This is a genomic window from Dehalococcoidales bacterium, from assembly GCA_028717385.1.
In the GTDB taxonomy this organism is placed as follows: domain Bacteria; phylum Chloroflexota; class Dehalococcoidia; order Dehalococcoidales; family CSSed11-197; genus CSSed11-197.
The window spans coordinates 1-41,274 of sequence record JAQUNW010000010.1 but is presented as its reverse complement, the minus strand read 5'-3'; the positions used below and the strand labels follow the sequence as shown (position 1 = coordinate 41,274).

Annotated in this window: 45 protein-coding genes and 2 tRNA genes; 18 read left to right on the top strand and 29 right to left on the bottom strand. The window is 46.4% G+C overall.

From position 1 onward, the window contains the following. Positions 1-82 precede the first annotated feature (82 nt). The 3 genes from PHX29_03855 to PHX29_03845 all read right to left on the bottom strand — a co-directional run bounded on the left by PHX29_03855 (position 83) and on the right by PHX29_03845 (position 919). Positions 83-158, bottom strand: a tRNA-Val gene (locus tag PHX29_03855). Between the two features lie 179 nt (positions 159-337). Further along, the gene (locus tag PHX29_03850) at positions 338-649 is read right to left on the bottom strand and encodes a type II toxin-antitoxin system PemK/MazF family toxin (GenBank protein MDD5605030.1); all 312 of its coding nucleotides are present in this window, start codon (positions 647-649) and stop codon (positions 338-340) included. A 27-nt stretch (positions 650-676) separates the two neighbouring features. Further along, positions 677-919 (bottom strand): AbrB/MazE/SpoVT family DNA-binding domain-containing protein, encoded by a 243-nt coding sequence (locus PHX29_03845; GenBank protein MDD5605029.1) that lies wholly within the window; start codon positions 917-919, stop codon positions 677-679. A gap of 121 nt (positions 920-1,040) precedes the next feature. Between PHX29_03845 and PHX29_03840 the strand changes: the two genes are divergently transcribed. Genes PHX29_03840 through PHX29_03830 form a run of 3 tightly spaced genes read left to right on the top strand, consistent with a single transcriptional unit; the run spans position 1,041 to position 2,712 of the window. Beyond that, positions 1,041-1,403: a DUF134 domain-containing protein gene (locus PHX29_03840; GenBank protein MDD5605028.1), complete on the top strand. Its 363-nt coding sequence runs from the start codon at positions 1,041-1,043 to the stop codon at positions 1,401-1,403. Next, positions 1,393-2,229, top strand: coding sequence for an MBL fold metallo-hydrolase (locus PHX29_03835; GenBank protein MDD5605027.1), 837 nt, complete (start codon positions 1,393-1,395; stop codon positions 2,227-2,229). The genes PHX29_03840 and PHX29_03835 overlap by 11 nt, the downstream gene beginning before the upstream one ends. A gap of 51 nt (positions 2,230-2,280) precedes the next feature. Beyond that, on the top strand, positions 2,281-2,712 hold the full coding sequence (locus tag PHX29_03830) for an iron-sulfur cluster assembly scaffold protein (GenBank protein MDD5605026.1): 432 nt from the start codon (positions 2,281-2,283) through the stop codon (positions 2,710-2,712). A gap of 95 nt (positions 2,713-2,807) precedes the next feature. On the opposite strand, the gene pdxT is transcribed toward PHX29_03830, so the two are convergent. The 5 genes from pdxT to PHX29_03805 form a co-directional block, all read right to left on the bottom strand. Further along, positions 2,808-3,404 carry a pyridoxal 5'-phosphate synthase glutaminase subunit PdxT gene (gene pdxT, locus PHX29_03825; GenBank protein ID MDD5605025.1) on the bottom strand — a complete coding sequence of 199 codons (597 nt, stop codon included), beginning with the start codon at positions 3,402-3,404 and terminating at the stop codon, positions 2,808-2,810. Positions 3,405-3,467: 63 nt separating this feature from the next. Beyond that, the gene (locus PHX29_03820; GenBank protein ID MDD5605024.1) at positions 3,468-5,207 is read right to left on the bottom strand and encodes an NAD+ synthase; all 1,740 of its coding nucleotides are present in this window, start codon (positions 5,205-5,207) and stop codon (positions 3,468-3,470) included. A 55-nt stretch (positions 5,208-5,262) separates the two neighbouring features. Beyond that, positions 5,263-6,600 (bottom strand): glutamine synthetase family protein, encoded by a 1,338-nt coding sequence (locus PHX29_03815; protein MDD5605023.1) that lies wholly within the window; start codon positions 6,598-6,600, stop codon positions 5,263-5,265. A 20-nt stretch (positions 6,601-6,620) separates the two neighbouring features. Further along, on the bottom strand, positions 6,621-6,959 hold the full coding sequence (locus PHX29_03810) for a P-II family nitrogen regulator (GenBank protein ID MDD5605022.1): 339 nt from the start codon (positions 6,957-6,959) through the stop codon (positions 6,621-6,623). After that, positions 6,956-7,546: a hypothetical protein gene (locus tag PHX29_03805; GenBank protein MDD5605021.1), complete on the bottom strand. Its 591-nt coding sequence runs from the start codon at positions 7,544-7,546 to the stop codon at positions 6,956-6,958. Before PHX29_03805 ends, PHX29_03810 begins: the two co-directional genes overlap by 4 nt. Positions 7,547-7,729: 183 nt before the next feature. Here PHX29_03805 and PHX29_03800 point away from each other — a divergent pair, with 183 nt between their 5' ends. The 4 genes from PHX29_03800 (at position 7,730) to PHX29_03785 (ending at position 13,134) form a co-directional block, all read left to right on the top strand. After that, positions 7,730-8,371, top strand: coding sequence for a helix-turn-helix domain-containing protein (locus PHX29_03800; protein ID MDD5605020.1), 642 nt, complete (start codon positions 7,730-7,732; stop codon positions 8,369-8,371). A 210-nt stretch (positions 8,372-8,581) separates the two neighbouring features. Continuing rightward, positions 8,582-9,703 (top strand): radical SAM protein, encoded by a 1,122-nt coding sequence (locus tag PHX29_03795; protein ID MDD5605019.1) that lies wholly within the window; start codon positions 8,582-8,584, stop codon positions 9,701-9,703. Between the two features lie 22 nt (positions 9,704-9,725). Continuing rightward, positions 9,726-11,834 (top strand): TRAP transporter fused permease subunit, encoded by a 2,109-nt coding sequence (locus tag PHX29_03790; protein MDD5605018.1) that lies wholly within the window; start codon positions 9,726-9,728, stop codon positions 11,832-11,834. A gap of 55 nt (positions 11,835-11,889) precedes the next feature. Further along, complete coding sequence (locus tag PHX29_03785; GenBank protein ID MDD5605017.1) at positions 11,890-13,134, top strand: TAXI family TRAP transporter solute-binding subunit; 1,245 nt, start codon at positions 11,890-11,892, stop codon at positions 13,132-13,134. Here PHX29_03785 and PHX29_03780 read toward each other — a convergent pair. The 15 genes from PHX29_03780 to PHX29_03710 all read right to left on the bottom strand — a co-directional run bounded on the left by PHX29_03780 (position 13,115) and on the right by PHX29_03710 (position 28,905). Then, positions 13,115-13,879, bottom strand: coding sequence for an RNA methyltransferase (locus PHX29_03780; GenBank protein MDD5605016.1), 765 nt, complete (start codon positions 13,877-13,879; stop codon positions 13,115-13,117). The two genes, PHX29_03785 and PHX29_03780, sit on opposite strands and share 20 nt — an antisense overlap. Positions 13,880-13,993: 114 nt before the next feature. Next, on the bottom strand, positions 13,994-14,656 hold the full coding sequence (locus tag PHX29_03775) for a response regulator transcription factor (protein MDD5605015.1): 663 nt from the start codon (positions 14,654-14,656) through the stop codon (positions 13,994-13,996). A 56-nt stretch (positions 14,657-14,712) separates the two neighbouring features. Continuing rightward, positions 14,713-15,474, bottom strand: coding sequence for an imidazole glycerol phosphate synthase subunit HisF (gene hisF, locus PHX29_03770; protein MDD5605014.1), 762 nt, complete (start codon positions 15,472-15,474; stop codon positions 14,713-14,715). Next, complete coding sequence (locus PHX29_03765) at positions 15,468-18,116, bottom strand: hypothetical protein (protein MDD5605013.1); 2,649 nt, start codon at positions 18,114-18,116, stop codon at positions 15,468-15,470. Before PHX29_03765 ends, hisF begins: the two co-directional genes overlap by 7 nt. A 2-nt stretch (positions 18,117-18,118) precedes the next feature. Next, positions 18,119-19,654, bottom strand: coding sequence for an FMN-binding glutamate synthase family protein (locus PHX29_03760; protein MDD5605012.1), 1,536 nt, complete (start codon positions 19,652-19,654; stop codon positions 18,119-18,121). 1 nt (position 19,655) lies between these two features. Further along, positions 19,656-21,068 carry a glutamate synthase-related protein gene (locus PHX29_03755; GenBank protein MDD5605011.1) on the bottom strand — a complete coding sequence of 471 codons (1,413 nt, stop codon included), beginning with the start codon at positions 21,066-21,068 and terminating at the stop codon, positions 19,656-19,658. 118 nt (positions 21,069-21,186) lie between these two features. Beyond that, positions 21,187-21,804 carry an imidazole glycerol phosphate synthase subunit HisH gene (gene hisH, locus PHX29_03750; GenBank protein ID MDD5605010.1) on the bottom strand — a complete coding sequence of 206 codons (618 nt, stop codon included), beginning with the start codon at positions 21,802-21,804 and terminating at the stop codon, positions 21,187-21,189. Between the two features lie 128 nt (positions 21,805-21,932). Further along, positions 21,933-22,595 carry a phosphate signaling complex protein PhoU gene (gene phoU, locus PHX29_03745; protein ID MDD5605009.1) on the bottom strand — a complete coding sequence of 221 codons (663 nt, stop codon included), beginning with the start codon at positions 22,593-22,595 and terminating at the stop codon, positions 21,933-21,935. A 15-nt stretch (positions 22,596-22,610) separates the two neighbouring features. Further along, positions 22,611-23,363, bottom strand: coding sequence for a phosphate ABC transporter ATP-binding protein PstB (gene pstB / locus PHX29_03740; protein MDD5605008.1), 753 nt, complete (start codon positions 23,361-23,363; stop codon positions 22,611-22,613). An 83-nt stretch (positions 23,364-23,446) separates the two neighbouring features. Beyond that, on the bottom strand, positions 23,447-24,301 hold the full coding sequence (pstA, locus tag PHX29_03735; protein ID MDD5605007.1) for a phosphate ABC transporter permease PstA: 855 nt from the start codon (positions 24,299-24,301) through the stop codon (positions 23,447-23,449). A 2-nt stretch (positions 24,302-24,303) separates the two neighbouring features. Next, a complete protein-coding gene (gene pstC / locus PHX29_03730; protein ID MDD5605006.1) occupies positions 24,304-25,239 on the bottom strand; it encodes a phosphate ABC transporter permease subunit PstC in 936 nt (311 codons plus the stop codon). Positions 25,240-25,350: 111 nt separating this feature from the next. Next, positions 25,351-26,244, bottom strand: coding sequence for a PstS family phosphate ABC transporter substrate-binding protein (locus PHX29_03725; protein MDD5605005.1), 894 nt, complete (start codon positions 26,242-26,244; stop codon positions 25,351-25,353). A gap of 68 nt (positions 26,245-26,312) precedes the next feature. Next, positions 26,313-26,699, bottom strand: a complete 387-nt coding sequence (locus PHX29_03720) for a methylglyoxal synthase (GenBank protein ID MDD5605004.1) — start codon at positions 26,697-26,699, stop codon at positions 26,313-26,315. Between the two features lie 123 nt (positions 26,700-26,822). Then, positions 26,823-28,193, bottom strand: coding sequence for an ATP-binding protein (locus tag PHX29_03715; GenBank protein ID MDD5605003.1), 1,371 nt, complete (start codon positions 28,191-28,193; stop codon positions 26,823-26,825). Then, complete coding sequence (locus PHX29_03710) at positions 28,186-28,905, bottom strand: response regulator transcription factor (GenBank protein MDD5605002.1); 720 nt, start codon at positions 28,903-28,905, stop codon at positions 28,186-28,188. Before PHX29_03710 ends, PHX29_03715 begins: the two co-directional genes overlap by 8 nt. A gap of 90 nt (positions 28,906-28,995) precedes the next feature. Between PHX29_03710 and PHX29_03705 the strand changes: the two genes are divergently transcribed. Genes PHX29_03705 through PHX29_03685 form a run of 5 tightly spaced genes read left to right on the top strand, consistent with a single transcriptional unit; the run spans position 28,996 to position 31,931 of the window. After that, positions 28,996-29,628, top strand: a complete 633-nt coding sequence (locus tag PHX29_03705; protein MDD5605001.1) for a nucleotidyltransferase family protein — start codon at positions 28,996-28,998, stop codon at positions 29,626-29,628. Continuing rightward, a complete protein-coding gene (locus tag PHX29_03700; GenBank protein ID MDD5605000.1) occupies positions 29,621-30,643 on the top strand; it encodes a molybdopterin-binding protein in 1,023 nt (340 codons plus the stop codon). Before PHX29_03705 ends, PHX29_03700 begins: the two co-directional genes overlap by 8 nt. A gap of 39 nt (positions 30,644-30,682) precedes the next feature. Next, positions 30,683-30,934, top strand: coding sequence for a TIGR04076 family protein (locus PHX29_03695; protein MDD5604999.1), 252 nt, complete (start codon positions 30,683-30,685; stop codon positions 30,932-30,934). Then, positions 30,931-31,377, top strand: a complete 447-nt coding sequence (gene dtd, locus PHX29_03690; protein MDD5604998.1) for a D-aminoacyl-tRNA deacylase — start codon at positions 30,931-30,933, stop codon at positions 31,375-31,377. Before PHX29_03695 ends, dtd begins: the two co-directional genes overlap by 4 nt. 2 nt (positions 31,378-31,379) lie before the next feature. Further along, complete coding sequence (locus PHX29_03685; protein ID MDD5604997.1) at positions 31,380-31,931, top strand: nitroreductase family protein; 552 nt, start codon at positions 31,380-31,382, stop codon at positions 31,929-31,931. A gap of 21 nt (positions 31,932-31,952) precedes the next feature. On the opposite strand, the gene PHX29_03680 is transcribed toward PHX29_03685, so the two are convergent. The 6 genes from PHX29_03680 to PHX29_03655 all read right to left on the bottom strand — a co-directional run bounded on the left by PHX29_03680 (position 31,953) and on the right by PHX29_03655 (position 36,518). After that, a complete protein-coding gene (locus PHX29_03680) occupies positions 31,953-32,900 on the bottom strand; it encodes an MBL fold metallo-hydrolase (protein ID MDD5604996.1) in 948 nt (315 codons plus the stop codon). Further along, positions 32,846-34,402 carry a ComEC/Rec2 family competence protein gene (locus tag PHX29_03675; protein MDD5604995.1) on the bottom strand — a complete coding sequence of 519 codons (1,557 nt, stop codon included), beginning with the start codon at positions 34,400-34,402 and terminating at the stop codon, positions 32,846-32,848. Before PHX29_03675 ends, PHX29_03680 begins: the two co-directional genes overlap by 55 nt. A gap of 4 nt (positions 34,403-34,406) precedes the next feature. Beyond that, positions 34,407-34,901: a ComEA family DNA-binding protein gene (locus PHX29_03670; protein ID MDD5604994.1), complete on the bottom strand. Its 495-nt coding sequence runs from the start codon at positions 34,899-34,901 to the stop codon at positions 34,407-34,409. Between the two features lie 91 nt (positions 34,902-34,992). After that, positions 34,993-35,655, bottom strand: a complete 663-nt coding sequence (locus PHX29_03665) for a TrkA family potassium uptake protein (protein ID MDD5604993.1) — start codon at positions 35,653-35,655, stop codon at positions 34,993-34,995. A gap of 9 nt (positions 35,656-35,664) precedes the next feature. Further along, positions 35,665-36,063 (bottom strand): TrkA family potassium uptake protein, encoded by a 399-nt coding sequence (locus PHX29_03660; GenBank protein ID MDD5604992.1) that lies wholly within the window; start codon positions 36,061-36,063, stop codon positions 35,665-35,667. Further along, positions 36,060-36,518, bottom strand: coding sequence for a universal stress protein (locus tag PHX29_03655; GenBank protein ID MDD5604991.1), 459 nt, complete (start codon positions 36,516-36,518; stop codon positions 36,060-36,062). The genes PHX29_03660 and PHX29_03655 overlap by 4 nt, the downstream gene beginning before the upstream one ends. A gap of 164 nt (positions 36,519-36,682) precedes the next feature. Here PHX29_03655 and radA point away from each other — a divergent pair, with 164 nt between their 5' ends. The 6 genes from radA to PHX29_03625 all read left to right on the top strand — a co-directional run bounded on the left by radA (position 36,683) and on the right by PHX29_03625 (position 41,254). Further along, positions 36,683-38,050 (top strand): DNA repair protein RadA, encoded by a 1,368-nt coding sequence (gene radA, locus PHX29_03650; protein MDD5604990.1) that lies wholly within the window; start codon positions 36,683-36,685, stop codon positions 38,048-38,050. A gap of 1 nt (position 38,051) precedes the next feature. Beyond that, positions 38,052-38,738, top strand: coding sequence for a 2-C-methyl-D-erythritol 4-phosphate cytidylyltransferase (gene ispD / locus PHX29_03645; GenBank protein MDD5604989.1), 687 nt, complete (start codon positions 38,052-38,054; stop codon positions 38,736-38,738). Continuing rightward, the gene (gene ispF, locus PHX29_03640; GenBank protein MDD5604988.1) at positions 38,735-39,208 is read left to right on the top strand and encodes a 2-C-methyl-D-erythritol 2,4-cyclodiphosphate synthase; all 474 of its coding nucleotides are present in this window, start codon (positions 38,735-38,737) and stop codon (positions 39,206-39,208) included. The genes ispD and ispF overlap by 4 nt, the downstream gene beginning before the upstream one ends. A 3-nt stretch (positions 39,209-39,211) precedes the next feature. Beyond that, positions 39,212-40,579 (top strand): cysteine--tRNA ligase, encoded by a 1,368-nt coding sequence (cysS, locus tag PHX29_03635; protein MDD5604987.1) that lies wholly within the window; start codon positions 39,212-39,214, stop codon positions 40,577-40,579. Positions 40,580-40,770: 191 nt separating this feature from the next. Next, positions 40,771-41,118, top strand: a complete 348-nt coding sequence (locus PHX29_03630; protein MDD5604986.1) for a YbjQ family protein — start codon at positions 40,771-40,773, stop codon at positions 41,116-41,118. A gap of 60 nt (positions 41,119-41,178) precedes the next feature. Beyond that, positions 41,179-41,254 (top strand) — tRNA-Ala (locus tag PHX29_03625). The last annotated feature ends 20 nt before the right edge of the window (positions 41,255-41,274 follow it).

Genomic DNA, 41,274 nt, shown 5'->3' with positions numbered 1-41,274 from the left:
GTGCTTTAGACAACCTAAGCATGGTAACTGGCAACTTGTATATCCAAAAATGAATCACAAGGGTTATTTTAGCTTTGAAAAGTGGTGGGCGATACTGGATTTGAACCAGTGACCCCCTGCGTGTGAAGCAGGTGCTCTAACCACTGAGCTAACCGCCCATAAGATGATACAATTGCCGGAAGAGATGGACACCTCTAGCACTAACGAATGCAATTATAACACCAGCTCAAGAGAGCTATCAATTAAATGTAGGGCGCAATCGTATTTTAGCATCGATATGGGAATCCTGCTTTATACCCGGCAACCGCCAATTATCTATTAGCCGAATAACCATTCTTTAGACTAATAGTGTATTCAGTTTCTCGAGAACCTCGGCGATAATTTCTACCGGTAACGTGTATATCAATTCGGCGTTTCGGGTACGCCATTCAAGGCTTTTCACCTGATCAGACAGTATGGCTCCAACCACCGGCAGCCCCATCGGAATATTGACCTCAAAGGGGTAGTCCTTGACCTGGCTGGTAACCGGGCAAAGGATTGCCAGCCCCACTTTACTATTGTAGGCACGTGGCGAGAGCACCACAGCTGGCCGCCTGCAAGCTTGTTCATGGCCTGCTTGGCGGATCCAGGGTAATCCAAACCACGTCACCACGTTCGGGTATGTAAGCTGTGGTGCCTACCACGTTTCTTTCCCTTCAGTTATGCGGGTATAAGTCTCACAGTACAGATTATCTTCAGTTATATTTGCCAGAAGTTGCTCAAGTTTTATCTCCGGCTTCTTTACCGGAGCAATAATAAGCCTCCCATCTGACAGAGAGAGTTCGACGGATGTATTTTTTTGGAGACCTGCATCGATAGCGAAGGATTTGGGTATTCGTAAAGCAAGACTGTTCCCCCATTTTTGTATGTGCGTTTTCATCCCTGCCCCTCCATTAATTGTGGTCACCCACCGTATTATTATGGTAATGCAACCATCAACCGATTGAAAAAGGGTGATGCTTAACCTACAATGGACGTATATCTTTACCAGAGGTTGTTATATGGCAAGGCCGCGTAAATGCCGCCACATCAGTTTTTTACCGAATGTCAGGTATTTTAAACCCCGAGGAGTACCAATGCGCTTCCTTGAAGAGATTTCTCTTTCATTCGAAGAAATCGAAGCGATAAGACTAAAAGATTTAGAAGGGCTGGAACAGAAAGAAGCCGCCAGTCAAATGAAAATATCACGACCGACATTCCAACGGATACTTGCTTCGGCTCGTAATAAAATAGCGACAGCCCTTCTTAGTGCAAAAGCCATAAAAATCGAGGGTGGCAGCTATAAAATAACCGGGCCCGAATTCTCTCCCAACACAGAAAAATACGTCGATTCCATAAGATTGGGCACTGGCGATGAAGATTGATATCACCGTTCTTGCCGATAATATAGCAGCGTCTTGTTACCTGGCAGAGTGGGGCTTAAGCTTGCTGGTAGAAATAGATGACGAGAAAATCCTCTTTGATACTGGCAGGAGTTTTACCGCCCTGCATAATGCACGGCTGGCTGGCAAGGATTTTAATAATCTCAAGGCTGTAGTTCTGAGCCACGGCCATTACGACCACACTGGCGGATTGATAAACGTTTTGAAACAAGCCGGAGAGGGAACCAGGCTAATTGCCCACCCATCAGCTTTTAATCCCAAATATGCTATTCGCGCTGGCAATTCAAATCCGGATTATATTGGGGTTCCATTTACCTTGCAAGATATAGAAGCTCATAATGCTAAACTGATTTTAACCGAACTTCCATATAGGATTTCCAATTCAACTTCCACCACTGGTGAAATTCCGTTAAAGAGCAGTTTTGAATGTCCGGACAAGAACTTGCTTGAGGCAAAAAGCGGCAATACATTCCCCGACCCCTTCCTTGATGATCTTGCACTGGTGATAAATAGCGGCTCGGGGCTGGTAGTTATAGCTGTCTGTAGCCACCGAGGTATTATCAATGCAATTAAACAAGCCCAATCAATAACCAAGGAAAGTAAAATCCGCGCTGTTATCGGCGGCTTTCACTTATATAACGCAAGCGAGGAACAGATAAATCTCACAGCAGTAACTTTCAAACAACTGGGAATAGATCTGGTAGCAGCAGGACACTGTACCGGATTCGGAGCTTGTTGCAGCTTGAAAAGCATGCTAGGGACATCTTTTTCCCTGCTTAGCACAGGAAAACACATCAGGCTTTCTTGAACTCAAAATCAATGAGGTTTAAAATACTCTAATACCAATTCGGAGAACACTATGATAGATGAGATGGAAGAAAAGGCAAAACAACTTGTAAGGCAAGTTATGATTGAGCACGGTTATTCGGATACCGCAATTGACCTGATATTGGATCCCAAAGACATGCGCATTTGCGACTATCACAATGCTTTCGGCATGATTGATGGTTTTTGTGGAGATTCTATGATGATGTGGATAAAGGTTGACAATGGTGTCATATTAGATGCCTCTTTCAATACTGATGGTTGTAAAAACTCCATCGCGGCAGGTGGTATGGCAGTAATACTTGCAAGAGGCAAAACACTGGATGAAGCCATGGAAATTGACGCTAACACTATTTTAGGTGCTCTTGGCGGACTGCCCGAAGATGAGCATTGCGCCGAATTGGCAAGTAACACATTAAGGGTTGCCATTAGTGATTACAGATATAATTATGAAGAGTGCCAATAATCCCCTTCCATCTAATTCTTTACCGTAATCTTTTAATTACAATTCTCCGGGTATTGGCTGCATAATCCAATATACTAAACTTTTTGTTTTAGTTGTTATGCAGCTTCTTTGCAGGCAAACTGTCGCGCTAGTTGCAGAAAGTATTCGTGCAGCCTGAGGTCATCTATCAGTTCTGGATGAAAGGCAGTTGCCAGAATTCCGCCCTGGCGCACAGCTACAATTCTGCCATCACCGAGTCTGGCAATTATTCCCACTCTTTCGCCAGCTGATTCCACCTCTGGTGCTCGTATAAATAATCCCGGGAAGGGTTTTTCTCCGAGTATCGGAATATATAATTCTGTTTCAAAGCTGGATAGTTGACGCCCAAATGCATTGCGGTTTACCCGTATATCCATAAGATGAAGAGTCTCCAGTTCAACCGTACTGCCTATATCGCTAGCCAGACAAATCATGCCTGCACAAGTACCCATAAATGGGACGGAATTTTCCGCCAGCTTTCGCAACGGATCAAATAGATTGTAATCATGTATTAACCTGGTGATAACGGTACTTTCGCCACCAGGAATGATAATCCCCGAAACACCTTCCAATTCTTGGGGTTTGCGGATTTCAATTGCCTCCGCTCCTAGTTTCCTGACTGAATGTATATGCTCAAAAAAAGTACCCTGGAGGGCAAGAACGCCAATTTTCACTTAATAACAGGCTCCTTATTAATAACAGGCGTAAGAACAAATACACTTGAACTAACTTGCAGCTTATACGCCACGAAAGCGGTTCGTGATCGGGAGGCGCCGGTCTCTGCCAAATGCCCGCGATGTGATTTTTACACCAGGAGGCGCTTGTCTGCGCTTGTATTCACTCATATCCACCAAACGGGCAGTCCGCTTTACCACCTCTGCATCAAACCCCTGAGCAATAATTTCTGCTACTTCTTTGTCCTGTTCAACATAGCTGGTAAGGATTGGGTCAAGAACTTCGTACAAAGGAAGTGAGTCACTATCTTTCTGGTTGGGTCTAAGCTCTGCGGAGGGAGCTTTCGCCATAACACGTTCAGGTATTGGCTTTGCTCCATTGCCGCGATTACGATAAAGCCCCAGTTTATATACCAGAGTCTTTGGCACATCCTTGATCACTGCAAAACCACCTGCCATATCACCGTAAAGAGTAGTGTAACCAGTCGCCATCTCGCTTTTATTACCAGTGGTAAGTACCAGCCATCCAAATTTATTGGAAAGCGCCATTAGCAGGTTGCCACGGATACGAGCTTGTATATTCTCCTCAGTTGTATCACGAGGAACGCTCGAAAAGACCTCTTCTAATGTTTGGAGATAACTGTTGTATATTTTTTCAATCGGTATAGTAATCAGTTTTATATCAAGGTTAACACACAGCTCTTGGGCATCAGGAAGACTTTCTCCAGATGAAAAACACGATGGCATAGCTACCCCGGTAACACGCTCATTACCCAGAGCATCTACTGCTATTGCTGCTACCAGGCTTGAATCCATACCGCCGGATAAACCGATAACAACATGCTCGAATCCATTTTTAAATACATAATCGCGTGTGCCAATAACCAGGGCTTTGTAAATTTCAGCGATCGGTTCTAATGGCTCGATGAGACTAGTTTCAATAGGGGTTTTTTGTTCCAAAGCGACAGGCTTGGAGATTAAGCATTGAGTGCTTTTCCAGTTGGAAGCATCCAGTTTTTTTGGTTTGTCGTCTTTATTCTCGATTACTTCCAGCCTACAATCAAGTTGACCAAGATCGACGTCAGCGGCTACAAATGCTTCATCAAACTGAGGCGCTCTTGCAAGCGGGCATCCATTCTTGTCAATGACAACCGAACCCCCATCAAATACCAGTTCGTCCTGACCACCCACATGATTAATATAAGCCACAGCTACTTTATAATCCCTGGCTCGCCTGCCAAGCATGTCCTCGCGTTCTCTCCATTTACCAGAGTGATATGGGGAAGAGCTGATATTAATTATAAGTTCTGCGCCATTATATGCCTGTATCGCCGCTGGTCCATTTTCAAACCAGATATCCTCACAGATGTTCACCCCCACCCCTGCTCCTTTAACTATTACAACCGGACATTCTCTTCCGGATTTAAAATATCTCTGCTCGTCAAATACACCATAGTTGGGCAGGATAATTTTACGATAGACAGTTTTAAGCTCTCTTTCGTGTATTATTGCGGCTGCATTATAAAGGCATCCCCCTTCGCTATCTACAAAACCAACTACAGCTGTGATTCCTCTGGAGGCATCAATAATGGCATCTAGAGACTGTCGATTTTCGCGAATGAATTGAGGTTTAAAAAGGAGATCTTCCGGAGGGTAGCCTGTAACCACCAGTTCCGGGAAAACCACTATGTCACAATCCATTTCCCTTGCCCTGGCAATCTCGTTAATGATTTTTTCCCGGTTGCCGCCAAAATCGCCCACGGTGGCGTTGATTTGCGACATGCCCAATCTCAATTTAGTCATGCCCTATATAATACCATTACCGTGGGCGATTTATTAAACTGTTGTAAATAATTATTTATAGTATAGGAAGGTAACGCTTTAGCTCATATTCGGTAACCTGTATGCGGTACTTATCCCACTCAAGTTTTTTATTCTCTAAAAATGCATTAAAGCAATGTTCACCCAGAGTATCACGCACGAGTTGGCTTTTTTCAGTTAACTTAACAGCTTCGCTGAGGCTGGAAGGTAAAGTGCCGATGCCCCTTTCTGTTCTTTCTGCATCAGTCATATCAAAAACATTACTTTCGATTGGTGCCGGTAGTTCATATTTCTTTTCAATCCCCTCCAACCCCGCAGCCAGCATGACTGCAAATGCAAGGTAAGGGTTACATGCCGCGTCAGGACTGCGCAGTTCCGCCCGTGTGGCTTTTTCTCTGCCAGGCTTGTATTCCGGTACTCGAATCATATCCGAACGGTTGCGCCTTGCCCAAGAAAGATATACAGGCGCCTCATAACCTGGTACCAGTCTTTTATATGAATTAATCCACTGGTTGGTTATTGAGGTAAACTCGGGTGCATGTTTTAAAAGCCCGGCAATATAGTATTTTGCAGTCTGCGAAAGGTTATAGCTGTCACTTCTGTCAAAAAACGCGTTACTATCACCTTTAAACAGAGACTGGTGAACATGCATACCGCTACCATTTTCCCCAAAAAGCGGTTTAGGCATAAAAGTTGCATAAACACCCGCGTTCAGGGCAATCTGCTTTACTACCAAACGATAGGTCATTACGTTATCTGCCATAGTAAGGGCATCGGTATAACGCACGTCAATTTCATGCTGTGAAGGCGCCACTTCATGGTGAGAATATTCTACTGCTATCCCCATTTTCTCAAGAGATAGGACTGATTCCCGCCTAAGATCGGTAGCCATATCCAGCGGTATCATATCGAAGTAACCACCAGCATCCAGAACCTCGGTACTTTTATTATCCTTGAAGTAAAAATACTCCAATTCAGGACCTACATAGAACGTGTATCCCATATCAGCAGCTCGTTTCAAGATCCTTTTTAGTACATACCTGGGATCACCTTCAAAAGGTGTTCCCTCCGGTCTTACGATATCACAAAATATACGCGCTACTGCTTGATGCTCTCGTGGCCGCCATGGCAGCATCCGGAACGTATCGGGGTCCGGGAGGGCTATCATATCGCTTTCGTCAATCCTGGCAAATCCTTCGATAGACGAACCATCAAACCCCATCCCCTCCTCAAGCGCTGTCTCAAGCTCTTCAACCGTTATGGCAAAACTTTTCAACATTCCAAGTACATCAGTAAACCAGAGCCTGATAAACTTAACATCATGCTCCTTTGCCATTTTTAATACATACTCTTTGCTTTCTCTTTTGTCGGCCAATTTTTTCCTCCTAATTTTATTTAAAGTGTGTCTTCGCCAACTTCTCCGGTACGGATCCTTATCGCATCTTCTACTGGGATTATAAATATTTTACCGTCTCCGATGTCTCCTGTACGAGCAATCCGGGATATCGTATTGACTATCAAGGGAACATCTCCATCCATAACTACCACCTCAATTTTAATCTTGGGTATCAAGTCAACCTGGTACTGGGCAGATCTTCCCTGCAAGGTCAGCCCTTTCTGGCGTCCCCGGCCGCTAACTTCTGTTACTGTAAGCCCAAAATAACCGTTTTCCTCCAGGCCTTCGATCACCGCTTTTAACCTTTCTTCACGAATAATCGCTTCTACCTTTTTCATCGCATGCTACCTCCATAAACACTTTCGGCATGCTGGGAAAGGTCAAGTCCTATAGTCTCCTCTACCGGTTTTACCCTTAAGCCAACTGTAGCATTAACTACTTTTCCAATCACAATACTTCCAATGAAAGCAAACGCAGCTACGGCAACAACGCTGATCATCTGGATAACTACCTGCATCCCCCCGCCATTTACTAGCCCGTCTGCTCCAGTCGGGTTTATCGCTGCGCTGGCAAAAATGCCGGTAGCCAGTGCTATTACTGCAAACATGCCCTGGAATGTCATAAAGGCAAGGTGTGGAACAGTTGCAGCATAAACTGCCAAAGGCTCCTGGCCTACACCCTTGAGCCCAAGGTATTCCAGGTTCCCGACAAGACCTCCGGCTATACCGGGAGCAAATCCTATGGAGTAACCATACGTCATCCATAGTACGGTGACAAGACCAATGCATGCAAAGCTCATCATGATGGTTGAGAGCAAATTTTTCCTCCTGACCATACCACCATAAAACAGAGCAAGGCCCGGGGTCATAAACATTACCATAGCAGCTGAAATAAGTACCCAGGCTGTATCACCCGCGTTTATCATTACACTCTTTTGCCTCCTTTTTTAAAACTGTAAACAGTATAACGGGAAAATGTTTCCAGATTATTACGACCATGTTAAGTTAAAATTAAACTGCAATCTGGTATTTGCCGTATCAGGATAAAATCCAATTGCTATGTTCAGCCTTGCTTTCGTGTTATTATAAGAGGAATAAAAACAATGACTATGGAAATGAACTTAGAACCAATACAAGATTCATGGCTGAGCATCGGCGAGGCATGCCGTATATTGGGTGTCAGTGAAGCCACCCTCAGGCAATGGACCGATGATGGGCAGATAAAGGTTTTCATTACACCCGGTGGTCACCGCCGATATCAAAGAAGCCAGCTTGATGAATTTATGGTCTCGCGCCGAAAAACGTTGGGTATTCAGGATTTGGTAGCAAAACTTGAGGAAACCGCTGAGCCCCACCGGGAAGTGGCTGTAAATATAACCGCATCACTTAGCGATGGCATCCGTCTGAATCAACGGCTAAGAAGCCACCTTGCCAGCCTGGGCAAAAGCATTCTGGAACTAATAATCCAGTATGTTTCCTCACCAGTCGACCGTAAAATAACCGTACAACAAGCTCAAGAAATTGGTAAGGATTTCGGCATAACAATGTCTGAAGCCGGGCTTACACTCACTGAATCAATTGAAGCATTTATCTGCCACCGTAAGCCGACTGTCGAAGGCGTTATGGCCATGATGAAACAGAAGGAAATAATTGCAGAAGAAATTCTTGCTGCATTACCCTTGATCGATGATATCATGGACCGTACTATGGTAGCGATGGTGGAAGCTCATCAGAATCACACAAAAGCATAATACAAGCTTCACCCATTAGCCCAAATTGCTTCAATTTATTTTAGATTTTATTAGATTTTGACAGATTTATTATTATTCTGTTATATTCTTTAAGATTTTTACCAACCGGCGTCTATTTCCTGCCTTGCCGATAAGCCTGTTTTAATAGCTTTACGTCTATGTATCAGCTTGGTAAGCCAAGATATACAACCGGTTTAGATGGAGTAAAGCTTGGAAGACACGGCAAAACGCAAAGCCACAGGCCTGGTTGCGCCTGATTTGAAGCTGGTAGCCTGGGAGATAACACGCCGCTGCAACCTATTCTGTGCTCATTGCCGGGCTGCAGCCATGGATGAAGAATACACTGGTGAATTATCAACCCAGGAATGTTTCAGGCTTGTTGACCAAATATCTGAAGTTGCAAAACCCATACTGATTCTCACCGGCGGCGAACCTCTGATGAGGGAAGATATCTATGATATCGGCAGGTACGCCAATTCAAAGGGATTCCGGGTGGTCGTTGGAACCAACGGAACCCTGATAAACGTCAAGACCGCGCAGTGCATAAAAGAGATACCAGTTTCTCGCATAAGTATAAGTATTGATTTCCCTACTGCAGATTTGCAGGACGAGTTTCGTGGCAAAAAAGGTTCTTTTGATGAAGCCCTGGAAGGGATTCAAAACGCCCACAACGCAGGTATAGAAGTGCAGATAAATAGTACGATTACACGCCTTAATTCCAAATACCTACCCCAACTGGTTGATATGGCTCTTGAGCTTAAAGTTGCTGCTTTCCACCCCTTCCTGTTGGTCCCTACCGGGCGCGGCAAAGGGCTTGCCGAGCAGGAACTCGCTCCGGCAGAATACGAAGATGTCCTGCGCTGGATCTGTAAAAAACAAAAGGAGTTGGGGAACCGGCTGTTTTTTAAACCGACCGATGCACCTCATTACCAGCGAATAATGCGCGAATGCGGAATTTGTTCGACCAGTGCGCACAGCCACCCGAGAGGATTTCCCTCATCACAAAGGGGGTTTAATAGCAACACCCGGGGATGCATGGCCGGAACAGGTTTTTGTTTTATTTCTCATGTTGGACAAGTACAAGGCTGCGGCTACTTTGATGTATCCGCGGGCAACATACGTGAGCAAAACTTCGCCAAGGTATGGAACGATTCGCCTTTGTTTAACGAGCTGCGAAACATCGAAAATCTCAAGGGAAAATGCGGCATCTGTGAGTTTAAGAGATTGTGTGGAGGTTGTCGTGCCCGCGCCTATGAAGCAACCGGAGATTACCTCGAAGCTGAACCTTATTGCATCTATCAGCCAGGCAGCTTAAAAAAATCGGTCGGATAAATATATAAAGCGCACCGCAAAAATGAATCCCAGCGTTAGCCCAAAATACCCAGCACCACCAACTGAAGGTTCCTCTGCTTCAAACCGGGAAGGGGCTTCTCCTCGTTCCAGACTATCCCGATACAACCTGCTCCCTGCCCCAGTTAAATTCGTTTACCTGACAGTGCCCATTTTAACAATTATACTTTTTATACTTCACTGGTTCTCGATACCGGTTTTTGGCCATGTGCTATCCGGCATAGTTTATTATTACCTGATATATGCCCTGCTGGGGCTGAACATTTTTATAGGACTTGGCGCAACCCGTAAACAAGGCCGGAAAGCAACTCCATGGTATGACTACGCCATGGCGATCATCCTGTTTGGGATAATCATCATGTTTATTGCAAACGCCAGGGAAATTGATTACCACGACTGGGACGTACCTCCAAATGGGTGGGTACTTGGTTCAGCAATAATCCTGGGTTTACTTGCCATAGAAGCCGGAAGAAGAGTCGGCGGGTGGGGATATGCTGCCCTGCTGCTGGTAGGAATAATCTACCCGCTGGTAGCTTCACACCCCTGGTTAGCTAATAACCTGGGAGGAGTTTTCTATGGGGTTGCGATTCCTTTCAAAGAAGTGATCGGCTCTTTTGCTTTCGGGTCAGACGGAATGCTGGGTACGCCCGGGCGCCTGCTCGGTGATACAATCTTGGGATTTTTCCTATTTGCCGGCCTGGTGATGGGCATGGGCGGGGGCAACTTTTTCATGCGCCTCGCTACCTCTTTGATGGGAAAGGTGAGGGGGGGCCAGGCAAAAGCCGCCGTAGTTGCCAGCGCATTATTCGGCACTATTACTGGCAGCCCTGTGGCCAACATTGCAGGCACCGGTTCATTCACCATTCCAACCATGAAAGAGGCTGGGTATGAGCCCGAATATGCAGCTGCTGTAGAAGCCTGCGCCTCTTCAGGCTGTGATACCGTACCACCTGTATTAGGCGGCCTGGTATTTTTAATGGTGGTCATGTTCGGTATAGATTACGCTGACGTGATTCTGGCCACACTTATCCCCTCTTCATTGTTTTATCTTGGATTACTTGTTCAGGTGGATGGTTATGCTGCCCGCCATAAACTTAAACCAATTCCCCCTGAAAACATTCCAAATTGGCAGCAGGTTCTTGGGGAAGGCTGGTATTACATTGCAGGGCTGGCATTACTTGTATTTGGCATGGTGTATATGCGCTGGGGAGCTATTACTCCAATATATGCGGCGGGACTGGTGTTATTTCTTAAGACCCTCCAAGGAGTAGTTAAAATTTTTGCCATTGGTCCGGTACAGCAGAGACCTTCTCTTGGAACACTATTAACAAACGTTCTCCAGCAAGCTGAAGCTGGCCTGGTTCAAACGGCAAGTCTCATTAACTATGCTGCCGCAATCTTTCTCGGGATGGGCTTTATACTCGTAGGGCTGCTTAAGACTGGCGTAGCAATGGGCGTTACAAACTGGATGGTCAATGCCGGCGGAGAAAATCTTTATCTTATTCTTTTTACCTGCTTTGTGTTTTCTGTAGTGATGGGAATGGGAGGTCTCCAGAGAACAGCCTATATACTACTGGCTATCATAGCTGTACCAGCCCTGGTGGGTATTTCTGCAACCCTGCCTGAGTTTGCCGCTTATGGAGGCATTCCTTTACTTGGCCTTAATCTATTTTTTCTATTCTATTCAACTCTTGGCGGTATCACTCCCCCAGTAGCACTTCACTGTGTGGTAGCTGCCAGTATTGCCGATGCAGATCCGGTTAAAACTACTCGCATTTCCTGCCGATTGGGAGCAGTTTTGTTTTTTATTCCATTCTTTTTTGTAATGGAACCCTCTCTTCTGTTAATTTACGCGCCTTGGTATGTTACGCTCTTCAACCTGGCACAGGCTGCTATTGGAGTCTGGCTCCTTTCTTCCGGCCTGGAAGGGTACCTGACCGGAATCGGGGTTCTGAGCAGGATCGAAAGAGTCTTGCTGTTTGCAGGAGGTTTTATCATAGCCTTTCCGCAGCCGATCGTATTAGGGATAGGAATAGCGCTGTGCTGTATTGCAATCGCAAGTGGCTGGCGCAGAAAACGGGCAGACAAAACCGGTAAAAACATTCTGGTTTAAGCTATCAGCGAAAATAGCCTAATCATATATACAAAAAATTAATAAAGGAACACAAATGAACGGATTTAAAACAATACACAGGTTCTTTGCCCTGAGTCTGGCTGCAATAATGCTGATGTCATTGGCGGCCTGCTCTGGCCAGAACGCAGAACCCTCTCAGTCTCAACCTGCCACAACAGCGCCATTCCAGTGGCCGTCAACCATGCACATCGGAGCCACCGGGTCTTCTGGTGAAGCTAAAACCGTCAGCTGGGCATCTGTTCTGGAAACCAAGCTTGACGGCACAATAGTAAGAGTGGTCAACCAGGCTGCGTGGACTAATTGCTACAAGGACATGGCAGCTGAAAAAATGGTTCTTTCTCAGATAGATAAATCAACCCTGAGAGATTCAATTGAAGCGATCAGCGAATATGCCTCTCCTGATGGCGGGCCGTGGATGGCTGGGCTGGTATGGGTAGATTCACTAGCCTCGACCGGTTTTATGGTACGCGGTGATTCAAACATTGCTGTACCAGAAGATATACAACCAGGTACACGCATTGCAATCTGGAATGACAAGGCTGCTACCATGTCACCATTTCTATCCCTCCTGGCCTGGGCAGGCATTGACCAGGATGAGATAATTTGGGTGAACACTGGGGAATATGATGCATGCGTGAGAGCCGTTGCTGAAGGGCGCGCCGATATCTGCATGGCAGCGCCGGTAACGCCGGCGGTTCGTGAAGCTTCGGCTAGCCCGCGCGGTATACGCTATATTTCCCTGAATCCAAGTGACAATCCAAATGGAGCAGCCGCCTTCCTTGAAATAAGCACGTTATATGATTTTGGGCCCATTAATGCAGGTCCGGAAGAAGTAATCGGAACCTGGTCTATTATGAGCTATAAGTACCTGGGTACTAATATGAACACTGATACAGATGTTATCTATAACATGGCTAAATGGTTAGGTGAGAACTACGAACTTTATAGGGATCGTTATGCCAGTAATGCTAATATGACACTGGCAGACCTGGTTAACGCATTGCAGACCATCTATATACCAGCACACCCCGGCCTGGTTAAATACCTCAAGGAAAAAGGTATCTGGAACGAAGAGTATGAAGAGCGCAACCAGGCAAATACAACCCTGTTTGAAGATTACTGTTCTGCCTACCAGTCAGCCATGGCTGAAGCCACAAATAAAGGAATAGAAATAAAGTCGTCAAATCCCGAGTGGATAAATTTCTGGGAAGATTATAAGCGCACTGAGGGGCTGCCTGGTATTAAAATGCACGCCAGTCTTACTCAGGACGCCTGGTAGGAAAACAGCCGGAAAGATACATCATAATACCGCCGCTGACAGCCACGTTCAAGGACTCTGCTTTTCTCCGGTCGACCGGTATAGTAAAAAGATAATCAGCCAGTTCTCTCAGCTGGCTGGACAAACCTGTTCCTTCATTGCCAAGTGCAAGGAGCAGGTTTTCACGGTTAAATGTCCCGGCTTCGCTTTCCCCTTCCAGACTGCCAGCTATCAAGCAATAGCCATCTGATTTAAGACAAGCTGCGGCTTCCAGATATCTAGAAGTGCGCCTGAGCCATGGCGCCAGCACCGAACCAGCTGCAGACTGTACACATTTTGGTGAGAAAGGATCAGCGCATTTATCGCTCATGATAATACCGGAAAACTGGAACGCAGAGGCAGTTCTTATGAGTGTGCCGAGATTGCCCGGGTCCTGGATATCCTCCAGTAAGAGTACTCGCCTACCGGCAGATGCAGGCAAGTGGTCCGAATAAGCATGCCGGGGGATTTTAACCACTGCCATTATGCCCTGTGGAGTTTTAGCAGATGATATTTGCTTAAACTGTTTTTCTGTAACTCGCCTTACCGGGTAACCCTCCGGAAGGCTAGCTCCTTCTACTGCTATCAATTCACTGATAGCATCCGGCCGTAAATCTGCGATCTGGCGAATGTGGCGTATACCTTCCACCAGAAACATCCCGGTATCGATGCGGCCATCCCTGGATGCCAGTTCCTTATACCATTTAAGTGACGTTTCGGGTTGCATAACTTTCTCCCGGTTTGATTCTACATTTGAAAGCTGTTTAATGCAATCAGGATCTCTACGCTTCAGCTGTAACGCATATAGCTCCGCCTGAAGTCTACCCACCGGGAGGGGCGGCTAGTCTTTTTTACGAAAGCGGTAACCGATATTTCTTACCGTTTCTATGTAGGGATTATCAAGATCTCCGGTTTTGGTTCTCAGGCGGCGGATATGCACGTCAACAGTTCTGTCCCCTCCAAAATAATCATAACCCCATACGCGGTTAAGAAGTGCTTCCCGAGTGAAAGTCCTCCCTCGGTTCAACGCCAGAAATTTAAGCAGCTCATATTCCCGGAAAGTCAGGTCGAGAACCTCCCCTTTGAGCGAAACTTCACAACTGGCAAGATCGATAACCAGATCCCCGCAGCGGATACATTCTTCCGCCATTTTAGTCCCGTTGCCTGGCAACAGACGTTCGATACGCAGGCAGAGCTCATCTTCCTGCCCTGGGTACAACACAAAATCATCTGCTTCCATCGGCAGTATTGCCTGGCCGATCTTGTCCGGCTGGAGCAACATGAGCACGGGAAGTCGCTTCTCCTGTTTAATAATGCGGGCGATATTATTGGCAAGGGTATAATTCGATAGGAGGATTAATACCAGACTGCCGCCATTATCACTGACACCCTGCAGGATATCTTCATCTCCAGGTAAAACATGGGAGGATAGACCCCTCCCATTGAGAAAACGGTAAAGTTCCCCGGCTTCAGTTTTATCGGAAACTATTAATATTTTAGCCATTATTTACCTGACTATACGCACTAATGACGATACCGGCGAACGATTTGCCGCTTTGATTATAACCTAACCGGTATACCTTTATGAAAAAGGTAAGCTTTTACATCAGCAATCGAAAACTGGCGATAATGGAAAATGCTGGCCGCCAATACCGCATCTGCTTTCCCTTCTTTCAATGCCATAAAGAGGTCTTCCGGGGAACCGGCACCCCCGCTGGCAATGACCGGAACGCTTACACTTTCTGAAACAGCCCGGGTGAGCTCAATATCATATCCAGTGCGATGGCCATCAGTATCCATACTGGTAAGCAATACTTCTCCGGCGCCCAGCTCAGTAGCTTTGACTGCCCATTCCAACGCATCAATACCAGTGGGTTCACTACCACTGTTTATATACACTTCCCAGCCACCCTTACCTTCCCGGCGCTGTGCATCAATGGCAATCACAATACACTGGCTTCCAAACTTGTCGGCTCCTTCGCTGATAAGTTCGGGGTGTTTGACTGCAGCCGAATTAACCGAGACTTTGTCTGCTCCTGCACCCAACATACGCCGAATATCGGAAATATTTCGTATACCTCCACCAACAGTGAGCGGTATAAAAACTTTCTCGGCCACCATTTCAACTACATCTTCCATGGTATCACGGCCTTCCGAAGTTGCTGAAATGTCCAGAAAAACCAGCTCATCCGCGCCTTCCCGATAATACCGGGTGGCCAGTTCTACCGGATCTCCAGCTTCTCTCAACCCTAAAAAACTAGTACCTTTTACAACACGTCCAGCCTGCACGTCCAGACAGGGTATTATTCTCCTGCTTAGCATGATTGTTTTATCTCTTCTTGATAACTATCTTCCCGATCCATTTCAACCCGGTGAAGAACGCCCAATTCAATGGCCTTAACCTTGCGGTATACCTGGTAATATTGACGTCTCTCGCCATTCACAGAAAGCAGGTCATTTTCAACGGAAATACCAAACAGCTTTTCATTTTCCTCAAGATAAGGTTTTATAAGTTCCCAATCATCAGAAGAAAGCTCCACAAGCTCTCCCCCATTTAACTGTTCGGGTACAACTTTTCGATGCGGATCCCTGATATATATAGCACCACCGGAAGCCAACGAAAAAAGATTAGAGCCAGGATACGGAGAGGTCTGGCTTTGAACCTGACCATCGGCATTGTATTCTACTCCGTTCACAATTACAAAACCGCCTCCTTTAAGTGGATTTCCAGCCATAAATGATTCTGCCAGGTAATCAAGGCAGGTGCCGTTGATTACCACCCTGGGGTTTCCGACCGCATTAATCAGAGGCCTGCCGGCGGCATTGCCCATTACATACGCCTCCCCGCCTTTGGCACCATACATAAAAGTCTGTCCTACGTCTCCATACACTACCAGTTTTCCACTCATCATTATCTGCCCGATTTGATCCTGGCCATCATTATGTACGTATATTTGCACTCCATTTATCCCAGAAGCAAGATAATCACCCGGGCTGCCATAAACATCGATTCTAGCCTTTACCAAACCATTTGATATACCACAACCGCAAAACCTTTGGCCGGAATAATTAAAGCAGATAAAGTTTTTCCAGCCTAATCTACTGGCTTCAGCCAATAGCCGAGCATCACATTCTTCCCCTTCGGGAGGAAAACCTTGTGCATCCAGAAGCAAGACCTGGTTTTCATTGCTGGGCTTGGCAAGAGTCTGGCGCTTGGCATAGTTTATCAACCGGTAGCGACTCTTTCCCTGATTACCAACCAACAGTGTATTATTAAATACGGCTACCAAATAATTTCTGACTATCTGGAGAACCGAGCTTCTCTTCTTGTTGCCGGTACTTAAAGGTTTATCATTTAGCCAGCTAAGGATTTCTATAGCTAACTGTTTTTGCCTATCACCGTTTTTTGAGCATTCAACTATGCTGGAGCAAAAAGCGATCAGAGATGCATAGTTCCAGCCTGGCAGATGCTCACGATAATACAGTTTGAGCTGCTCACGCTCTCCACCCATGAAGCATTTCTCAACTTCGTTAATAACTTCTTCATCATGGAGGCTGGTGCCGCCCATATTACCTTGATAATGATATTGATCCGGAGCTGTTTTTACTGCTTCTCCAAATTTATTGGAACAAACAAGCCTTTTACCCCCGGTGCTGTCATCTTCTATTGAAAAGATGAACGCTCCGCCATCACTTGCACTACCACCCCGGCAGTTCCAGTACTCATCTGCAACCGGGCAAAAACGTTTATCTTCGGCTGCAATACTCTCCAGAGTTGCATCAATCGCCTGTTTTTCAGAGCCTATAAGACCAATCTGCACGTCGCCTTCCTGCAAGGCAAAAACCTGTGGGCGCAGCATGGACGTATCAGTAATCCCAACAAGCTGCAACTTTTTTTGCCGGGTATCATTCCTGGCGATAATAAAAAACCAGGGACCATCCGGGCTGGAATGAATATGGGCTGATTGTATCTGCCGATATATGCCCTGTTTTTCAACCGGGAGAAGATTAAAGTCATATTCACCCGTTGGGGCTATAGCTTCGATTATGTACTCAAGCGGGTATTCGAAAGTGCGGTTCAGCAAATCAAACATTAGAGCCGATACTTCGGTATCGGTGAAAAACTGGGGGTAAATATTATGCTGATGTAAATATTCACTGACTGAATAATAGTTAGCAAAATCCCCGTTATGCACCAGCGCCTCATCCAAACCGGTAAACGGATGTGCTCCGCCCGGATGCCATATCTTCCCCCTGGTTGGATAGCGCTGATGGGCTATCCAACCATAAGCCCGAAAGTCATTCAGACAATAATACTGAGCTACCTGCTCAGCATATCCGACTACTTTTAGCACCATCAGATTGTGACCATGAGAAAGTACAAAGGCACGCTGCTGGCCGCCAGAAGAATAAAAACAGTGGTTGATACGATAAGAATTCTGGTACACAAACTCATCTTCAGCTTTACCGGTTTCCAGTGCTTGAAGTTGGTTTTGCACTATAAAGTGCTCCAGCGCTCCTGGTTTTACTCTTACAAGGTAGCGCCATACATCTGGCGGACGGCATTTGAGGCCAGGAATTTCACGGAAGTCTTTCAGCGTAGGAATACGCTCAGCTCTGAAAATATCTAAAAAGGGATCAATAAACTTTTTTTCGACTTCCTCCCTGATACTCTCATCAAGAAGGGCTATCTGCAAAAGGTAGCAAGTCTCAAGCGTATACTGAGAAACACCAATGTCCTCGGCTGAAAGACCGATAGCTGCAATGCCACCACCCTTGCCGTTCCCCCGGTTATGCATCTGCACAGACGGAGTAATGATATGTTTTCCCCTTACTGGTACTGATGAAATGAACCCGGTTACACCACAACCACCCTCTTCGGCAGCTTTGCATGTTGAACCGCCAGGGCTGGGAAGATTCCTGCGTGATCCAATTATTCTATATACCAATTCTTTTCGATTCACAGTTAGCCACCGTAAGATAGATAATTATTTCTTTCTTGTTCTTCCAGATAATCCAGGTGCACCAGCAGATCGCTGCGGCCGACCAACTCCTTTATGCTGCGCATTCGGTATTGTCGTAAAAGTTCACACCATTGCTTGCGCCAGGCTAAATACATGTTAACGATGCGCCGCTCTGCCCATTCCTCGCTAATTACCTGCCCAAGTTCCGAATCGGTAGTGGCGATACCTCTGGGGCACCCCCGCCCACTCTCGCAATGGCCGCAACGCACGCATTCCACGGCAACCAATTCCGCAGTACCGATAACCACACCATCGGCGCCAAGTGCAATCGCCTTAGCGACATCCATGGCAGAGCGTATTCCCCCGCTCGCGATCAGAGTTATCTGATCCCGAATGCCCTCGGATACAAGAAATCGGTGCACCCTGGGAATGGCGTATTCGATCGGCATGGCAATATTCTTTTTAGCTATATCCGGTGCAGCGCCAGTACCACCGTAGCTGCCATCGAAATGAATCACGTGGGCTCCGGCATGATAGATGCCAACTGCAACCATATCGCAGTCAACAGGGGTGGATACTTTCACGGATATCAGTCCTTCAATATTTACTTGTTTTACCCAGTCCACCTGTTTCTTGTGATCTTCTACTGAATAAACGCTATGGAACGGAAAGGGAGAGAAGAGTGCATTGCCGATTACCGTTTGACGTATTGCAGCCACTTCAGCGGTAACCTTGTCGCCTAATAAGTGCCCGCCAAGACCGGGCTTGGCTCCTTGGGCATATTTAAACTCAACCATTGGAGCACGTCTGATTGTTTCTTCTCTGACACCGAAGAGTCCGGTAGCCACCTGGGTAATTACATTACCGGCATAGGGCAGAATTTTATCATGGTAGCCCCCTTCACCGGTGCAGGTAAGAGTACCCAGCTTTTTGGCAGCTCGCGCACGCCCTATTAACACCGGAAGAGCCGTTGAACCAAATGACATACCACCCCCGTAAACCGGAATGTTTATCGAAAGTGGCAGGCGCCCATCATTTCTGCGATTCAGCTTTACGCTGGTATCTATCTCTTTATCGGGAATGTGCAGATAATCATTTTGCCTGGGTGTCTTAAAACGTATGCGGTCAAATCCCCCATTGGATTTACCCGTGCTGTATTCAAGCTTTGTGACCGGCAAGTCTCCAGTTTCTGCCATAACCCAGTGCCCCAACAGCATCTCTGCTGTCCAGCGGTAGTCGCCCAGTGTTTCGAGCAATGGATTTAGCTGTATTGACAATGCCTTCTGCGGGCAACGATCAATGCAATAGTATTCATTTGCGGCACATTCAAATCCTGTACAACGATCCATATACGGTTTCAGGGCGCCAGAATACACATTGCCGGAAGAGTGAACACCTTGAGGGCAAAGCCTTGCACATAATCCACATTCATTACAGCTTGCGCTCCGTTTGATAATGTATTGACTGATTGTATTATGGTAACGAGAAGGCGCCAGTTTAGCCAGGGGAAACTCTACCACTTCTTTTCTCGTTTCCATTTTAAACCGAACCTTTCGCCACACTCTTGCCAAAAATTGGCCCAAAACACTCTTTTTCAAGGTTCTCAAAACACATTGAGCGCCCTATATCCCCCCTTAAACGCCGCGCTTCTCTTATCCCCATTGCCCCCATCACCTCTATAAGCTGGTCACGCCATGCCCCCGCCAGGTTTAGTATCCGCTGACGGCCCCAGTTTTCCGGGATTTCTTCCATGGATACCGGGCAAGATTCTCCGGAGAGACATCGATAGCACATGTGGCATTCAAGTGCCAACAACAACGGAGTAGAAATCGCTAACGCATCAGCTCCATAAATAATCGCCTTGGCAAGGTGCTCCGCCAGTGCAATTCCCCCGGAAAAAACCAGGTTGGTACGAAAACGCAATCCTCTTTCGACGAGCGCCGAATGCATTTCCTGAATCAAGGAGCTCAAAAACCGCGGCTGATTGGAGCCAAGCCCATTACCGTTAGCGTCAGCATAGAAGTGAAGCAAGTCCACTTCATCAAGCTCCGACGTTTCAATAGCACGCTCAACCGCTTTACCATCAAGCTCAATGCCGACACTTATTAACACATCTGGATTGATGGTTTTCGCCGCTATTATGATTTGTAAAATATTTTCGCAGTAGTCAATTTCTACTATCCGACATTTTTTTATTAAGTTGTTAAACTGAACCTGATTGCTTGCCTTCAGGCGTGGAACAATACTGGATGCTAAAGGCTCAAGGTCATCACTATATTCCTCCGGACGTAGAAACATAAGTGTTTCCAACTCAGAAGCTGCAGAAACCATAGCATTTAGAACTCTGCGATTGATAATTCCAAATTTTGGAACTTCAAATAACAGAGGGATAGGAATTTCAACCACAGTGGTATAGCTCCTGTCCAGCTTGCCATCCTGAGAAAACGACAAGTGGTGAGGCCTGCGGTTAATATCAACCGAGGTGTTTATGTACTCTCTGCCGTGAATTCCGTCCCGCGTCGGACGAACAATTTCACTCATATCAGTCCAAATAGAATCGAATCCACAGGCAGCAAATTTACCGCGATACCCCGCTCCAGAAACAGGAACCCTGCCATTTTCAGCCTGCTTCCAAGTCTGGTGAATTATATCCGGAGTCCAGTAACCACCACCCAGATTATCCCAATCCGGATTTTTCACACGGGAAAAAACACCACCAGGGCATTCCTGTACACACCTGAAACAACCCTCGCAGCCATACAGGTATTGCCGCTCTTTCGCCTTTTGCATATTATGGGAATTGAGTTTAAATACCCCAAATGCGCAGTTTTTTCTGACGCATTTGCGACAGGAACCAGTGCATTTTTCCCTGGTTTCTACGATAGCGTATTTGCTTACCAGCGGAAACCGGGCTGGTGTTTCGTTTATATTTATATGATACTTTTCAGGCATAGTTACTCCCCTGCAGATGGTTTCGGCTTCGGTGTTAATCCTACTGCTTTAACCTTGATGCCGACTGTTTGCTCGTTTTCAACAGTAATCCGGGAGTTATCATTTTGTATCGGCACGGCTAGTATTTCATTCCTCCGCTACCAAACAAAAAATTTTCATATATTTTCAAGCCGTTTTTTCCACTTTTTTCCGGATGGAATTGTGTCGCTACCAGCTTTCCATAGACAATGGCTGAACAAAAATCAATACCATAAAAAGTACTGGCGAGCACCAGCGAATCATCACCAGGATGCGCATAATAACTATGAACGAAATAGAAATTATCGTTATCTTCTATGCCGGAAAACAGCTGGTGAGGTTTTACCTGATGGACCTGATTCCAGCCTATATGCGGTATCTTTTGGCCAGCGGGAAGCTTTTTCACTCTGCCCGGGATAATACCCAGACAATTACAACCGCCGTTTTCTTCCGTGTAATCAAATAGAACCTGCATACCAATACATATTCCCAAGAAAGGCTTTCCGGATGAGACATATTCATAAATCGCCTTGTCCAGCTTTAATACTCTCAAACTTGCCATAGTACTGGCTGCAGCGCCAACGCCGGGAAAAACGACTTTTTCTGCCGTTAATACTTCTTGAGGATTATTGGTAACCAAAGGCTCCAAGCCCACGTGCTTGATAGCGTTTAGCACGCTTTTGATATTGCCAGCCCCATAATCGATTACTGCGATCATGCTTTTCACCAGACTTAAAACATAAAAATACGGTAAACGTTTACCGTATTTTTATAATATCACAGGGTATACAGAGCCGTCAAAAAGAAATTATTACTCTAATAAGGGTGTAGAATTCTTTATACGAACTAGTATTTGGAAGCGCCGATATCTTCCATGTGACCGGTCGCGATAAATACCACTCGTTCGCATATATTGGTTATGCGATCCGCACTCCGCTCGAGGTTATGGGCTACCCAGATAAGCCTGGTTGCCCTTTTTATAGTCTTGGGGTTTTCTGCCATTATGATGAGCAGTTCTCTGAAAACCTGCTCATAGAGAGCATCTACTTCTTCGTCATCATCGCATATTTTTTTTGCCAGAGCCACATCCCGGCCGATAAAAGCATCCATCGCCTCTCGAAGCATCTGGCAGGCTTTCTCCGCCATCCGTGGAAGGTCTATCAGGGGTTTGATCGGAGGTTCATCCCCTACCATTATAGTGATCTTGGCGATCCCCTCGGAATGGTCTCCGATACGCTCCAGGTCAACCAGCATGTTGAGTATCGCGATTATGATACGCAGGTCCACAGCCATGGGCTGCTGGGTAGCGATCAACTCTACACACTGCTCTTCTATATCGAAGCGTTTGTTATTGATGGCTTCATCATCAGCGATGATCTGGCGGGCAAGTTCCAGGTCCCGGTTCTTGAGGGCTTCAATCGACCGCATGATAGATTTTTCCACCATGCTGGCCATCACCAGTACTTCATCCTGCAGGGCTTTCAGGGCACGTTCATAATTCTTCCTCATTATCCCCCTCCTCTTTTAACCGAAACGGCCGGTTATGTAATCTTCTGTTTTTCTATTCTTGGGATTGGTAAAAATTTCACTGGTTAGCCCATATTCCACTAGCATTCCAGCTCGGTCTTCCCCTACCATCAAAAATGCGGTCATATCCGACACCCTCGCCGCCTGTTGCATATTGTGAGTAACAATGACGATAGTATAGTTGGCCGAAAGAGTTCTCATCAAGTCTTCTATTTTTAAAGTAGCGATCGGATCCAGTGCGGAACATGGTTCGTCCATTAGAATTACTTCAGGTTCAACTGCCAGTACCCTGGCAATACACAACCGCTGCTGCTGCCCGCCCGAAATAGATAAGCCAGACTGATCAAGCTTATCTTTAACCTCATCCCATAGAGCAGCCTGGATGAGGCTTTTTTCAACAATCTCGTCCAGTGCGCGTTTATTACGAATACCGTGTCGCTTTGGTCCGAAACAAACATTGTCGTATATCGACATTGGGAAAGGATTAGGTTTTTGGAACACCATACCCACTCGTTTGCGCAGTTCTACTACATCGATCCCAGCCTGGTAGACATCCACGCCATCGAATTCCACCAGTCCTTCAACTCGTGCTGATGGTATAAGATCATTCATGCGGTTGAAAAGCCGCAGCATGGATGATTTCCCGCAACCCGAAGGTCCGATGATAGCAGTAATAGAACGGTCACCGATATCCAGAGAGATATCTTTAACTGCGTGGAAATCACCATAATACAAATTGACCTTTTCCATGCGAAGCCGAACATCGCTCCCTGCTGACCGCACATCGGCAGAAGGATTGTTGACAACAATAGAATTTTGTATATTCATTCACACTACCTCTTGCGGGCTTTTATGCGTACTATACCGGCCAGGATGTTAAAGAAGAGAACCATTGCAATAAGAACCAGAGCAACACCCCACTTTATTTCTCCGGGCATACCCGGGATATGAGCAGAAACCGTATACAGGTGATACGGCAAGGCCATGAAACGATCGAAGGGAGAACCCGGCAAACCGCCAACCAGAAAAGCCGCCCCTACCACTATTATGGGCGCCGTTTCCCCGGCTGCTCTGCTCATGGCAAGTATTGCTCCAGTCAGAATCCCGGGGAAAGCCTGAGGCAATACAACATGGCGAATAGTTTGCCACCGCGAAACTCCTATAGCCAATGACCCCTCCCGATACTCTTTGGGGACAGCCATAATAGCCTCCCGAGAGGTAGTAATGGTCATAGCCAATGCTTGGGCAGCCAGAGTCAGGCTGGCTGCAAGCAAGGACATGCCGAGGTTAAGACCGAGCACAAAAACTGCCAGCCCGAATAAACCGAATACTATGCTGGGAACCCCGGCCAGATTGATGATAGCCATATTGATCAGACGGGTTACCCAGTTCGCCCGGGTATATTCACTAAGATAAATACCGGCCATCACTCCAACCGGCAAGGCAAACAGGATAGTACCCAGCATCAGATATACCGTACCCAGTATAGCTGGGAAAATCCCACCGGCTTTACCCGCCTGGGCAGGCGAGGCTGTTAGGAACTCCCAGCTCAGAGAGCTGTAGCCGTTGGCTATCATGTAGATGATTATCCCTATTACCGGTATCACTACCAGCGCCAATGAAACAGCCAGGACAGATATGGCTGCCCGCTGGGTCAGATATCTGCTTTTAACATTAGAAACTTTCATGACTATCCAGCCGCAAACTTGCGCTTTTGTCTATCCAGAACACGCGCAGCGATCAGATTTACAAAAAGTGTAAGAAAAAAGAGAATAAGACCGATAGCAAACAATGCATGATATTGAGGTCCGCCCTGTACTGCATTGCTAATCCCGGATGCAATGGCGGCAGTCATCGGCATCATCGGATCGGTAGGGAGCTCCGGTAGCGCCAGTGCCCCACCAGCAACCATAAGCACTGTCATAGTCTCACCAATAGCGCGGCCAACACCCAACATTATAGCTGCCGAGATTCCAGAGAGGGCAGAAGGTACACATACGTGCCATATTACCTCCCACTTGGTTGATCCAAGTCCATAAGCAGCCTGGCGAAATTCATCCGGTACTGCGCGAAGTGCATCCTCAGAAACACTAACGATAATAGGAAGGCTCATCATAGCCAGCATGATACCAGCGGTTAAGCCAGTTAATCCGGTATTGAGGCCTAACGTGTTCTGCACCCATGGCGAAAGAAGTACCAGACCGATAAAACCCATCACTACCGAAGGGAAACCAGATAGAAGCTCTACAACAGGCTTGACTGCATCGGCAACCTTTCTGGGAGCAACTTCGGCTAAAAAGATGGCAGCTCCAACACCGATGGGAACTGCCAGAACGGTTGAGATTACAGTGACCCACATTGTAGCCACGAAAAACGGGAGTATCCCGAAGGTTGGAGGATCTGATACCGGGTACCAGTGAGTACCGAACAGAAATTCATGAACAGGAGTTTCGATCAAAGCCGGGATTCCCTGCCTGAGTAAAATAAAAAATACACCCAGCAGAACCACTATGGCCAGGATTCCGTTGAGAAGTATCAGTTTTTCAATAATACGCTCGCCCCATCTCGGGCGTGAAGTTAACAAGCGGCTGGGCGGTAGCCCGTTTGATCTGATACTCGAAAACATATGTTAAAAACTATCCTTATTTATGTTACTGGCTATATAATACATTCAAGCTTTGCGTTTGCCAACATCGAGTAGGGCTCTCTTTGCGCCCCGCTCGATGCAGATTGTTCCCTATTTTGCAACCGGAACAAATCCGGCTGACTCAACTAACTCTTGACCCTTGTCTGACAGGGCATAATCAACAAAAGCCTTGATCAATCCCCCTGGCTCACCGTCAGTGTAGTAGTAAAGGCCCCGAGATATCGGGTAGGTGTTATCCAGAGCGGTCTGCAAACTTGGAAGGACAGCCGAACTGCTGGAAGTTTTCTTGATCCCCAGTGCTTTTACCGTATCATCCATATAACCCAACCCGATGTAAAAGATGGCGTTCTGATTCTGGCTCACCTGAGTCACCCCTGTAGAAGTGGAGGGCAAAAGTTGTACCGCCCCTCCATATTCCAGGCTGGTATCCTTTCCGGGAAGGCCATCCATCTGCACGATTGCCTCTTTGAAGTAAACATGGGTGCCGGAGTTGGTATCGCGAGCAAGCGCAACAATGGAAGCGTCCAGACCGCCTAACTGTTTCCAGTTGGTGATAGCTCCGGTGTATATCCCTGAGAGTTGCTCTACAGTAAGTTCGCTTACTGGATTTGACGGATGTACGATAACAGCAATAGCATCTGTAGCAATCCTGGTTTCTGTTACATTTATACCGTTGGATAAAGCCTGATCTATTTCAGACTGCTTGATAGGCCTTGATGACTGGCAGATATCAGTTGTACCGTTGATTAGCGCTGCGATGCCCGCTCCGGAACCAGGCCCGGACACTGCTACGTTCACCTGCGGGTTGGCGCTCATAAATTCCTCTGCGTAGAGGGTTGAAATTGGGGTTACAGTGTTGGATCCGGTGATATCTATAAACCCGGACAAACCATCCTCAGTTGAGCTGGAACCATTACATCCGGCAACAGACAATACCATTATACCAATAAGAAGTGGCAGTAAAACTATTCTATTTTTCTTCATTTGTTACTGTTTTATCTCCTGTTACAATTTTATATAAAGTCCGCCTTTAAACCAGGCAGGCGTGATATTCAGGCTTTTCCCCCCAAGGATATATAGTTTATTACCGCCTCAGCAGTTACCCGGTTGGTTGCCAGTGGCACATTATGTACATCACACACTCTGAGCAGAGCAGTTATATCCGGTTCATGAGGTTGAGCGGTCAACGGGTCTCGTAAAAAGATAACCGCCTTGCATCTTTCGCTGGCAACCATCGCTCCAACTTGTTGATCTCCTCCCTGCGGCCCGCTTAAGAGCAGTGTAACATCCAGACCGGTTCCTGTTATTATCATCTCCCCGGTAGAACGGGTCGCCACCAGATCAAACTTTTGCAATATGCCAGTATGTTTTTTAGCAAACTCGACCATCTCTTGTTTTTTGGTATCGTGCGCTATAAGAGCTATAGTAATCTTGTCCAATTGAAAACCTCCTTAAAATCCTTTATTGCTTTCATATTTCATTAATCTAATGATAACAGCGATATGTTAAAAAGGGTTTAAAGAAAGGTTAAAATGAGGTTAAATTTTTTTCCGGATTATGGATTATACAGGTAGGGAAAATGATATGCGAGAGCCTTTACCACCGGGAGCTGGCTCCGCCCAGATTCGGCCGCTGTGAGCTTCTATGATGTGGCGTGATATCGCCAGGCCGAGCCCACTGCCCTGGCTGCTGTGTGATTTATCTGACTTAAAAAAACGCTCAAATATCCGCGCAAGGTCTGCGGGATCAATCCCGAAGCCGGTATCGCTGGTGCTTACCACAACCTGCTGTTCATCAAATGTAACACGAATAGTCACTGTGCCACCTGGTGGAGTAAATTTAATTGCATTATGAGTGATGTTAAAAATCACCTGCTCCAGCTGAAGTGCATCGGCCATAACCAATACTTCTTCAGCCGGTATGACAACTGTTAATGCTTGCTCTTTTTCGGCAGCCATTCCCTGTAAACGCTTGGTAACTTGCTCAACGAGCCTTACAATATCTACTGGCTTCTTTTTCAGGCGGACTTCTCCACTTTCTATTTTGGCCAGCGTAGTCATCCCCTCTACAATACCTTCAAGCTTGTCCACTTCTTGAATCATCTGGCCTAAGAATTTTTTTGATACTCCCGGGTCTTCCAAAGCCCCCTCTTCAAGTGTTTCAGATAACAACTTGATTGAAGAAACCGGCGTGCGAAGCTCGTGGGAAACATTGGCAATAAAGTCTTTCCGGATCATTTCCAGCTTATTTAAGCGGCTTAGATCCTGGATCAAAACCAGGCAACCGGGCTCAGTAGCCAAAGGAGTTGCTATCATACCCAGATATAATCCCCGGTGTCGCAAATCAAGATATTCCTGTTGCGGCTTTTTTGTTCTCAGACATTTGCGCACCGGTTTATCCAACTCATAATCCCGAACAGCTTCAATGAAACTCATACCAACACTTGTAGTTTTATTTATCCCGAAGATGGTTTCTGCAGATGGGTTGATATTCCGGATAATCCCTTCACCATCAAGCAAAAATATTCCGTCCTCTATTCGCGAGAGCACCAGATCCAGACGGTTCCTTTCGCTGGAAAGCTGGTGAAATTTTTCATTAGTTCGCTCCGCTAGTTGATTTGTTTCATGGGCAAGCTCGCCAATCTCGTCTTCCCGGGTACTAACGAGTTTATTAAATGGTTGGCCTGGTACCAAATCCTGAATAAAACCGGCAATACTTTTTAGCGAAGTGGTCATAGAACGTGTAAAAAACACAATCGACAGGCTTGAAACAGCGAGGCTGCCTACTGCAATCAGAGATAAGTGCAAGAAGACGGTCCCGGTGAACGCTCCCGGTTCAATCGCCAGTAAAATATAAAGAATGTAAAGAAGGGCATTAAAAAGCACTAGTAAAACAACAATCGTAAGCAAACTTTTCCGAATAGAACTAAACAACCTCATCCGCCTCATACTTATAACCAAAACCGCGTACTGTTATAATCCTTTTTGGATTCGCCGGGTCTTTTTCGATCTTCTCCCTCAGCCAGCGAACATGTACGTCAACAGTTCGCGTGCTGCCGGCATACTCATATCCCCAAATCCGTTCAAGGAGATACTGGCGGTCAAATACCCGGCCAAGATTACTGGCAAGCATAACCAATAGCTCAAATTCTTTCGGCCCCAGCTCCACCAGATTGCCATCCGCGGTCACTGTATGGCGAGAGGTATCAATTTCAATGCCGTCTCTTTTTATAATTCTTGCTTCCGGCATTTCGGCATTTTTATCTAAATCAACCATCGGCTGGCGCCTTCTCAATACCGCCTTAATGCGGGATAATAGCTCTCGCATGCTGAATGGTTTGGTTATGTAATCGTCCGCCCCTAATTCAAGCCCCAACACTTTATCCATTTCCTCACTTCGCGCAGTAAGCATAATCACTCCAGCGTTATTGTCCTTAGACAAACGACGGCAAACCTCGAAGCCATCCAAACCCGGAAGCATCACATCCAACAGCACAATATCAGGCTTAACAGAACGTGCTTCTTCCAGGGCGGAAAACCCATCAGCCACAGCTGTCACCTGATAACCGTTTTTTACCAGGTTATACCTGATGACTTCAGCTAACGAAGGATCGTCTTCTACAAGAAGTATTGTTTCTCCTGGCATATTTTAAGTATAGGTTTAAAAAAGCGATCTCGCAAGAATAAAATGTTTGACGTAAAAACAAGCTAAATGCCATACTAAACCAGTAGAACCATGTCGAAAACACAAAATTCAAACTCTACTGCCATTATACTGCTCGCTGCTGGAATGGCAAAGCGTATGGGAACCCCGAAACAGCTGCTTCCATTAGGCAAAAGTACCATAATGGGCATAACGCTGGATAATATTTTGGCATCCGATGCCAATCAGGTAATTGTAGTCGTTGGGGCGATGGCTAAAGCTACCATAAAAATTGCCGAACAGACAAAAGCGGTAATTGCATATAATCCGGATTATAAACTTGGTATGTCAACTTCTCTACGCAAAGGGATTGAGCAACTGAATCCGGATTGTCAGTTTTTTATGATTGCACTGGCAGATCAACCACTTGCCAAAACTGAAACATACAACTTGCTTTTAAAAAAAGCCGAAGTTTCGCAAAAAGGGATAACCGTACCAGTACACCGTGGCCAAAAAGGCAATCCGATTGTATTCCGGCAGACACACCTGCCCGAGTTGTTATCCCTTGAGGGTGATGTTGGTGGCAGAGAATTGCTTTTGCGCCACCCGGATGACATTCTTCAGGTAGAAGTTGATGACCCGGGTGTAATAACCAACATTAATACTTTAACAGACTATGAGAAAATAAAATCACAGTTCACACAAGGAGGCTGTCAGAGTGCTTAAAAAGGTCAGGACACGGGATGCGATAGGACTGATTATTGCCCACGACATGACTAAAATAATCCCTGGAGAATACAAAGGGGCTCGGTTCAAACGCGGACACATCATAACCGAAGCCGATATTCCAGAACTTCTCAGCATGGGAAAAGAGCATATCTATGTTGACGATGGTGGGCATGAAAAAACTTTGCATGAAGAGGAAGCCGCAACAAGATTGGCGGCAGCGATTGCGGGCGAAAACACCATGCCTGCCCAGGTTAAAGAAGGAAGGCTTAACATAAAAGCTTCTATAAAGGGTTTGCTAAAAGTAAACCGCGGACTACTTGCCAAAATCAACAGCATTGAGAATATCACTGTGGCTACCCTGCACGATAACACTCCAGTCAGCAGCGGGCAAGTTATAGCCGGGGCAAAAGCCATTCCTCTCTATATCGAAGAAGAAAAAATCCAGCAGATAGAAGAGCTTGCCAATTCCAGTGGTAAAGTAGCCTACGTCAAACCTTATGTTATTAAAAAAGTAGGTATAGTAGTTACTGGCAACGAGGTATATAATGGACTTATTCAGGACAAATTCATTGACATTATGCACGCAAAACTCTTGCCTTTAGGTGCAGATATCTGCTGCTCCAAGATAGTTCCGGATATTGAAGAGGAAATCGCCAATGCAATAATAGATATGAAAAACCACGGAGCTGAGCTGATTGCTACCTGCGGCGGACTTTCCGTAGACCCAGACGATGTAACCATGGAAGGCATAAAACGCTCCGGTGCCACTATTATAAAATATGGTATGCCAATCATGCCGGGTGCTATGGGCTTATTGGCTGTATTGGGCGGAACTCCAATACTGGGAGCCCCTGCTGGAGGGCTGTTCAATATCAATGGCATTGATGTAGTTTTACCAAGACTTATCGCGGGAGAAATAATCACCCGGGAAGAGATAATCGATCACGGATATGGAGGGCTGTGCCTGAATTGTGCCAAATGCCAATATCCGGTATGTCCGTTTGGCCATTAATTGATTCACTTGTAGTTTTAGAACGGAGGTGCGGGAAGAGTGGATATCAGAGCCACAATAATCTCTCAAAAAGGCTGTTGCGAAGCCGGACATAAAGAAGGGAATGTATTTATTATCGGACAGGCAACGCCGGCAGGAATGTGTGCATGGGCACACTATACCCTTTTCCCTTTCGCCCAGGCTTTGGCCTTTGGAGGCAATTTCCCCTGGGAGAAAGAGCCAGGGACGGCAGTAGTAGCCTGCCCCGATCCAGCTAATCCGGTGGTTTTTAAACTGGAGAAGGTAGATTGAAGGCTCTTATACAGAGGGTAAGCTCAGCCAGGGTTGTTGTAGAAGACGAAGCTACGGGCAGCATCGTTAACGGTTTATGTATATTGGTCGGCGTTGCTGAGGGGGACACTGAAGAAGATGCTGACTATCTGGCCAACAAGTTACTAAACCTGCGCATTTTTGCGGATGCCAGCGGCAAGTTCAACTTCTCTGTTACGGATATCCAGGGTGAACTGCTGCTTGTCAGCCAATTTACACTGATGGCTGACACCAGAAAAGGCCGCCGGCCGTGCTTTACCCAGGCAGCACCTCCCGAACAGGCTGAAACATTATTCAATGTCTTTGTAGATAAATGCCGCGTAAGTGGCCTTAAAACTGAAACCGGGCGCTTTCAGGCTATGATGCAGGTACACCTTGTCAACGAAGGCCCGGTTACAATAATGCTGGACAGTAAGGATAGATAGAAATGGAATTTTCTGAAATATTAACAACCAGAAGAAGTGTTCGCAAGTACTCACCGCAGCCGGTTGAGCGGGAAATAATAAAACAATGCCTCGAAGCTGTCAGACTCGCACCATCTGCCTGCAATGCGCAACCGTGGAAATTCATAATTATCGATGATGAAGCTGTAAAGGAAAAGTTTGCCAAAGAAGCATTCAGCGGAATTTACCGCGGGACGATGTTTGCCGCTAAAGCACCGGTTCTGGTTGCGATAATATCTGATCCTCAATGGCTCCCCAGAGCCGGTGGCGCTATCAGAAAAACTGACTTTCATCTGATAGATATCGGTATCGCCGGGGAACATTTCGTTCTGAAGGCAGCTGAGCTCGGTCTTGGCACTTGCTGGATTGGGTGGTTTGATGAAGTAAAAGCCAAGAACGTGCTCGGTATTACCGGAAGTAAAAAGGTTGAAATATTACTTGCCCTGGGATACCCTGCCAAAGACTCCTCAGTTAGTCCACAGCAGAGAAAGCCTCTGGATGAAATATGTTTGTGGAACAGTTGGAGCAGAGAATGACTACTTAATAATTCCTGCTGCTCAGCGGCAAAGGTCTGCTTCAGCCCATAGTGACCGCCCATCGGTTATGAAAGTAATGCCTTCGCATTTATCCGTTCTTATTACAGCTCCACCTCTGGTATGGAAAGAAATTCGTTCTATAATTGTGTTATCCGGATGGCCAAAATCATTTTCTCCAACACAAATTATTCCCATATCTGGCTTGGCAACCGAAAGAAACTCTAAGCTTGAAGAAGTGTTTGAGCCATGATGGGCAACTTTAAGGATATTAACAGGCCTGATTTTACGCTCTAATACAAGTTCAAGTTCTCCCTGCCACATCAGATCACCCGTCAGTAGGAAATTATAATCCCCTGCGCTTAGTTCAAGAACAATGCTATTGTTGTCTACATCAGAAATTGTTCCTGTGTGCAAGTTTTTCTGAGGATTAAGAATCATAAAATTTGCCTCACCCAAACAAAAACTCATTCCTTCACAGGCAATGGTCGAAGGAATCTTCTTTTCTTGAATCAGCTTTAGCCATTCCTCATAAGCCAAACCATCGTAACCTTCCAGTACATCACCTGTTGCCGGAAAAATCACCTGTGATACATCATAACGACGCAGGACTCCAAGTAGACCATTGATGTGATCAGCATGCGGGTGCGTAAGCACAACCAATTCAATATTCCTGTCAAAAAAAGACATTTTGCCAGCAAGCTGGCGCAGTAATACTCCGGGGCTCGGCCCACCGTCTATCAGAATCTGTGTATTACCTTGCGAAATAAGCACTGCATCTCCCTGTCCTACATCCAGAAAACTGATTTCCAGATGTTCGCTCCGACGGCAACCAGCAGACAGAATCAATACCAGCAAGCACAGAAGCAGCAGCAATAAACGCTTTGCCAATTTGGTATTGATGTACCCTGATTGTGTCACCCGGTTTCCATCTGATGGTTGGCAACCGGGTGTTTTTTTGTTCTCTTCCATATCATAGCGACCAAATAGGCTGCCAGCATTCCACTATAATAGACTATCACCAAAAAACCGGAGAAGGTGATGTTTTCTGCGTATGATGAATCCCAACCAGAAAACCACTCGGTGACAACAAGCGTATATTTAGAAAACACCCAGCACAACCACCCCAACGCCATAGCTCCCGTCGGCCAGAATAGCCCCAGCACCGCAACTGGCATTGAGATGGCAATTATCGGGATCAGGGCTGGCATAAGTAAAAGCGTAACTAGCGGACCTAGCGGAGAAAATATTCCGAAATAATGCAACGTTAACGGTAATACAAAAATTGTAGCTGCCAAGCTTGCCGATAAACTATCTATGATTAAGCCTGCCAAAGCCGGCAGCTTGCGCTTCTCTCCAAACAGCCTTGAAAGAATTTTTTGTCCCCATGACCTGATACTAGAATAAAACAGCATAATTCCTGCCATTGCAGAAAAACTCATCTGGAATGAAGTCGTATTTATTATTTTGGGATCGATAGCAACCATGATAGATGCTGCAAGTGCCAGTGCAGGTAATGCACTTTTTTGCCTGCCTGCCAATTCGGCTAAAAGAAAAATGCTTGCCATTACTGCTGCTCGTATTACCGGTGCGCCCGATCCGGAAACGATAGCGTACAACCAGATGGCAGTCAGTGCCAGAAAAATATAGATGTAGCCTTGCCTGCCCAAGACAGCACGCCCCAAACTTAGGGTCATCGTTGCAATGATCCCCAAATGGAGGCCAGAGATTGCTAAAAGATGAAAAGCTCCTGTACGGCTGAAGTCATCCTGTATATCCTGGTGTATTTTATACCTTTGACCGAGCAAAATTCCGCACACAAGGGACGAACTGGGTTCCGGTAGAGCACGTTCAATAGAAAATGCCAGTTTTTGTTTGATATCATACAAGCCAGACAAAAAGAAATTGCTATTATTAGCCGATATTACTTGAATTTCTGGATAGACCATTATCGAAAGAATCCCCTGGTTCGCCAAATAAGAAGCGTAATCAAACTCTACCTCTCCGGTAATTTCATTTTTAAACACCGGAGGTTTTTCCAGCTTTCCCGTGATCAGCAGTTCATCCCCATATTTGTATTCAGGGTAACGTGAAGTGTAAACCAGTAGATGCCCGGTGGTGCTGCGATTTACCCCTTGACTGCTGACCTGGCTACAATCCAGGTGCAAATGCTGCGAGGAATCACGAATTTCTATGTCTCGGTCGATAGTTGCATTGATGGTCACTATTCCTGAATTATTATACCAAGCAAGAACCTCAAGCCCTGCTCCTATGGCATGAGGCGATGATGAAGCCAGCCCAGCGATTAACAGTAACAAGCTTAAACTTCCCCACAGAGCCACTTTCCTGGCGCGCTTGAAGCAAACCAGAGGCAACGGCAGCAAGCTGGCTGGCAACACCAGCCAGGAGATTTCAAAATTGCTCCCGGCAATAATTCCAGCCAAGTACAAGGAGTATAGCCATAGAAGCTTCACCCGTTTACTCCGAGATATCGAGGACTGTTATTTTATCGGAGAGCTTGATGTAAGTTGCTTCCCCAATACCAGTCACATTCATCAGTTCTTTCACATGGCGGAAAGGACCATATTGAGAGCGGTAAGAAACAATTTTTTGAGCAGTACCAGGACCTATCCCGGGCAAAGCTTCCAGCAGCCATTCAGAGGCCCGGTTCAGATCTACTTTTTGCTCACTCGCAGTCATTTGATCGGATTCAAAATAAATCCGGCAGTGTATACCATCTCCACCCCTTTGCATACCTCCAGCCGATTCAAGCAAATCTTCAAGCGTGTCCTGTTTTTTTAGAGGATAGAGACCGGGAACATTCACTTCCCCATCAATGTATACTTCTCCCATTAACGCGGGTGGTAATTGCTCGTCAAAACGGATTTCAATCAGTTCGGCTTGACTGCAGGCACCGAGAAGACAGAACATAACGATAGATAATAAAAGGAAAAATGAAGCAGATTTGCGCATTGAAAGACCCCCCAGAAACAAGAAGGTTATATTACAGGACTACTAATAATATAAAGGCTATATTATTAGTAAAACCAAAGTCAAGGTTGGGCTACTTTCCTGTGAGTACAGCGCGAAGAAGCGGTTCATTTTCGGGGCTGGTTGCTACGATTACCTGGTCACCCTCCTCAAACCGGCTTTCCTCCTGTGGAAGCACCGGAGAGGCATCTTTACGAATGATCAAGGCAACTATTGCACCTTTCGGCAATGCGATATCTTTAATAGTCTTTCCGATTGCCCCCGATGAAGGCGGAATGGTTATATCAACAACTTCATAGCCCCGACCACGCTCCTGAAGAAGGTGCATTACCGGCGGGGACGGGAGTTCATGCATTACGTATTCCAAAATAATATTGGTACTGTTGATAATAATATCTATACCTAAAACTTTAAAAAGCGGCTCATTTCTCTCGTCCATAACTCTAGCGATTGTTCGAGGGATTTTATATTTGTGCTTGGCAATCTGGCAGGCAACCAGATTATCTTCATCCTCACTGGTGAGAGAAATGAACATATCTGCCCGGCTGGCACCAGCAGTTTCCAGAGTCTTGCCCTCACACCCGTCACCAACTATCGCTACACTGCCCATCTCGGCAACTATCCTGTCAACCAGTTCCTGACGTTTATCAATCACCAAGACCTCGTGTGATTCGCCGAGCAACGATTGCGCCAGTTTGAAACCCAGACGCCCGCCACCCACAATAATTATATACACATGACTCCCTTAACCAAACAACTTTTCCTTCACCATATGAGCTACAATTGTTGTTGAGCTGATGGTAACCAGTCCGAGTTCGCTGTAAAGATCTCTTCTCAATGGATCGTATACACGGCAAACCACTCTGGGCACTTTAAATATATGACGGGCAATCTGACTGGCCATGATGTTGCGGTTATCCCCCTGGGTTACCGCAACAAAAGCATCTGCCATCTCAATTCCTGCCTTGATAAGGGTGGCTTCATCCAGACCGTTGCCTAAAAGAGCAGTTCCCTGGAAATTTTGAGGAAGCCGCTTAAAGCTGGAAGGATCTATATCCAGAACAGTAACCTGGCACTGGTCTTCGGAAAGCATTTCTGCCAGCCGGGCGCCTACTCGGCTACATCCCATAATAACCGCTTTCACGCTTCGGACTGATCCTCCTGGGGCTGATGGTACACCAGTACCGGACAAGGAGCATTCTTTAAAACGTATGGAACAACGTCACCCAGACAAAATTCCCCATAATGCCGTTTATAATACACTCCAATTAAAATAAGGTCAGCCTTCTTAGAAATCGCCTCTTCTATCACAGCTGGCCCTACCTCCCGAGCCTGGAGGATATCGGAATCTACATCATAACCTTTGGTTTCAGCTTCACTGGTAACATGCTCCAGCAAATCTTCAGCGCGGTCAATAGCGTTGCTTATCTCAGCATCCAGCGGAAGGGAGCGATCTACCGGAATGACATGAACTGCAAAGATCTCGGCCTGTTTTTTCCCACGGCTGAGACAACAGGCAAGCTCCATAGCTGCTTCATCGGCTTTTGTTCCAGCAACGGGAACGAGTATACGGTTAAATTCCATAGCTGTTGAAGTCATAAGGATCTATTATAGACACCTCCAATTACATTTACAACCATCATGACCCGCAATTAAGAGATAACAACAGCTATTTCCCTGGCTTTACCGCTTAAAAAACCACAATTTGTGCGCAACAAACCAGATTACTTGCGTTACGACCGTTTTTAAGATAAAGTCATTTCATGGCTAAATCCAAAAGTATATTTATCTGCCAGGAGTGCGGGCGCCAAAGCCCGAATTGGCTGGGAAAATGCCCTGCCTGTGAAGCATGGAACAGTTTTCTGGAAAAACCTTTAGAGAGATCCAGGCTTTCAAGTATTCTCCCCTCCGAAGTGCCCTCTCCTTTAACCCTGCCTTCGATCAAGACTGGAGAAGAAGAACGATTCACTACATCAATAGATGAGCTCGACCGGGTTCTGGGGGGAGGGATAGTCCCCGGCTCTCTAGTGCTTATTGGCGGTGAGCCGGGAATAGGTAAGTCAACCTTACTTCTCCAGGCTGCTTCCAATGTTAGCCAAACCAAAGGCAGGGTGATTTACATTAGTGGCGAAGAAACACCACGCCAGGTAAAGCTGAGAGCGCATCGCCTTGGAATCAAGGGGGATGAGTTGTTTCTTGCTGCAGAAACCGAATTGGAATTGATACTCGGTCAAGCGGAAATCCTGAAGCCAGTATTGCTAGTGGTTGATTCAATACAATCAGTATACTGTCCGGAAGCCGAAACGCTGCCTGGCAGCCTTAACCAGCTCCGGCTATCCACCCAAAAGCTGATGGCATGGGCTAAAACGAGTAATTGCCCGGTGTTTATCACAGGCCATGTAACCAAAGACGGCACTATAGCCGGCCCCCGAGTACTAGAGCATATGGTAGATGCAGTCCTCTACCTTGAAGGTGAGCCTTTTCAGGCATACCGAATTCTGCGCTCAGTAAAAAATCGCTTCGGCTCGACTAATGAAGTAGGAATATTCGAAATGCTCACTGAAGGCTTGGCAGAAATACCAAATCCTTCAGCAATTTTTCTCTCTGAACGTCTGGCAGATACCGTTGGTTCGGCAGTTGTGCCTACCCTTGAAGGAAGTCGTCCCCTTCTTGTAGAAGTACAGGCGCTCACAAACCCTTCGATATTCGGACAACCAAGAAGAGTTGCCAATGGAATAGACTATGGGCGCCTGCTCATGCTGACCGCTGTACTAGGGCGGCGCTGTGGATTGAAGCTGGGTAAAGAAGATGTTATTGCCAATGCCACCGGCGGAATACGAATTACCGAACCTGCAGCGGACCTGGCTATTGCCCTGGCAATTGCCTCAAGTTATCGGGATTGTCCGGTATTACCGGACTTAACTGCAATAGGAGAGGTCGGACTTTCCGGAGAAATACGAGCAGTACCCCGACTAGATCGCCGCCTGTCAGAAGCAGCCCGGCTTGGCTTTAAAAAATGTATAGTACCAGAAAAGGGTGCAAAAAACGCCAAGACCGCAGGTATTCAACTAATTACAGTATCAACCTTAAGAGAAGCCATTCGCCTGGGGCTCTCAGGAAAGGCTGGATAGTTTGCTTGGCAATAAAAAGATCTCTGCTATCGTACTAGGGGCTGGAATCAGCCGCAGGATGGGCGGAACTGACAAGTTATTCGCGGACTTGTGCGGCAAACCCCTCCTTTACTGGTCACTGCTGGCTTTCGAGCAGAGCCCACCGATTGATGAGATTATCATCGTATTAAACCAGTCCAACCTCCCAATAGGCAGAAAATTAGTAGAAAAAGAAGGTTTTTCCCGAGTAACGGCAATAATTCACGGTGGAGACAGACGCCAGGACTCAGTTCAGGAAGGACTCAAACAAGTCACTGGAGAGATCGTCCTTATCCACGATGGAGCCAGGCCTAACATCACCACTACACTAATTGAACGAGTAGCAGCAGGTACCGAGAAAACTGGTGCCTGCATCCCGGTGGTTCAAGTTACTGATACTATAAAAACTGAAAATAACGGTTTTGTTAATAAGACCCTTCCAAGAGAAGACTTGCGGGCAGTTCAGACGCCGCAAGCTTTTCAAACCAGCTTAATACGAATGGCTTATCAGAGGGTAACCGGTGATGTTACTGACGATGCTCAGATTATAGAAATAGCAGGCGGTAAGGTTAGCCTGACTGAAGGTTCTTATGATAATATTAAGGTCACCACTCCAAGCGACCTGGAGCTTATCCAAATTCTAATCAGAAAGCGAGGAGGCGTAAAATGAGAACAGGTATTGGTTACGACTGCCATAGGCTTGCACCTGACCGCAAGCTGATCCTCGGCGGAGTACATGTGCCGTTTGACAAAGGCCTTATCGGCTGGAGTGATGCCGATACACTAACCCACGCCGTAATCGATTCCCTTCTGGGCGCCGCTGCCATGGGCGATATTGGAATGCACTTTCCTCCCGGGGATCCGGTATATAAAGATATATCCAGCCTTAAATTGCTGGAAGATGTAGTAGCCAAGCTTGGCTCAAGAGGATTCCGTATTCATAACGTTGATTCTACAGTAGTAGCTGAACAGCCACGTTTGCGCGATTACATTGACCAAATGCGCGCCAATCTTGCCAAAGCCATTGGAATAGAAGCAGGACGCGTAAGCGTAAAAGCCAGTACCGCCAACCTGTTGGGATTTGTCGGTAGGGAAGAAGGTATAGCTGCCCTGGCGATATCTACACTGACTGGTGAATAACGCATGAAAATATATTCTACTCTTACCCGCAAAAAAGAAGATTTTATCCCTCATAAAGAAGGGGAAGTAAACATGTATGTTTGCGGGGTAACTCCATATATGGATGCTCATGTCGGCCATGCCATGAGCTACATTACCTTTGATGTTATCCGCAGATATCTTGAATACAAGGGTTATCGCGTCCGTTATATTCAAAACGTAACGGATATTGACGATAAAATTATTGATCGCGCCTTAGGGCAGAACACATCCACGGAACAGCTGGCAGGAAAATTCTTTTCCAGCTTCGTGGAAGACATGTCAGCATTAAACATCCGGCCGGCGGACGATTTTCCGCAAGCTACCCGTGAAATACCTGAAATGATTGAAATGATACAGAATCTCATAGACAAGGGGCATGCATACAAAGCCAGCAGCGGAAGTGTATATTTCAGGGTGACCTCGATGCCGGATTACGGAAAATTGTCAGGTCGCAAACTGGAAGATATGATGGCTGGTGCCCGGATTGAAATCGGCGATGAAAAAGAGCACCCCATGGATTTCGTCATGTGGAAAGCCTCCAAACCGGGAGAGCCGTCCTGGCCTAGCCCATGGGGACCCGGCAGGCCTGGGTGGCACATGGAATGCAGCGCCATGGCTTTAAAATACTTGGGCGAAAGTGTAGATATTCACGGGGGAGGCCAGGATCTGATATTCCCTCATCACGAAAACGAAATAGCCCAATCAGAATGTGCCACTGGCGTAAAACCTTTTGTACGCTACTGGCTGCATAACGGGCTCCTGAAGTTGGGTGAAGAAAAAATGAGCAAATCCCTCGGGAACCTGGTAACTATCAAGGAGGCTCTGAAGACTTTTTCTGCTGATGGTATTCGTCTTTTCGTGATAAGCTCATATTACCGTAATCCGCTGACCTATTCATTGCAGGCACTTGAAGCATCGCAAAAGGGTGCCGAGCGCCTTGCCAAGGCAGCCCATCTGGAAAATCAAGGCTCCTTATCATGTGAGCTGAATTTAAAAACCTTTGAAGACGCTTTCATCCAGGCGATGGACGATGATTTTGATACACCAAAAGCAGTATCGGTCTTATTCGATCTGGCGCGCCAGATAAATACCAGCAGAGACGCGGGTTCTGATATTGCAAAATCACAGCAGATGCTTATCAAACTTGCTGGCGTATTGGGGCTGACACTCAATCAACAAAGAGAAGAACCCGCTGAAGTCAAACCGTTTGTTGACCTTCTTGTTTTTATCCGTAAAAGATTACGCCAGGAAAAGCAATATGCTCTGGCGGATGAAATACGCAACAAGCTCGACGATCTTGGAGTTGTTATAGAGGACAAACCTGAGGGCACCACCTGGAATTTTAAGTAGCACAGTAGGGGGTTGATATGCTGCAGAAGTTTAGCCTTGGGCTCATTCTGGCCGGAGCTTTGCTCCTGGGGGGTTGGGCATTAAAAGGCTTTTTCGGCGATCCACAGATACCACTGTTAATCAGGATTGGAGTTGGTGCTATTGGATCTGGTTTTGTCATTCTCCTGGCAGCCCTCATCAGAGATCGTTTCATCAAATCGAAAGAAGAAAAAGGTGAGGAAAAACCAAAATGGTTAACTACTGAATTTATACCCGGAAAGACCATTGCGAGCAGTGTAGGCATAGTAAGAGGATCAGCCATCCGTGCTAAACACCTGGGCAAAGACATCATTGCCGGTCTCAGGGGCATTGTAGGCGGAGAGATTACTGAGTACACTGAAATGATGGCAGATGCCAGAGAAGAAGCTCTGAAGCGAATGATAGAAGATGCCACGTTGATAGGCGCCAACGCAATCATCGGGCTTCGATTTGGTACTGCCATGGTAATGCAGAATGCAGCGGAAGTACTTGCATACGGCACCGGTGTTGTTCTGGAATAGCCACGCGGTTTGCTATATCGATCTGTTTTTGTTAAAGTTATAACCGGTTTTTGTTCTTGAGGGGCCGTAGTTCACTTGGGAGAACGTTTGACTGGCAGTCAAAAGGTAGCGGGTTCGAATCCCGCCGGCTCCACCACAAAGCTAAAAACCGTTTGG

Bases quoted from the DNA above. Each gene is read 5' to 3' on its own strand.
- PHX29_03845 (MDD5605029.1), bottom strand. From the start codon at position 919: ATGAAAACGCACATACAAAAATGGGGGAACAGTCTTGCTTTACGAATA.
- PHX29_03840 (MDD5605028.1), top strand. From the start codon at position 1,041: ATGGCAAGGCCGCGTAAATGCCGCCACATCAGTTTTTTACCGAATGTC.
- PHX29_03835 (MDD5605027.1), top strand. From the start codon at position 1,393: ATGAAGATTGATATCACCGTTCTTGCCGATAATATAGCAGCGTCTTGT.
- PHX29_03830 (MDD5605026.1), top strand. From the start codon at position 2,281: ATGATAGATGAGATGGAAGAAAAGGCAAAACAACTTGTAAGGCAAGTT.
- PHX29_03820 (MDD5605024.1), bottom strand. From the start codon at position 5,207: ATGACTAAATTGAGATTGGGCATGTCGCAAATCAACGCCACCGTGGGC.
- PHX29_03810 (MDD5605022.1), bottom strand. From the start codon at position 6,959: ATGAAAAAGGTAGAAGCGATTATTCGTGAAGAAAGGTTAAAAGCGGTG.
- PHX29_03805 (MDD5605021.1), bottom strand. From the start codon at position 7,546: ATGATAAACGCGGGTGATACAGCCTGGGTACTTATTTCAGCTGCTATG.
- PHX29_03800 (MDD5605020.1), top strand. From the start codon at position 7,730: ATGGAAATGAACTTAGAACCAATACAAGATTCATGGCTGAGCATCGGC.
- PHX29_03790 (MDD5605018.1), top strand. From the start codon at position 9,726: ATGAATCCCAGCGTTAGCCCAAAATACCCAGCACCACCAACTGAAGGT.
- PHX29_03785 (MDD5605017.1), top strand. From the start codon at position 11,890: ATGAACGGATTTAAAACAATACACAGGTTCTTTGCCCTGAGTCTGGCT.
- PHX29_03780 (MDD5605016.1), bottom strand. From the start codon at position 13,879: ATGCAACCCGAAACGTCACTTAAATGGTATAAGGAACTGGCATCCAGG.
- PHX29_03775 (MDD5605015.1), bottom strand. From the start codon at position 14,656: ATGGCTAAAATATTAATAGTTTCCGATAAAACTGAAGCCGGGGAACTT.
- hisF (MDD5605014.1), bottom strand. From the start codon at position 15,474: ATGCTAAGCAGGAGAATAATACCCTGTCTGGACGTGCAGGCTGGACGT.
- PHX29_03760 (MDD5605012.1), bottom strand. From the start codon at position 19,654: ATGGAAACGAGAAAAGAAGTGGTAGAGTTTCCCCTGGCTAAACTGGCG.
- PHX29_03755 (MDD5605011.1), bottom strand. From the start codon at position 21,068: ATGCCTGAAAAGTATCATATAAATATAAACGAAACACCAGCCCGGTTT.
- hisH (MDD5605010.1), bottom strand. From the start codon at position 21,804: ATGATCGCAGTAATCGATTATGGGGCTGGCAATATCAAAAGCGTGCTA.
- phoU (MDD5605009.1), bottom strand. From the start codon at position 22,595: ATGAGGAAGAATTATGAACGTGCCCTGAAAGCCCTGCAGGATGAAGTA.
- pstB (MDD5605008.1), bottom strand. From the start codon at position 23,363: ATGGAAAAGGTCAATTTGTATTATGGTGATTTCCACGCAGTTAAAGAT.
- pstA (MDD5605007.1), bottom strand. From the start codon at position 24,301: ATGAAAGTTTCTAATGTTAAAAGCAGATATCTGACCCAGCGGGCAGCC.
- pstC (MDD5605006.1), bottom strand. From the start codon at position 25,239: ATGTTTTCGAGTATCAGATCAAACGGGCTACCGCCCAGCCGCTTGTTA.
- PHX29_03725 (MDD5605005.1), bottom strand. From the start codon at position 26,244: ATGAAGAAAAATAGAATAGTTTTACTGCCACTTCTTATTGGTATAATG.
- PHX29_03710 (MDD5605002.1), bottom strand. From the start codon at position 28,905: ATGCCAGGAGAAACAATACTTCTTGTAGAAGACGATCCTTCGTTAGCT.
- PHX29_03705 (MDD5605001.1), top strand. From the start codon at position 28,996: ATGTCGAAAACACAAAATTCAAACTCTACTGCCATTATACTGCTCGCT.
- PHX29_03685 (MDD5604997.1), top strand. From the start codon at position 31,380: ATGGAATTTTCTGAAATATTAACAACCAGAAGAAGTGTTCGCAAGTAC.
- PHX29_03680 (MDD5604996.1), bottom strand. From the start codon at position 32,900: ATGGAAGAGAACAAAAAAACACCCGGTTGCCAACCATCAGATGGAAAC.
- PHX29_03670 (MDD5604994.1), bottom strand. From the start codon at position 34,901: ATGCGCAAATCTGCTTCATTTTTCCTTTTATTATCTATCGTTATGTTC.
- PHX29_03655 (MDD5604991.1), bottom strand. From the start codon at position 36,518: ATGACTTCAACAGCTATGGAATTTAACCGTATACTCGTTCCCGTTGCT.
- radA (MDD5604990.1), top strand. From the start codon at position 36,683: ATGGCTAAATCCAAAAGTATATTTATCTGCCAGGAGTGCGGGCGCCAA.
- ispF (MDD5604988.1), top strand. From the start codon at position 38,735: ATGAGAACAGGTATTGGTTACGACTGCCATAGGCTTGCACCTGACCGC.
- cysS (MDD5604987.1), top strand. From the start codon at position 39,212: ATGAAAATATATTCTACTCTTACCCGCAAAAAAGAAGATTTTATCCCT.